Genomic DNA, 41,154 nt, shown 5'->3' with positions numbered 1-41,154 from the left:
CCAGCTGGCTCGCGAGGTTGTACCCGTACGTGCTCGTCTGGTCCCCCGCCGTCCCCGACAGATTGTCGTCGAGACTCGCCAGCCGCGATACTAAATCGTAGCCGAATGTCGTCACCACGCTCCCGCGCGTTTCGGTCCACGGGCGGCCCTGCGCGTCGTAGGTCATCGAAGCGATCGATGTCGTGTTGCCCAGCCGAACCAGATACAGGCGTGCGAGCTGGTCGTAGTTGTACATGAAGAACACGCTGTCGGGGAAGCTCAGCCGCTTGCGGTTGCTCTCCAGGTCGTAGCCGAAGTTTACCGTCCGGTTCACCCCGCCCATCGCGACCGTCTGCGAGCTCGCCCGCCCGAACCCGTCATAGACGGTGTCGACCGTGTCGGTGCCGGTCGCCGAATCGAACCGCGCATACAGCTGCTCCCCGCGCACGTCGTACCCGTAATAGACGTCGCGCACCGCCGACGTGGGCGGGGTCGTGCACGCGAACCCCGTCACGCACGCGCCCGGCACCGTCTTCACGATCGGGCGGTTGAGCGCGTCGTAATTGTAGGTGAAGGCGCGCGCGTCGCGCTTGACCAGCTTGGTCCGGTTGCCGTCGCGGTCGTACGAATAGCGTTCGCAATCGTCCCCGGCGACGGGCGCGCCGCTCGGGCCAGTGACGAGCACGCCGAACGCATCGGTCGTCTCGGTGATGCTGCCCAAGGTGCACGGCGCGATCGCGCCGGTCGTCGTCTTCGACGGGAACGCCCACGCCACCATCCGGTCGAACCCGTCATAGGTATAGCCCGCGACATTGCCGTCGGCGTCCTTGACGGTCAGCGGCTTGCCGTTGTCGCTGTAGGTATAGGTGACGTAATCCTGTTGCAGCGGCGTGCCGAGCGCCTTCACCACCTTCAGCACCTGCCCGGCATCGTCGTACACGGTCTTCGTGATGCGGTCGGGTTCCGGCGCGGTGCCCGAGGTGGCGAGCGTGCACGCCGATGCCGGCAGCGCGCTCCACGTCGAGGAATCCATCCGGACCGTGCTGCACTCGGCGCGGCCGACCGGGTCATAGCTGTATTGCGTGACCGACTTTTCGACCCAGGCGGGGGTGCTGAGGCTCGCATCCCACCCCCACAAGGTCACCACCGACTTGCGGTCGAGCAGGTCGTTCTGCGTCTCGACCTTGGTGAAGAGCGTGAAGCCGGTCCAGGCCGACGGCGCGACGGATTCGGATTGCCACGTGGACAGCGCACCGGTCTCCACCGTCACCTTGCGGTTCACGTCGTCATAGGTCGTCCGCGTCGCCGCATAACTGTATGGGGACACGCCATCGGCATCGGGCGCGATCGTCCCGGTCACTCGGTTCATGTCGTCGTACCGGACCGCGGCCGTGTACGCCGAGGCGCTGGCCTGCGCCAAGGCGGCGCCGGGCAGCGCGAGCGCGACGACCCCGACCAGCAGGCGGAGGAACGCCCTCATAGCGGGCACCCCGTCAGGCCGGCGCCCGGCGTCGTCGTGCTGATCTTTCGCCCGCGCGGGTCATAGCCGTAGCAGGTGCGCAGCGTCGTCAGCGTGCTCCCGACATAGGCCGTGACCGTCATGCCGCGCGGCAAGAGGTTGTTGGCGACGGCGCTGGTGGCATATTCGTAGGCGGTGACGCGTTGCGGCGCGGACGTGTCGCACACCGGCGTGCCGTTTCCGCTTCCCGATACGGTCTGGCACTCGGTTATCGTGTCCGGCACCCAGATCTGCGTGGCGGCCGCTATCAGCGATCCGCCCGAATCCTTCACGTACGCGTATTTCTGGACATAGGTGTAGAGTTTGAGTGGCCGTGCCGCACCCGCACTTGGTGCCGGCGGCATCTCCCATTGCGTGCCGCCCCAGGCGTAATAGGCATAGTCGGCCTGATTGCCCTTGGCATCCTTCTTCCAGATCGGCTTGCCGCAATTCTGCAGGGTATTTGGGGCGTAGCACCCAGCATATCCCCACTCTTCGACCAGGTCGGTCGAGGTGCTTCCCGTTTTGGACCGCCGCGTCGCCTTGCTGATCGCGTTCCAAGGCCCATTGTACTCGGCAAAATATTTGTCGCCTTCGGGATAATCGACCTCGATGAGGTAGGGTCCGTTGGGCGTCTGATCGTAGTTCAGAACGTCGTTCAGGTTGGAACCCGTCCACTTGTACCAAGTCGTCTTGCCGTTGGCGTCGACGACCACCCCTGGCGACGATTTGGTGAATCCGTAATGCGATACCTTATTATTGGGATCGGTCACATCCACCGAGCAGGATCCATCGTTCGAAGCTTCGGGAAAATCCGGGTCGGGCACACAAGTAATATCGTAAGCGAGTTGCCAGATACTGCCGTCGGCTAACGTCTGCGTCCCGATGCGCGGCACTTCGGCATTTGCGATCTTGCAGATCGTGTACCCCGGCGGCATGACGCACGTGATCGGATTGCCGTAACCAATGCCGGTCGAATGCGAATAGGTTGTCGTCTGGCCCATGACGTCGGTGACGCCGGTCAGCAGCTTCGACGTATAGGTGTAGGTCGTCTTGAGTGCCGCACCTGAACAGGTCGATGACGCCGTGACGTAGTCCTGGGACAAATTGAAACCGCACGCGGCGGCCACGTCGCCATCCGAATTATAGTCGAACACGATCGCGTAGCCGGCCGTGTCGCTGACCATCTTCAGCAGCTTGTTGGTATCGTAGCTGAACGTCTCGCGGCGGCCGTCGGGGTAGAGGATGTTGTCGATTCGCTGGGAATAGACGCCCGACCCGCCGCCGGCCTGAACCGAGGGGTTGAACGTATAGATCGTGCCGCTGCTATCGGTGTACACGTACGCGCCGCCGACTAGCGCCAGAATGCCGCTGTCCGCTTCCCTGTTGAAGCTCCCGATGGTCGTGCTCGTCGGCGAGCTTTGTAGATATACCCCGCTGGCGCCTTGTCCGAGGTGTACGATCGGATGATATTCCGCAGCACGGGGTGCCGGCGGGCCGATTGCCTTGATGAAATTGGGTGCGACATAGATGTCGAAATTGTTGGTGATGCCCAACCCGAAATAGGGGTCATTGACCGGCAACTTGGATGGCGCGAGCGCGAACCGATCGAGCTTCAGCGTTCCGATCGACAGGTCGGTCACCTGCCCCGAGAAATAGCCATCAGATATGTTGACACCGCCGGGGGTCGACACATTGTAAGGCAAAGCGCCACGCTGGCGATACCGACGACTAATTTCGAAACCGCGTTTCCCAAACGCTCACCCCCACATCCAACGTATTCAATTGTTCAGAAAGACCGCGACTATGCGTTACGTAGGCGTTGGAGTGGGTGTCGGGCACGCCGCGGGGACGGTCGTCGCGACGTCGTATCTCGTGCGATTTCCCGCCGCGTCAAAGCAAGTCCCCGTGACGCGACTGCTATTGGGGCCGCCGCTGATGGAGCTGCCGGTCAGTCGGCCAAGCGCGTCGTATGTGTATGTCGTCGTCTCCTGCGCAGCGGCCGCGCTACCCATGACGAGTATCGTAGCAATCGACGACAGAAGCCAAACCTTCTTGCGGCTCATCTCGTATTCCCCCACAAGGAAGAATGCAGGCCGAAATCCAACGTTACAACAGAGCTTTAGCCGCCCGCCCGTTCTCGCGCGTCGTTTTCTGGGGATAACTGCCGATTCCGATCGGCCTCAGTCCTTTCACGCCGTCGCACCGGATATCCATCGACGGCTATGCGCCCCAAATTCGACCGTTCTGGGGTGGCGCGGCGCTCCTCAAAAGCGGTCGTTACGCAGGTAACCTACAATCAAACGGTCCGTGCGGCTCTCTCAGCTTGCCACGACGCTCGTCAGGCTAACCATGACGTAGGTGGACAGGACGGCTAATGATATCGCTGCCACGGCTTGAAGCCACACTCTCCGCGTGAACAGCGCCACGAAGCTCAGCAACGACGCTAGCAGCGCAAAGCGTGCCGCAAGCAGCCAGCCCATAAAGCTGGTCGTGGGAAGGGCCAATTGAATCATCGCCAAACCAGCAAAGATAATGTGGGCAATTATGTACCGCCTTCCCTCGTGTTCGTGGAATTCGCCGAGATTGAGTGGCTGGCCGCGAACGACCTCTGGGATGACCAGCGCACAAAAAGCATAGAAGCTGATCATGAACGCAAGTCCGATCATGATGCGATGAAAAGGCCACGTCTCGATCGTGTGCAATTGCCAGAAGGACGCCCAATTTCCGACGACCAAGGCGAAGGCAACCCACGTCCATGCTGCGTGTCGCCAGGAGAACGTCACATTTGCGCCGTTCCGGATTAGGGCAACAATTCCAGCGACGAGGTGAGTCAGAGCTAGGGACGTGATCACGGAGATCAGTCCGAACACGAAATCGAACGGTTTCATCGTGGCGCCAGACCGTACCGTTAGGATGCGAGCTGTGGTTCAACTGTGAGCGGCGCCCTCTGACGTTTGCCGGCTTGCCATCCTGCCCAGCTAGTCATCGCTCCGATGCAAAGGCCAATGAGCCACACGAGCGCGCTCGGCGCGTGGCCGATGACGCTCGGTCATTTGATCGTGCGAGGATGCGGAAAATCGACTAAAACGCGCAAGATTCAGCAAGGACGCTGCAGTTCAGGGCGGGTATGCTGAGCGTATGAAAACCATCTCTCAAGCGTGCTTAATCGTTGCTGGCTTGGCTCTCGCGTTCGCGTGCACGCCCCTCCACGCACAAGCGTTGCCGCGCCGCGCTACGCTCGGCGCGAAACTCGGCCCTGCCACGGGCGGCGTCGCGATCCTCGAGGTGCTGCCGGGTGCGACCGCGCAGCAACTCGGCATCACCACGGGCGATATCATCGTATCGATCGACGGCCAGCCGACGGATAATCCGCTCGCGGTCGTCCGCGCGATGGAGCCGCTGCGCGGCGGCGATCCGATCCGGATCGACTATCGGCGCGGTGGCGCCAGTCGAACCGTGAGCGGCAAGGCCGCGTCGCGCCCGTTTGAAAGCTACGCCAACGCGACGGTCAAATATGGCGCTTACGGCTTCAAGGGCGGAGCCATTCGCGACATCTTGGTTATGCCTGCCGGTAAGCCCGACGCACCGGTCGTGTTCTTTTTGCAGGGTTACACCTGCGCCAGCATCGAGGCGGGGGATCCATTCGGCCTTTACGGCGGACTGGCCAAGGGGTTCGCCGACGCCGGCATCGGCTTCTACCGCGTCGAGAAGCCCGGGATGGGCGACAGTCGGGGCGGGGTGCGTTGCGAAGACATCGATTATGCGACCGAACTCGACGCGTATCGCACGGCGTACCGCCATCTGGTCCAGGACCTCGGCATCTCGCCCGATCGCATCTTCCTCTACGGCCATTCACTCGGCGGGCTTCAGGCGCCGATGCTGGCGGCGGAGAACGCGCCGCGCGGGGTCGCAGTCTATGGCACCGTGCTCAAGGATTGGGCGGCCTATTCGAACGATCTCGCCATTTACCAGAACTTCCTGATCAACGGCGCCGATCCGGCGGAGGAGGAAGCGAAATACGCGATGCGGGCCGCGACGCTACGTCATTTCTACGTCGATCGCTGGTCCCCCGAGCGGATCGCGGCAGCCGATCCGGCCGCGGGGCAGGCGCTGCGCGAGATGGTCGGGTGGGACGGGGGCGCCCACGCGTTCGGCCGAAGCTATGTTTTCGCGCAGGACCTGCCTGGACTGCCGCTGATCAAGGCGTGGCGCGACACCAAGAGCAACGTGCTGTCGCTTTACGGCGCAAGCGACGAAGTCGCGTTGTTCGACACCGATCAACGCATGATAGCGGAGGTCGTCAATTGGTATCGACCCGGGACAGCGCGGTTCGTGTCGGTCCTCGATACCATGCACGCGATGGATTTGGTCGGTGACCGCGACGCGTTTCGCCGGCGCAACATGGCGGCCGGGGGGCTGAAGTTCGGGATGTTCAACCCGAAAGTGCTGGAACCGATCATCGCGTGGATCCGCGACAGCATGGCGAGCCCTCCCGTACGGGTCCGAAGCTTCGCTTCGCCAGTTGCACGGCCGACGGCGCCCTAACTACGCGCTTCAGGAAAGGCGCGTGCGAGGGCGTTCGATAGCGGTCGGCGGGCAGCCAAATTCGCGACGAAAGGCATGGGTGAACGCGCTCAGTTCGGCGTAACCCGCGTCCAGCGCGACTTCGGTGATCGCCAGATTGGTGCAGCGCAAACGCTGTGCCGCCCGGTCGAGCCGTAGCGTGCGATGATAGCGTGCCGGCGGCGCGCCATAGGCGGCGGCGAAATAGCGCGTCAGATGAAACCCCGACAAGCCGGCCGTGCGCGCCAATTCGTCGAGCGGCACGGCCCGGTCGATATTCTCGTGGAGAAGCGCCCGCGCGATTTCGAGGCGATGATAGATTTCCTGGCGCGTCGAAGCTTTCTTCACCTCCAACGCGCCGATCGACTGTCCTGCACTGGACAGCACGCCGTCCAGCGACGCGTTCACCTGCGCCATCATCGCGGCAGGTAGCTGGGCGTCGCCGGGCGCTCGATGCAAGCGCGCGGCATAATCCGCGATCAGCCGGCCGAGCGGGTTGGAGTCGGTCGCTTGCAGGATCGCGCGCGGCAAGAGCAGGTTCGGATCGAATCCATCGTCACCTCTCCACGGCAGATAAACGCACAAGCCCAGCGTCTGCTGATTGCGCCGCACGGTTGCGCGCGACGGCGCGCCACGATCGACCAACAGCATCTGGCCGGGTCGCACCACGTAGGGGCGACCGTCGATCTCGTGGATCTCCTCGCCCTCTATGACCACCTTGATCGAGGGCGACGACGACTGCACCGCGCTCTCGCCCGGCGGCAGCGCCGACACCACGAACTTGCCCGATAACGGACTAGCCGACCCTGCCCCGTGGCGGCGCATTTCGACCATCTCGATCACGGCGCGCCGATCCCTCGCCGCTGGCGAAAAGCGCTTTGCCCATCAGATGCGCACACAGTTCTGGCCCAATCGTTCCAAGCCAATATCGATTTGGCTCTCAGTCTGACGAAACACGCAAAATCTAACAAGTCGAAATCCGCAAAGCCGCTTAGGCCCACGCCGACAAGCGCTAGGAGTTTTTCGAATGAAATCCGTTACATTGATCCGCCTGACCGCCGGGGCGGCCGCGCTCGCGATCGCCCTTCCGACGGTCGGGCAGGTCACCAAGCCGAAATACGGCGCGTTCGGAGTCGACCTGACGTCGGAAGACAGAAGCGTTCGTCCGGGAGACGATTTCTGGAGCTACGCGAACGGCGCCTGGGCTAAGCGGACGGAAATTCCCGCCGACAAGGGCGCGGTAGGATATGGAAACCAGCTCGCCGACAATGCCGAGGCGGATATTCATGCCTTGCTGGACGACATGGCAGCGAACCCCGCGGCGTATGGTGCAACTGGCAAACAGATCGGCGATTTCTACGCGAGCTGGATGAATGAAGCCGCGATCGAAGCGAAGGGGACTGCGCCGCTCCAACCCTATCTCGCGCGGATTGCAGCGGTGAACGATTTGACCGGGTTGCAGACGCTGTTCGCGACGACCGGCTATGCCTCCCCGCTTTCGATCGGATCGATCCCCAACCTTGCGGACCCGACCCACTACACGACCGTCGTGGGCCAGGGCGGGCTGGGAATGCCGCGCGATATGTACCTGCTGGAGGGCGAAAAATACGATACGATTCGCGCCGCCTACAAAGCCTATATCGCGAAGATGCTGGGGCTTGCCGGCATTCCCGATGCCGGCGCCAAGGCGGATGCGATCTTCGCGCTCGAGACTGCGATGGCCAAGGAGCAATGGTCGCCCGAGCAAAGTCGCGACCTCGCCAAGTTGAACGCCCCCGAAACGCTCGCGGGTTTGAAGGCCGAGGCACCCGATTTTGACTGGGCGCTGCTACTCAAGACCTCCGGGTTCGACAACACGCCGACCGTGTTGATGGCGAACAACACCGCGCTGACCGCGATGGGCAGGATCATGACCGCGACCCCGCTCCAGACGTGGAAGAACTATCTGACGTTTCACTTCATCGGCGACCGGTCGGTCCTGTTGCCCAAGGTGTTCGACGATGCGCAATTCGATTTCTATTCGCGCACGCTGGGGGGCGTGAAGGCCAAGCCCGATCGTTGGAAGCGCGGCGTGCAGTTGGTGAACGCCGTGCTCGGCGAAGCCGTCGGCAAGATCTACGTGCAGAGATATTTCCCGGCATCGAGCCAGGCGAAGATGACCGAGTTGGTCGAGAATTTGCGCGCCGCCTATGCCGAGAAGATCAGCGCGTCCGCTTGGATGGACGATCCGACGAAGAAAGCGGCGCTCGCCAAACTGGCGGCGTTCGAGCCGCGGATCGGCCATCCCGTCAATTACATCGACTACAGTTCGCTCCGGGTCGATCGCGACGACTTGCTCGGCACAGCGATGCGCTCCGCCGATTTCCAGCATCGACTAGCCTTGTCGCGCTACACCAGGCCGGTCGATCGCACTTTGTGGGGCATGACGCCGCAGACGGTGAATGCCTATTACAGCCCGCTCGCCAACCAACTCACCTTTCCCGCAGCGATCCTGCAGCCGCCCTATTTCGACCCGAACGCCGACGCCGCCGTCAATTACGGCGCGATCGGCGCGATTATCGGCCATGAAATGGGGCACGGCTTCGACGACCAGGGCAGCCGGTTCGGCCCAACCGGCAAGTTCGAGAATTGGTGGAGCGACGCGTCGAAGAAGGCCTATGTCGCGCACACCTCCGCACTTGCTGCGCAATACGACCAATATGAGCCGGTCCCCGGCACCAAGATCAACGGCAAGCTGACGCTCGGCGAGAATATCGGCGACCTGAGCGGGATGGAGACGGCTTATACCGCCTATCAGCGGTACCAGGCCAAGCATGGCAAGGCGAAGGTGATCGGCGGGCTGACTGGCGACCAGCGCTTCTTCCTCGCCTATGCCCAGGCGTGGCAGGTCAAGGTGCGGGACGATCTTCAGCGGCAGAAGCTGCTCGGCGACGTCCATTCGCCCGGCCAGTATCGCGTCAACGGCGTCGTCCGTAATTTCGACCCTTGGTACAGGGCGTTTAACATCCAGCCGGGCGATAAATTGTACCTGGCGCCGGCGGACCGGGTGCATATCTGGTGATGTTGCGTGGCTGCCCAATTCGGGCCTGGCCACCCATTTCGCCTACGTCCCGCGTAGTTTTCGACCGCGCCGTGCCCGCCGGTCAATTATTGCGAGGAAGGCAATTCGCCGAGCCTACGGCCCGACATTCCGGCATTGCTATCCTGGCGGCAATATGTCGAGCGGCGCGATCCATCGATGGAAGCGATTGTCGGATAAGGATTTGTCGGGATATCACCAACCTTGGTGATATGGTCATGTGGTGCACGGAACGGGATTTCGTGCCGAGTCGGGGGCGTACATAAGTGGAAGCATTGCGGTTGGACGGCGTGGTCAAGCGCTTTGGCGACTTCACCGCGGTCGACGACTTGAGTTTCGCGGTCGTCCCCGGCGAGGTGTTCGGGTTCCTGGGCGGCAACGGCGCGGGCAAGACGACGTCGCTGCGCATGGTGCTCGACATATTGCGGCCCGATGCCGGGTCGATTTCGGTGCTCGGCCGCGCCCCAGGCCGTGCCCACAGCGCGGGGCTCGGCTTTCTGCCCGAAGAGCGCGGATTGTATAAATCGATGACCGCGATCGACACGATCGTCTATTTCGGGCGGCTGAAGGGCATGCCCGCCGCCGCCGCGCGGGCGGAGGGCAGCGTGCTGCTCGAACGGTTCGGGCTGGCCGCGTCCGCCAAGACGCCGGTCGACAAATTGTCGAAGGGGATGGCGCAGAAGGTTCAGTTGGCGACCGCGGTGGTCAACCGGCCGCGCCTGCTGATCCTCGACGAACCCTTCTCCGGGCTCGATCCGGTCAACCAGGGCTTGCTCGAGGGCGAAATCGTCCGCGCGGCGAAGGACGGCGCGGCGGTGGTGTTCTCGACCCACGTGATGCAGCACGCCGAGCGGCTGTGCGACCGCCTGCTGTTTCTCGGGCGCGGCAAGAAGCTGTTCGAGGGAACGCAGGACGAGGCGCGCGCGACCTTGCCCGTGCAGTTGGTGCTGAGCGCCAGGGCGTCGCCCGCTGCGCTGGCCGGTGTCGTGGACGCGCACCAGACGGGCACGGACGGCGATTGGGGGGAATGGGCAGTGCGCCTGGCCCCCGGTGCCGACCCCGCCGACCTGCTCGAACAGTGCACCGAGCGAGGCTTCGCGCTGCGCCGCTTCGATCAGCGCCAGCCGAGCCTGCACGACGTTTTCCTGCACATCGTCGGCGGCGCGGAGGGCCGGTAACATGTTCCAGCACGTCCGCCTCGTCGCCATTCGCGAATTCCGCCAGATCGCGATGACGCGCAGCTTCTGGCTGACGCTCATCATCCTGCCGCTCGCCATCGCGCTCGGCCCGGTCGCGTCCAGCTATCTCGACAAGTCCGATACCGACAGCGTCATGGTGATCGACCAGGCCGGCGGCACGACCGCAAACCGGATTGCCCAGCGCGTTGACCTGGACAACCAGCGCGTCACGCTCGACGCGCTGGCGCGCTATGTCCGCCGCCACGACCTGCAACGCGCCGACCCGGCGGCGTCCTGGGCGCAGCAGGACCATTGGTACACCGATGCCGAGGTCGCCAGCTTCGTTGCGGCGGGTGGATCGAAGGCGGCGCTTGCGAAGATCGCGCGCGTGTCGAAGGACGATGCCGACCGGTTCGAAGCGCCCGACCCCGACTATCGTATCGTCGCCACACCGCCCGCGCTGGTCGCGACCGCGCCCGCCGGGCTCGATGCGGCGCTCGATTCTTATCTGCGCCCCGGCGGCAAATCGAATCGCAAGCCGGTCGATTATGTCGTGTTGATCCCGCACGATTTCGGCGCGTCGCCGGCGATCCGAATATGGGCGAACGGCGCGCCGCGCGCATCGATGATGGCGCTGCTGGACGATGTGCTGACCCCCGATCTGCGCGTGCGCTTCCTGGCCAATGCGGGCACACCGCCCGCGACCGCCGCAAGCGCCAATCTGATCGTCCCCGCGATCCAGGTCACGACGCCCAAGGCGGGCGGCGGGCGCGAACGGATGCTGATTCGGTCGATCCTGCCGCTCGCCTGCGCCTATATCCTGCTGATGTCGCTGGTGCTGTCGGGCAGCTGGATGCTGCAGGGCTCGGTCGAGGAGCGGAGCAACAAATTGCTCGAAACCGTGCTCGCCTGCGTGTCGCCGAACGAGCTGATGTACGGCAAGCTGGTCGGCACGGTGGCGGTCGGACTGTCGATGGTGCTGACCTGGGCCGCGTGCGGGGCGTTCGCCGCGTACGCCACGCACGGCGCGATCGCCGACATGATCCGCCCGGCGTTGGAGCCGGTGTCGTCGATCGGCAGCGTGCTCACGATCCTCTATTTCTTCGTGGCCGGCTATATGATGGTGGCGATGATCTTCCTCGCGATCGGCGCGGTGAGCGATTCGATGCGCGACGCGCAAGGGTATCTGATGCCCGTCATCCTGCTGATCATGATGCCGTTCACCCTGCTCGTTCAGGCGATATTGCGCGGATCGGGCGGCGGCGCGGTCGCGGTGCTGACCTGGATCCCGCTCTACACCCCGTTCACCGTGCTGGCGCGGCTCGGCAGCGGCATCCCGACCTGGGAAGTGATCGGGTCGGGCCTGTTGCTCGCCGCGTTTGTGTTGGTCGAGATCGTGCTGCTGGGCCGCGTGTTCCGCGCGAGCTTGCTGGGCGAAGGACGCCGCGGGCTGGCGGAAATCATGAAGATGATGCGGCGTTCCGGCTAGGCGGTCGAGCAAACGCGGATCGGTACTTTGTCTGTTTTGCGCCTCAATTTCGGTCGTTCAGCCAACCCCGCCGAACTCCTGAAAGTGGCCGTCCGGCAAGCGCCCCATTTCTCAATCGCTCGATAGCCGCCCCATCTGCGCTTCCGTACGCAAAACGCTAGCAGCGACCGAGATGAGAATACCGCCGCCAATCGTTGGTGCAGCGTCAGCCAGGGCTTTCACTGGCCTTCAATTGCCGGCTCTTCGTGACACCGAACGCCGCAAGGAGCCGCCCGATATTCAGCGGCTTGGTAACGATGGCAAAATGATCCTTTGGCCCAAGTTCAAAATCATCGGCATAGCCGGTCATCAGCGCCACACGAGTTGTCGGCGCCAATACCGTCGCCTTCCTCAACGTTTCCAGACCGTCGATCCCCGGCATCGCGAAGTCTGTCAGCAGAAAGTCAAAGGCGTCGGGACGCGCCTTGAGCGCGTCAATTGCTCCCTCACCCCCCGCAAACTCCTCGACGACCGCGCCCGCGTCGCGAAAGCGTTCGGCGAGGACGATGCGCACTTGCTCGTCGTCGTCGACCAGCATCATTCGCTTGCCGGCCAGCCAATCGAGCCCTTGGCCATTTGCATCTGGGATGTCCGTTACCCCCTCACGCGTGGCCGGAAGGATCATGGTGACCGTCGTGCCGAAACCCTCCTTGCTGTCCAAGCGTAGCTCGCCGCCGGATTGCTCGACGAACCCAGCTACCATCGCGAGACCGAGCCCGGTGCCCTTTCCCGATTCCTTGGTGGTGAAAAATGGCTCCGTCACGCGTTGCATCACCGCCTCGGGCATACCAACGCCTTCGTCGCGTACGCTGATCGCGAGCGTCGGCTTGCCGCCACTGTGATCGTCCACTTCGATTGCCACATGGATGGTACCGCCGTCGGGCATCGCGTCGCGGGCGTTGATCACCAAGTTCATCAATGCGAGTTCGAGCTGACTGCGATCGACAAACGGGTGGAGGCCCTCATTGGCGCACCGCCAATCCACCAACGTCTTGCCGCCCAGCGTATGGGCGACCAGTCCCGCTACTGCCTCGCAGAGGCTCGAAGGCTCGATGCTCGTTGGCATCAATTCCTGCTGCCGGGCAAACGACATCATGCGCCGAACCAGTTCAGCGCCGCGTACCGAAGCGTGGCGCATCTGTTCGATGATCCGGCTTTCCCGCGCGCCAAATTCGACCCGTTTTTGCAACAAGTCGATTCCGCCGAGCACGGCGGCAAGCAGATTGTTGAAATCGTGCGCGACGCCGCCGGTCAGCTGGCCGAGCGCGTCGAGCTTGCCGCGATGTACCAGCCGCGCCTCGAGATTCTTGCGTTCGGAAATGTCGAGTAAGGTGCCCGCCCAGCGCGCTTCGCCATGCACGCTGATCGCCACCCGCTGGTCGAGGATATGACGCGTGACACCATCAGCGCCGATCCATCGATATTCAGTCGTGACGAAGTCGGGGTCGTCGGGCGATATCGTCAACGTCGCGCGGTCCGCCTCGTGCACCCGGGCTTCCCAGTCGAGCGGTACGTCTACCTCCGGTTGCTCGCCGACAAATTGCGCCAGGTCGCCGCCCACGATCTGCCGCTTGCCCGAATTCTCCAACTCGTAAATCGCCATCGGCAGCGAGCGCAGAATTGTCGCCTGACGACGCTCGGCATGTTCGAGCTGGCGCTCGGCATCGCGGCGGGAAAGCTGCTCACGATAATGCGCCTCGCGCAACTCGCGCTCGGCGAGCGCCTGCAGCTCGACCTGGCGGCGCATACGGTAGAGATCGACGAACACCTGGGCCTTGGATTTCAATACGATGGGATCGACGGGTTTGAACACGTAATCGACCGCGCCCATCTCATATCCGCGCATCAGATGCTCGGTTTCCTTATTCACCGCGGACAGGAAGATGATCGGAATCCGCGCCGTCTGCTCGCGCTGTCGGATCAGCGCCGCGGTCTCGTAGCCGTCAAGCCCGGGCATGAACACGTCGAGCAGGATGACCGCGAATTCGTCGCGCAGTAGCAAACGCAGCGCGTCGCGGCCGGACGCCGCCGTCGCCACCTCCGCGATTGGCGCAAGAACCTCCGACAACGCTAGCAAGTTGCGGTCGTCGTCGTCGATCACCAGAATCTTGGCGGCATCGCTGTCGGGCCGCACGTCGGGATAGGGCATCGTCAAGCGGCGGCCATCCGCTCCCCGGCCGAGCGGTCCTCGGCCAGTTTGGAACGCTCAATCCAGACCCGGACGAGTGCCAGCAGCAGGTCAATATCGACCGGTTTGGAGATATAATCGTCAGCTCCGGCATCGAGACATTTCTGTCGATCGCCTTTCATTGCCTTCGCAGTGACAGCGACCAGTGGAATTCGGGCGATCCGCGGGTTCGCGCGGATGCGTTGCATCGTCTCGTATCCGTCCATGTCGGGCATCATGATGTCGACCAAGGCGACGTCGATGTCGGGCTGCTGCTCAAGGATGGCGATGCCCTCGGCTCCACGTTCGGCGTGCAGTACCTTTGCTCCCTGCGCCTCCAGCACACTGGTCAACGAGTAGATGTTGCGAATGTCGTCGTCGACAACAAGGATGCGGCGGTCTTCCAGCGAGCGGACGACTTTGCCGCGCTTGCTTCGGGGTTTGAGCGGCTTCGGCGACGCCTTGGCCGCCGAGCGGAACAGCTCGATCAGCGTCGCCCGCTCGACGGGCTTGTCGAGCACCCCCGCGGCGCCGATGGCAAGCGCGTCGTCCGCCCGATCGCCGCCCGATACGACATGGACTGGGATAGCCGCGATCTCCGGATCGGTTCGCAGCAGTTCAAGCAGCACGAAGCCGTCAATGTCGCTCAGACCTAGGTCGAGGGTAATCATCACCGGCTGCATCTTGCGCGCAAGAGCGGTGGTGCCGGATCCGGTCGGCGATATGATACCCTTCAGCCCCGCGTCGTGCGCGGCATCGAGCAGAATCGTTGCGAACGCCGGGTCGTCCTCGACGATCAACACGAACGGCTCCTTGCCGACGCTGTCGCGGTCGTCGGCCGGTTCGGGGACCAGCACTGGAGCTTCGACCGCTTCGGCGGTGGTGGGATGCGTCAGCACTGGTGCGGCGGCGACCTGCATTGGCACATAGAGCGTGAAAGTCGAACCCTTGCCGGGTTCGGAGGCGACCTTCAGCTCTCCGCCGAGCAGCCCTGCGATCTCGCGGCTGATCGACAGGCCCAGGCCGGTTCCGCCGTATTTGCGGCTGGTCGTACCGTCGGCCTGCTGGAAGGCCTCGAAGATCAGCATCTGCTTGTCCTTGGGGATACCGATGCCGGTGTCGGACACCGAGATCATCAGCGCGCTGCTGACGTCGCGGAGCACCGGATGTCCATCGCTCCAGCCGCTCTCCGCCACGCTGACGTCGAGTGTCACCTTGCCCTGCGCGGTGAACTTGAAAGCGTTGGACAATAAGTTCAGCACTACCTGCTGCAGCCGCTTTTCGTCGGTGCGGATCGACTCGGGCAGGTTCAAGTCGAAGTCGACGTCGAACTCCAACCCCTTTTCCGACGCGAGCTGGCGGAAGGTTCGCTCCATGTGCTGCTTGAGCGACTGGAGTGGCATGTCGCCGAGCTCGATTGACACCGTGCCGCTCTCGATCTTCGACAGATCTAGGATGTCGTTGATCAGGTTTAGGAGGTCGGTGCCCGCCGAGTGGATCGTGCGGGCGAACTCGGTCTGCTTTTCATTGAGGTTGCCCTGCTGGTTGTCCGCCAGCAGCTTCGAAAGAATCAGGAGCGAGTTGAGCGGCGTGCGCAGCTCGTGGCTCATGTTGGCCAGGAACTCGGACTTGTATTTGGAAGTCAGCGCGAGCTGCTCGGCCTTTTCCTCGATCGCGCGCCGCGCCATGTCGATCTCGAAGTTCTTCGCCTCGACCTGGCGCTTTTCGTTCTCGAGCAGCTGCGCCTTTTCCTGCAGCTCCTCATTCGTGTTGTGGAGTTCCTCCTGCTTGGTAGTCAGCTCGGTCTGGCGCGCTTGCAATTCCTGCGTCAGCAGCTGCGATTCCTTGAGCAGTTCTTCGGTCCGCATCGTTGCGGCAATCGTGTTGAGCACGATGCCCACCGTTTCCATCAGCTGGGTGAGGAAGCTGTGGTGAGTCTCGTTGAACTCCTCGAAGCTGGCGAGCTCGATCACCGCCTTCACTTCTTCCTCGAACAAGGCGGGGAGGATGTGGACGTGCGCCGGCTTGCCGTCGCCAAGCCCCGAGCCGATTCGGATATAGTCGCCGGGGACGCGGTCGAGCCGCTTCGGGCGTTTGTCGGCCGCGGCTTGTCCGATCAGTCCCTCGCGCAGTGCGAACCGCTGCTTCATGCCCTCGGGATCACCTGCGCCATAACTCGCGACGAGATCAAGCACAGGCTGGTCGTCATTCTCGTTCGCGACGTAGAACACGCCGTATTGCGCATTCACCAGCGGCGCGAGCTCGGTCATGATCAGGTTAGAGATGGTCGCGAGGTCGCGTTCGCCCTGCAGCATGCGCGAGAAGCGCGCGAGGTTGGTCTTCAGCCAGTCCTGCTCGGCATTCTTGAGCGTCTGATCCTTCAAATTCTGGATCATCTCGTTGATCGTGTCTTTGAGCGCGGCCATTTCGCCCGAGGCCTCGACGGCGATCGATCGCGTCAGGTCGCCCTTGGTCACCGCGGTCGCCACGTCGGCGATCGAGCGCACCTGGTTGGTCAGATTCGCCGCCAGCTGGTTCACGTTGTCGGTCAGGTCGCGCCACAAGCCTGCGGCGCCCGGCACGCGCGCTTGGCCGCCTAGCCGGCCCTCGACGCCGACTTCGCGCGCCATGTTGGTGACTTGGTCGCCGAACGTCGACAGCGTCTCGATCATGAAGTTGATCGTCTCGGCCAGCGCCGCGATCTCGCCCTTCGCGTCGAGCGTCAGCTTGCGGTTGAGATTACCCTGTGCCACGCCGGTCACGACGTCGGCGATGCCGCGCACCTGGTTGGTCAGGTTGGTCGCCATCAGATTGACGTTGTCGGTCAGGTCCTTCCAGATGCCGCCGACGCCCGGCACTTCGGCCTGGCCGCCCAACTTGCCCTCGGTGCCGACTTCGCGGGCGACGCGAGTCACCTCGCCGGCGAAGCCGTTAAGCTGATCGACCATGACGTTGATTGTGTTCTTCAGCTCGAGGATCTCGCCCTTCACGTCGACGGTGATCTTCTTCGACAAGTCGCCCCGCGCCACCGCGGTCGTGACGTCGGCGATATTGCGGACCTGGCCCGTCAGATTGTCGGCCATCAGGTTCACGTTGTCGGTGAGGTCGGCCCAAGTCCCCGCGACGCCCTTCACCTGCGCTTGGCCGCCCAATTTGCCTTCGGTGCCGACTTCGCGCGCCACGCGGGTCACTTCCGAAGCGAACGAATTGAGCTGGTCGACCATCGTGTTGACGGTGTTCTTGAGCTCTAGGATTTCTCCCTTCACGTCGACGGTGATCTTCTTCGACAAGTCGCCCGACGCGACTGCGGTCGTCACTTCGGCGATGTTGCGCACCTGGCCGGTCAGGTTGGCGGCGAGTTCGTTCACGTTGCTAGTCAGGTCAGCCCAGGTGCCGGCGACGCCCTCGACCTGGGCCTGCCCGCCGAGCTTGCCTTCCGATCCCACTTCGCGCGCCACGCGGGTCACTTCCGAAGCGAACGAATTGAGCTGGTCGACCATCGTGTTGATGGTGTTTTTCAGCTCTAGGATTTCGCCCTTCACGTCGACGGTGATCTTCTTTGACAAGTCGCCGCGCGCCACTGCGGTCGTCACTTCGGCGATGTTGCGGACCTGACCCGTCAGATTGGCGGCGAGTTCGTTGACGTTGTCGGTCAAGTCCTTCCACGTGCCGCCGACGCCTTCCACGCGCGCCTGCCCGCCGAGCCGGCCTTCGGTGCCGACCTCGCGCGCCACGCGGGTCACTTCCGACGCGAACGAATTGAGCTGGTCGACCATAGTGTTGATCGTGTTCTTGAGCTCGAGGATTTCGCCGCGGACATCCACGGTAATCTTCTTCGACAAGTCGCCGCGCGCGACCGCGGTGGTCACTTCCGCGATGTTGCGCACCTGACCGGTCAGGTTCGCCGCCATCAGGTTCACGTTATCGGTCAGATCGGCCCAGGTGCCGGCGACTCCGGGCACTTCGGCCTGGCCGCCCAGATTGCCTTCGGTACCCACCTCGCGCGCCACGCGAGTCACTTCCGAGGCGAACCCGTTAAGCTGATCGACCATCGTGTTGATCGTGTTCTTGAGCTCGAGGATTTCGCCGCGCACGTCGACCGTGATCTTCTTCGACAGGTCGCCACGCGCGACCGCGGTCGTCACCTCGGCGATGTTGCGCACCTGACCGGTCAGATTGTCGGCCATGAGGTTGACGTTATCGGTCAAGTCCTTCCACGTGCCGGCGACACCCTTCACCTTGGCCTGACCGCCCAGCTTCCCCTCAGTACCGACTTCGCGCGCCACACGCGTCACTTCCGATGCGAAACTGCCGAGCTGGTCGACCATCGTGTTCACAACCTTGCCGATGCGGCGGAATTCGCCCTTCAACCCGCGGCCGTCGATTTGCACCGCCATGTGCTGCGACAGATCGCCCTCGGCGACCGCGCCGATCACACGAGCGACCTCGTTGATCGGCTGCACCATGTCGTCGATCAGCTCGTTCACTGCGTCGAGTTTGGCCTGCCACTCGCCGCGTGCGTCCTTCACGCGGGCGCGGTGCGTGATGTTACCTTCCTTGCCCACCGTGCGCGCGACGCGCTTGAATTCGTCGGTAATCGCCTCGTTGGTGGCGGCCACTTCATTGAACAGGTCGGCGATCTGGCGATCGCGGGGGTCACCCGTCAAGTGCATGCGAACGGTAAAGTCACCGGCACGGAACCGCGTGAGCGCCGCGATCAGGTTCTCGCGAAGATCCTCGCAGTCGCGATTAGGTGCCGCCATGTTTCATCCCCCTCTAGGCGCGTTTGCGCGTTCGCCTTCGGATACACGCACCGCCCGGCTCTTGCCGAAGCAACTGCGATACTGGCGAAAAGTTCCGAGGTTCCGTATTTTTGGCCGTGAGTGCGCGCTTTGACGGTCGATATTGGCGCGACGCGCAACCTAGGCAAACTTGAAGGTCGGCTAGGCGCCCCAATTTCGGACGCTCAGCCGTAGATTGGCGCCACCCGAAAGCGGACGAAACTCATTCAGGTAACCGCGATACTCGAAGGCCGCCAACCGCCGTCCGTGACGGCGCGCTCGCTGCTCGCATACGAGCTGCCGCTTGCCTGGAGCGAACAGCGCTTCTTGCTCGGGTTCTCCTGAGCCAAATCAGACTGCAGTCAGAATTTTTGGAACAGAGACGCGGGGCCGATTGGCCGGTGGCGTCGATGCCAGGAATGCTTTCTCCGACTGCACCCCATCAGATAGCAGTGGCGAAAAGCCCGCAGAACTGCGCCGCTTTCAGCGACAGCTCGCCCGCAGGCGAAAATTACTTCCGATTTTGAACTGCTTGGTGCGGCCGAGAAGACTCGAACTTCCACGGGCTTTCGCCCACAACGACCTCAACGTTGCGCGTCTACCAGTTCCGCCACGGCCGCACGCTGTGAAGAATGCCGCCGGACAAGGCCGGTGGCTGGCAGGCGAGCGCCCCTAGCAGCGGGTTTTCGCGAACGCAATGGCCCGCGACCCTAGTTTGCGGGGGAGGCCGCCGTGAAACTCAACTTCACGGTCTTCGAACTGCTCGGCACGTCGAGCTTGGCGCTGTCGAAGTTCATGGCGCCGCCGGGCGCGATCGAACGCTGGTCGGGCTTGATCGTCCAGCTGTAGACGAGGCGGTCCGACGCATCGCGCAACTCGGCGCGGATGTCGGGGACCGACTGGCGCTGGCTGGTCGGGTTCCTCACCTGTCCGCCGATTGCGAACAACTCGCTGCCGTTGGGCAAGTCGCGGCGGTCTGGGCGTTTCAGATTGACGAACTTGAGCGGAGTCTCACCGCCGAGCGACAGGCCGAGCATCGAGGCGAAGCTGGGCAAATTGCCGAACACCAACGCCCCCGTCGCGATCAGCATCACCACGCCCGCGGTGATCGCGGCGATCGTCCAGCGCCGTGCCGGGTTGCGGCGCGGGCGGAAGGGCGGCTCGTGCGCGAAGGCGTCGTAATCGTGATCGGCGCCGGCATAGGCCGGGGTGGGTTCCGGCTCCGGCGGGGCCTCTGGTGCAGGTGGCGCGGCGATCGGGGCGGGCTCGGGCTTGGTGAGTTCGAGCGGCGCCGCGCCGGCGGGGTGCTGGAACCAGCTATGCCGGCAATTGGCGCAGCGCACCGTGCGGCCTTCGGGCCCGACCGCGCTGTCGGGGACCAGGTAGCGCGTATGGCATTGGCGGCATTCGAGGATCATGTGGCGTTTCCGCGCGGTACCTTTCCCCTTGGTCCCGCTAGCCATTTCCTAGGCAAGCCGCCGTGACGCGGCAAGCCTCCTGCCTTGATGAAGCCGCCGGTATCGTGCGAAGGCGGGTGGCGGGGCAGTTGGTAAGCGGGTAGCATACGCCGGGATGGCGAATATCGTGCAGTTCGAGGATGTGGGGCTGCGCTATCCCAATAGCGACGGCGAAACGCTGTCGGACGTGCATTTCACGCTGGCGTCGGGCGGCTTCTATTTCCTCACCGGGGCGAGCGGCGCGGGCAAGACCTCGCTGCTCAAGCTGCTCTATCTCGCGCAGCGCCCGACCAGTGGCACGATCCGGTTGTTCGGGGAGGATGCCGGCGCGCTGCCGCACGCGCGGCTGCCCGGGTTCCGGCGGCGGATAGGCGTGGTGTTCCAGGATTTCCGGCTGGTTCCGCATTTGTCGGCGTTCGACAATATCGCACTCCCCTTGCGGCTGTCGGGGGTGCCCGAAAGCGATGTCGAGGCGCCGGTGCACGAGATGCTCGACTGGGTCGGGCTGGCGGAGCGCGGCCATGCCACCCCGCCGACGCTGTCGGGCGGCGAGCAACAACGCGTCGCGATCGCGCGCGCGGTGATCGGCCGGCCCGAAATCCTCGTCGCCGACGAACCGACCGGCAACGTCGACCCCGACATGGCGGCAAGGCTGCTGCATCTGTTCGAATCATTGAACCGGCTCGGCACGACGGTGGTGGTGGCGACGCACGACTTCCACCTGCTCAGCCGAATCCAGAATGCGCACATGATGCGGCTCGAGGCCGGGCGGCTGATGGACCCGACCGGCGCGCTGCGCAATCCGCCGGCGCGGCCCGTCCAATGAGCGGGCGAGTCATCGCCGGCGCAGCCGACCGCCGCCTGCTCGACGAGCGCGGGGCCACGCGCGCGATGATGTGGATCATGGCGATCATGCTGTTCCTGACGGTGCTTGCCGCAGCACTCGGGCTCGGCATGGTCAACGCGGCGGGGACGCTCGACCGGCAATTGGCAGGGCGGCTGACGGTGCAGGTCGTGACCGCCGATCCGTCGCAACGCGCGCGCGACACGGCGGCGGTGATGACGGCGCTGGCCGGCATGCCCGCGGTCAAGCGCGCTTCCCCGGTCGATCGCGCGCGGCTCGACGCGCTGCTGAAACCCTGGCTGGGCGAAGCGTCGAGCGACGCCGACGTGCCGATCCCGACGCTGATCGACGTCGACATGAGCGTGCCGGGCGAGGAATCCGCTGCGCGCGTCGCCGCCGGGGTGCGCGCCGCCGCGCCCAGCGCGCGGGTCGATTCGCAATCGCGCTGGCTGTCGCCGGTGGCGAGCTTCATGCGCACGATGATCGCGGGCGCGGCGGCGCTGGTGCTGCTGATGATCGCGGCGACCACCGCCGTCGTGCTGCTGGCGGCGCGCGCGGGGCTCGAGACGCACCGCGACACGATCGCGATCCTGCACATGCTCGGGTCGACCGACGTCCAGGTCGCGCGGCTGTTTCAGCGGCGGATCGCGCTCGACACGGTGATCGGCGGCGCGGTCGGCGCGGTGGCGGCGATGGTCGCGATCTGGGCGATCCTGCATCAGATGACGGGGCTGGGGTCGGAGCTGGTCGGCGGGTCGGTATTGCTCCAGCGCGACTGGCTGCTGCTCGCAGGCTTGCCGATCGTATTCGCGCTCGTCGCGACGCTAGCGGCGCGCGTCGCGGTGCTGCGGCGGCTGAGGAGGGTGCATTGATCCTGCGCCGCCTGATTGCGGTCCTCGCGCTCGCCTATGTGCTCGGCTTCGTCGCGTTCATGGTGACCCTGCCGCGCCCGCTCGAGGGGCGGACCACCGACGCGATCGTCGTGCCGACCGGCGGACCGGGCCGGATCGACCGCGGGCTCGACCTGATCACCGCGCATCAGGCCAAGCGCTTGCTGATCACCGGCGTCGCGCCGGGGGTGCGGCCGGCCGAACTGGCCGCGACCAACCGCGTGCCGGTCGGACTGTTCGCGTGCTGCGTCGACCTGGGGCACGAAGCCGTCGACACGCGGTCCAACGCGATGGAGACGGCGCAGTGGGTCAAGGCGCACGGATATAAATCGGTGCGGCTGGTGACGTCGGACTGGCACATGGCGCGCGCGAGCATGGAACTCAGGGCGGCGCTCGACAGCGACGTCGCGATCGTGTCCGACGGCGTGCCGAGCGAAGCGCCGCTCGGGCTGCTGATCGTCGAATATAACAAGCTGCTGCTGCGCCGCATCGCCTTGTGGATCGGGATCGGGGTGTGACGCTGATCCGCAACGTCGCGTTCGCACTGGTGTTTTACGGGTTGTCGGTGCCGATCGTGCTGCTGGTGCCGTTCTCGGCGCTGTTCGGGCGGCGCGCGCTGATCAGCTATGCGACCGGCTGGGCGCGGTTTCACCGCTGGTGCGCACGCTGGCTGCTCGGGGTGCGCGCGCGATACGAGGGGCCGCGGCCCGAAGGCCAGGTGTTCTTCGCCGCCAAGCATCAGTCGATGTTCGAAACGCTCGACCTGATCGTCGAAATGGGATCACCGGTGGTCATCATGCGCCGCGAGTTCGCGCGTATCCCGATCTGGGGCTGGGCGACGCAGGTCTATGGCATCATCCTGGTCGACCGTTCCGCCTCGGCGAGCGCGCTGCGCGCCTTGATGCGCGAGGCCAAGATCGCGCGCGACAGCGGCCGCTCGGTGATCCTGTTTCCGGAGGGCACGCGGGTGAAGCCGGGCGACCATCCGCCGCTCAAGTCGGGATTCGCCGGGCTCTACAAGATGCTCGATCTGCCGGTCGTGCCGATCGCCACCGATGTCGGGCAGCTGTGGCCGAAGAATGGGTTGAAACGCGCGGGCGTGGCGACCTTCCGTTTCGGCGATCCGATCCCACCAGGATTACCGCGCGCCGAGATCGAGGCGCGGGTGCACGCCGCGATCAACGTACTCGATATCGAAAGCTGCCAGTCATGAAGGTCGAAATTTTCGACGATAAGGAAGCATTGGAACCGATGTTCGTCGGGGAGTTTCCGCAATTGCCGCGCGTCGGCGAATATCTATCGATCGACCGTGAGGGCTATTTCAAATACTACCGGGTCGTCGAAATCTGGCATCGCATCGGGTCCGAGGATGTCATTTTCCAGTCTTGCGTTCGCGTCGAACTCGAGGACTGAACCGGCCTATTCGTGCGTCCGCCCGAAATCGGGCGCCGCGTCGTCCTGGCCCTGTTCGATGATCGAGCGGCGGACGGCGCGGGTGCGGGTGAACAGGTCGAACAGTTCGTCGCCCTTGCCCCAGCGGATCGCGCGCTGGAGCGCGGTCAGATCCTCCGAAAAGCGCTGCAGCATGTCGAGCACCGCGTCCTTGTTCGACAGGAAGACGTCGCGCCACATCGTCGGGTCGCTGGCGGCGATGCGGGTGAAATCGCGGAAGCCGCCCGCGGAATATTTGATCACCTCGGACTGGGTGACTTCCTCCATGTCGCTCGCGGTGCCGACGATCGTGTAGGCGATCAAATGCGGTAAGTGACTGGTGATCGCGAGCACGCGGTCGTGATGGTCGGCGTCCATCGTCTCGACCTCGGCGCCCAACCGGCGCCAGAATTCGGCGAGGCGTTCGACCGCCGCGGGGTCGGCGTCCTGAGGCGGGGTGAGGATGCACCAGCGGCCGTGGAAGAGGCTGGCGAAGCCGGCCTCGGGCCCGCTGCGCTCGGTGCCGGCGACCGGGTGCGCGGGAACGATCGCGTTGTTCGGCAGCGCGGCGCGTAACGCCGCGAGGACGCTGCCCTTGGACGATCCGACATCGCTGACGATCGCGTCGGCTGGCAGATCGGCGGCGATCGATTCCGCCGCCGCGCCCATCGCGCCGACGGGCACGCAGAGTATGACGAGATCGGCGTCGGTCACTGCCGCGCCCGGGCTGTCCGCGATGTCGTCGCAGAATCCGAGCGCGCGCGCTGTTTCGCGGACCGCTGCGTCGGTGTCGTGCCCTGTGACGCGGACGCTCGGCATGTGATCCTTTACCGCGCGTGCGATCGACGAGCCGATCAGGCCCAGCCCGATGATCGACACGCGCGCGAAGGGCAGCATCAGCCGGTCGTCTCGACCATCGCGCGCAACGCCGCGATCACGCCGCGGCATTCCGGCTCGGTGCCGACCGTAATGCGAAGGCCGTGCGGCAGGCCCTGCCCGGGCAGCCAGCGGACGATATAGCCCGCGTCCATCAACCCCTTATACGCCGCCTCGGCGGTCAAAGTGCCCTCGAACAACACGAGCACGAAATTGGCTTGGCTCGGGACGGCGCGTAAGCCCGCATTGCCCAGCTTGGCGATCTCGTCCGAAAACCACGCGCGCCATTCGGCGTTGTGCGCGCGGGTATGCGCGACGAACTCCTCGTCGCCCAACGCCGCGACCGCCGCCGCCGTGCCCGCGATGGTGATCGAGAAGGGCAAGCGGATGCGGTGCATCGCGGCGATGATGGGTGCCGAGGCATAACCCCAGCCGATCCGCTCGGCGGCCAAACCGTACATCTTCGAAAAAGTGCGCGTGACCAGCACGTTGGGCGCGTTGGCCGCGAGCGCCATCCCGCCATCCTCCGCATCGCCTTCGATATATTCGGCATAGGCGTGGTCGAGCACGAGCAGGATGTCGGAGCGCAACCCGGCGTGGAGCCGCGCGATTTCCTCGCGGCTGGCATAGGTGCCGGTCGGGTTGTTGGGGTTGGCTATATAGATGATCTTTGTGCGATCGGTGACGCACGCCAGGATCGCGTCGACGTCGGTCGCATAATCGTCATCGGGCGCCACCACCGGCGTTGCACCGACGCGCCGCGCGGCTATTTCGTACACCGCGAAGCCGTAATGAACGAAGATCACTTCGTCGCCCGGCCCGGCGAACGCGCCGGCCGCGAGGTGGAGCACCTCGTCCGATCCGTTGCCGTAGATGATCCGTGCCGGGTCGAGGCCGTGCTTCGCCGCCAGCACCTCGCGCAACTCGCTGCCGCTTGCGTCGGGATAGCGTTCGAGGTTGGTCGCGGCAGTCAGGAACGCGTCGCGCGCCTTCTGGCTGGTGCCGAGCGGGTTCTCGTTCGACGAGAGCTTGGCGACCTTGCGGCCGTCGTCGGTGGTCGAGCGGCCCGGGACATAGGGCGCGATCGCCATGATCCACGGTTTTGGTGCTGGTCCTGACATGGCCGCGCCTATGCGCTGGCGGCGCTTCGCTTGGCAAGCTATGGGCGTGGGCCGTGGAGGGACGATGCGGGGACCGACATTATTCTGGCAAGCGCTCGAGGCGGCGCGGCGGGAGAATTTGCGCGACGCGGGCGAGGCGATGCCGGTGCCGGGCGGTGACGGCCAGACGCGGCGTCAGGTGTTGCTCGCGCTGGCGGCGACTGCGGCGATCGCAGCGCTTCCGCGTCCGGCGCGTGCCCTGTCAGGCGGCGGCGGGCCGGTCGTCATCATCGGCGGCGGGATCGCCGGGTTGGCGGCGCTGTGGCACCTGACCCAAGCGGGGGTCGAGGCACGGCTCTACGAAGCGCGCACGCGGCTCGGCGGGCGGATGTATACCGCGCGCGCCAAGGGCCAGCCGTCGTTCGAAATCGGGGGGCAATTGGTCAACACCGACCATGCCGACATGCATGGCCTGTGCCGCGAATTCGGCATCGCGCTGATCGACCGCAAGGGCGGGCCGCACCGCACGATGGTGCTCGACGGCGCCAAGGAAGTGCCCGAGGCGCGGCTGGTCGCAGGGCTGCGCGGGATTGCCGGGCAGATCGACAGCGATTCGGTCCGGCTCGACCAGAATTACGCGAAGGTCTCGGCCGAGCTCGACCAGCTCTCCTTCACCGGATACCTCGACAAATACTCCAGGTTGATGCCCGACCCGTGGGTGCGCCGGCTGATGGAGGCGACCGCGCGCACCGAATATGGCTGCGAACCCGCGCAGGCCTCGGCGGTTGAACTGGTGTTCAACCTGCCGACGATTGACGGGCGACGGATCGACGTGCTCAGCCGCAGCGACGAACGCTATCTGATGGCGGGCGGTAGCTCGTCGCTGGTCGAGGCGATGGCGGCGCGGCTGGCGAACCGCATCACGACGTATCGCCGGGCGACGCGGATCGATCCTTTGGGAAGTGGCGCTCGCGTCACGTTCTCGAACGGCGAGACGGTGGCGGCGTCGGCGGTGATCGTCACCGTGCCGATCTCGATCATCAGCCGGATCGCATTCGGGGTACCGCTGCCGTCGCTGTGGCGTCAGTTCAACGCCGAGGTCGGGCTGGGCCGCAACGGCAAGGTGCAGGCGGTGACCACCGGCCGCCCCTGGGAAAAACCGATCGGCCGCGGCGGCGAGCTCTGGCAGACCGACCACGGTGCGGGATCGTCGCTCGGCTGGGACGGCGGCGTGCGGCCCTCGGCGGGCGCGGGCAGCGTGTGGACGTGGTTTACCGGCGGCAGTGAAGTACTCGCCGCTGATGCCGCCGATCCGCGCACGCTGGCGCTCAAATTTGCCAAGCTTGCCGAGGGGGGTGTCAAGGGAATGACCGCCGCCACCGGAACCACGGTGCGCCGCACCAACTGGCACCTCGATCCGTTCAGCAAGGGCGCGTACGTCAATTTCCGCCCGGGCCAGCTAACCAAATTCGCCGACCTGATCTGGACCGAAACCGACGGCATCGCGTCGCAGCCGCTGTCCGCCGGACCGGTCCATTTCGCGGGCGAGCATTTGTCCGACGCCTACCCCGGCTACATGAACGGCGGCGCGCAGACCGGCCGCCTCGCCGCGCAAGCGGTGATCGCCGCGCGCGCGCCGGCGCGCAGGATTGGGTGAAATCCTCCCCGTTTACGGGGAGGTGGCGCGAAGCGCCGGAGGGGGCTCTCGGCGAACGAGATGCGTGCGGCCCACCTCCTTCGTCAGCGCTACGCGCTGCCACCTCCCCGTAAACGGGGAGGATTGATGCTCGCCGAATTTCCTCTAACCGCGTGCCCATGACCGACGATCAGCGTTTCGGCCTGTCGCGCCATGTCAGCCTGCCCGGGCCGCTCCGCCTCGATGGCGGCGTACTGCTGTCGCCGGTGGATATCGCGTATGAGACCTATGGCGACCCGGCGAGCCCAGCGATCCTGATCTGCCACGCGCTGACCGGCGACCAGCATGTCGCGAGCGACCATCCGGTAACCGGCAAGCCCGGCTGGTGGGAGCGGATGGTCGGGGCGGGCAAGCCGATCGATCCGGCGCGGCACTTCATCGTGTGCGCCAACGCGCTGGGCAGTTGCATGGGATCGTCGGGGCCGGCGACGGTGAACCCCGCGACCGGGCAGCCCCATGCGATGGCGTTCCCGGTCATCACGATCCGCGACATGGCGCGCGCACAGGCGATGCTGCTCGACCATCTCGGGATCGAACACGTCACCGTGGTCGGCGGGTCGATGGGCGGAATGCAGGCGCTGAGCTGGGCCGCCTCCTTCCCGGAGCGCGTGACCAAAGCAGTGGTGATCGCCTCGACTGCGCGCCATACCGCGCAGAACATCGCGTTTCATGAGGTCGGGCGGCAGGCGATCATGGCCGATCCGAAATGGGCGGGCGGCGACTATTACGGCACCGGCGACGCGCCCGCGGCGGGGCTCGCGGTGGCGCGGATGGCGGCGCACATTACCTATCTCTCGGAAGCGGGGCTGACCGAGAAATTCGGGCGGCGGTTGCAGGCGCGCGAGGCGAAGAGCTTCGGGTTCGACGCCGATTTCCAAGTCGAAAGCTACCTCCGGCACCAGGGGTTGAGCTTCACCGACCGGTTCGATGCCAACAGCTATCTCTATATCACTCGCGCGATGGATTATTTCGATCTGGCCGAGGAGCATGGCGGGCTGCTCGCCAATGCGTTCAAGGGCACGAAGACGCGGTTCGCGCTCGTCAGCTTCGACACCGACTGGCTCTACCCGACCGCGGAGTCGCGGATCATCGTCCACGCGCTCAACGCAGCGGGCGCGGCGGTCAGCTTCGTCGAACTGAACAGTCCCTATGGTCACGACGCCTTCCTGCTCGACTCGCCCGAGTTGAACCGCGTCGTCGACGGGTTTCTGAGCGCGGCATGAGCCTGCGTCCCGATCTCGCGGTGATCGCCGCCAACGTCGCGAGCGGATCGCGCGTGCTCGACATCGGATGCGGCGACGGAGCGCTGATGGCGGCGTTGCGCGATCACGGTTGCGACGCGCGTGGGCTCGAGCTCGATCCGGGCGATGTCGCGAGCGCTGTCGCCAAGGGGCTGTCGGTGGTGCAGGGCGACGCCGATGTCGACCTCGTGGGCTATCCCGACGGCAGCTTCGATTACGCGATCCTCAGCCAGACGTTGCAGACCACGCGCGCGCCCGATGTCGTGCTCGACCATCTCCTGCGGATCGGGCGCAAGGCGTTCGTATCTTTCCCGAACTTCGCACACTGGCGCGTGCGTGCGTCGTTGTTGTGGGGCGGACGGATGCCGGTCACGCGGTTGCTCCCTGTGGCATGGTACGCGACGCCCAACATCCATCACGTCACGATCGACGATTTCCGGAGCCTGCTCAAAGAGCGCGGCATTACGGTGGAAGGCGCGTGGTTCCTTTCGGGGGATCAGCGCACCAGCGCCACGTTGGCGAACCTGCTCGCCGAGCATGCGGTGTTTCTGCTGCGGCGGTGATGCGTGGCGGCAAAGCCACAGTGGTTACGCCCGATTTTATTACGTTGACCGACCGATTGGAACCGAATCGGGCTTTGCGGTGTTCGGATGCCACACTGATTTGGATCGCCTCGTCTTGCCCACCGCGCTCATCGTCGAAGACGAAATCTTTGTCGCTCTCGATCTGGAACGTATCCTGACCGATGCGGGATATCAGGTAACGGCGATCGCGGCCGATCGCAAAACCGCGCTCGACGCCGGCGCCAAGGCCGAATTTGCGTTCGTCGACATCAACCTGCGTGACGGCCCAACCGGGCCCGATATCGCGAAAACGCTGGCGCGCGAGCACGGCGTGAAGGTCGTGTTCGTCACCGCCAATCCGGGGCAGATCGGCCTGCCGTGCGACGCGCTCGGTTACGTGCGTAAGCCGTTCAGCGAGCGCGCGATCCTGGCCGCCGCGGCGCTCGCGGTGGGCGAGGCGCACCCCGAAGCCGCCAACGACGATCTCGTCCTGTTGAACCGCGGCGTCAGCGACGCCTGAACGCCGCGAGCGGCACGCGTACGGTCAGGTCGAGGCCCTCGGGCTTCCAGTCGCGCGTCACTATGCCGCCGAGCTGGCGCACCGCGCTCATCTCCATCAACTGCGTGCCGAACCCGCCTGTCTCGGGCGCCGACACCGCCGGCCCGCCCGCTTCGCGCCAGCCGAGCGTCACGCCGTCGTCCGCGCGGTGCATCGTCACTGTGACAGCACCATCGGGGTACGACAGCGCGCCATATTTGGTCGCGTTGGTCGCGAGTTCGTGGAACAGCAACGCGAGCGGGGTGGCCGAGCGGTCGTCGATCGCCACATCCTCGCCGCTCACCGTGATCCGGTCGTGCTCGGCGAGTTGGTACGGCGCAAACAACTCGCCGAGCAGCCCGCCGAGGCTGGTCGGCTGGCTCGCCGGGCGCGAGGCCGGGCTGTGCGGACGGACGAAATCGTGCGCGCGGCCGAGCGCGGTGATGCGCTCGCGCAGATCGGCGGCGATCCCGCTGAATTCGGGGTGCGCGCGCGCCGAGAAGGCGACCAGCCCCGACACCACCGAGAAGATGTTCTTGATGCGGTGGCTCAGCTCCTGGCTGATCACCTCGCGCTCTTCGAGCGCCAGCTTCTGCTCGTGGATATCGGTGCACGTGCCGAACCAGCGGACAATCCTGCCCTCGCCGTCGCGGATCGGCAGTGCGCGGCCGAGCACCCAGCGATAGGTCCCGTCGTGGTGCCGCAGGCGGTATTCGATCTCATACGGCTCGCCGCTGGTCAGCGACTGCCGCCAGCGCCCCCACGCGCGCTCCTGGTCGTCGGGATGGAACATGCCGTTCCACGCCTCGCCGTCGGTCGATCCGTCGGGGACGCCGGTGAATTCGTACCAGCGCGCATTGTAATAATCGTGATAGCCGTCGGGCAGCGTCGACCACACCATTTGCGGCATCGTGTCGGCGAGCGTGCGGAAGCGGCCCTCGCTGTCGAGCAAGGCACGTCGCGCGTCGCCTTCGGCGCTGCGCCAGGCGGCGGTGTCGCGATTGTCGCGCAGCCGCGCCATGACATTGTCGGCCAGCGTTTCGAGACCCTGGCGCTGAAGATCGCTCAGGCCGTCGGGATGCGGCACGGTGTCGATCACGCACAGCGATCCCAACGGCACGCCATCCTCGGTGACCAGCGGCGCGCCGGCGTAGAAGCGGATGTTGGTTTCGCCCGTCACCAGCACGTTGCCCGCGAAGCGCGGGTCGGCGGTCGCGTCGGGCACCACCATGATCGCGTCGCCCAGCATCGCATGCGCGCAGAACGACACTTCGCGCGGCGTCTCGGTCAGGTCGATGCCGGTCCGCGCGATGAACGTCTGGCGCGTTTCCTCGACCAGGCTGACCAAGGCGACCGGGCACCCGCACAGCGCCCCCGCGAAATCGGTGATCTTCTTCAGCGCGGCGCTGTCGCGCAGTGTTTCGAGCTCGTACGACGCCAAGAGGGCAGTGCGCGCGGCTTCGTCGACCTTCCAGCCCGACGCGGTGTGGGTAGGTGGGGTGTTCATGGCCGACTAACGGCCGTGACGCCGGTTGGTGCCCGCTCGCTCAGAACGGCACGTCGTCGTCGAGGTCGTCGGCGAACCCGCCGCCACTGCCGCCGAAGCCCTTGCCACCGCCTGATCCGCCGCCGAAGTCGTTGCCACCGCCGGAGCCGCCCCAATCGTCACGACCGCTGCCGACCGATCCGCCACCGCCGCCCTGGCCGGGCGCGCCGTCGAGCATCGTCAGGACCGAATTGAACCCCTGGAGCACGATCTCGGTCGAATATTTGTCCTGACCCTGCTGGTCGGTCCATTTGCGCGTCTGCAGCGCGCCCTCGATATAGACCTTCGATCCCTTGCGCAGATAGCGCTCGGCGACGTTCGCCAGGCCTTCGTTGAAGATCGCGACCGAATGCCACTCGGTCTTTTCCTTACGCTCGCCGGTGTTGCGGTCCTTCCAGCTTTCCGACGTCGCGATGCGCAGGTTGACGACCTTGCCGCCGTTCTGGAAGCTGCGGCTTTCGGGGTCGCGCCCCAGATTGCCGACGAGAATGACCTTGTTGACGCTGCCCGCCATTTGTTCTGCCTCTGCCTAGAGACCGGCGAGGGTCGCCAGCCAGTATGTGATTCCGGCCATGATGTAGGCGAGGGCGAACAGGTATCCAACCATGAATGCAGGCCAGCGCCACCCATTAGTCTCGCGTCGCGTCACCGCGATGGTCGAGATGCACTGCGGCGCGAACACGAACCACATCAAGAAGGCGAGCGCGGTCGCGAGACTCCAGTTGGTACGCAATTTGGCCTTCATCGCGCGGTCGCCGGCGTCGCCCTCGGGCGCGTCGATCGCATAGGTCGTCGCGATCGCCGCGACCGCCACCTCGCGCGCCGCCATCGCCGGGATCAGCGCGAGCACGATGTCGCGGTTGAATCCGATCGGGCGGAACGCCGGCTCGATCCCGTTGGCGATCCGCCCGGCGACCGAATAATTGACCTGCGAAATGGGGCTGTCCTTGGGCACCTGCGGAAAGGCGAGCAACGCCCACAGCACGACGGTCGTCGTCGCGATGATCGTCCCCGCGCGTTTCAGGAAAATCTCACACCGGGTCCAGAGGCCAATCGCGACGTCGCGCCAGTTGGGCATCTGGTATTTGGGCATTTCCATCATGAAGCCCGACGACGCGCCTTTGGTTACCGTCCGACGCAGGATCAGCGCGGCGAAGAACGCTCCGACCACGCCCATCACGTACAGCCCGAACATCACTACGCCTTGCAATCCGACCACCCTGCCGATCCGCGTATCGGGGATCAGCGCACCGATGATCAGCGTGTACACGGGCAGCCGCGCCGAGCAGGTCATCAACGGCGCGATCAGGATCGTCGTCAGCCGATCCTTCTCGTCGTCGATCGTGCGCGTCGCCATGATCCCGGGAACCGCGCAGGCGAAGCTCGACAGGAGCGGGATGAACGCGCGGCCCGACAGCCCGACGCTCGCCATGATGCGGTCCATCAGGAACGCCGCGCGGACCATATAGCCGGTCGCCTCGAGCAACAGGATGAAGAAGAACAGGATCAGGATCTGCGGCAGGAACTTCACCACCGCGCCGACGCCGGCGATGATCCCGTCGGTGATGAGCGAGCGCAGAACCGATTCGGGCATGACCTGATCCACCAGATGGCCGAGACCGGCGAACCGGTCGGCGATCCAGTCGGCGGGGGCCGCACCCGCGAAGAACACCGCCTGGAACATCGCGAACAGGATGACGAGCAGTAGCGCGAACCCGGCGATCGGGTGCAGCGCAACCGCGTCGAACATGTGCGTCCAGCGCCGCACCGGCGTCTCCGATACCGTCGCCGCCACTGCGATCTGGCGCGCGCGGCGTTGCAAGGTCGCGATGTCGGCGTGGAGCGTCGCGTCGCTCCGCCGCAACGCCACCGCGCCGGGGGTGACGAGCACGTCGAGCGCGTCCTTCAGCGCATCGATCCCGCGCTTCCTGACCGCGACGGTGGGGATCACCGGCACGCCGAGCTCGCGTTCGAGCGCCGCCGGGTCCAGCGTCAGACCGTCGCGTTCGGCCAGATCGATCATGTTGAGCGCGACCACCAGCGGCAGTCCGAGCGCGATCAGCTGGAGCGTAAAGCGCAGATGGTTGTCGAGGTTCGACGCGTCGACCACCACGACGATCGCGTCGGGCAATCGCTCGCCCGCCTGCGCGCCGGTCACCACGTCGCGAGTCACGCGCTCGTCGGGACTCGATGGCTCGAGGCTGTAGGTGCCCGGCAGGTCGAGCAATTCGACCGGGCGCCCGTCGTTGAGCGTCATTCGCCCCGCGTGGCGCTCGACCGTGACCCCGGGATAGTTGCCGACCTTCTGCCGCGCGCCGGTCAGCGCGTTGAACAGCGCGCTCTTGCCGGCATTGGGATTGCCGACCAGCGCAACCAGCGGCGCGGGGTGCATCCTATTCGGCGGGCTGGACGACGGCGACGTGGACCGCGGCCGCGACACGCCGCCGCAGCGCGACGGTCATGCGTCCGATCCGGCACGCGATCGGTCCGCCACCGAGCCGCGCGCGGTGGAGCACTTCCACACCCACCCCCTCGTCGAATCCGAGTTCGCGCAAGCGGCGCGCTTCGGGCGCGGCGAGCCGGTCCCATGCGATATCGGCCACGGTCGCGTGGGTGCGCTGCGGCAGCTGTTCGAGGCTGAGCGGAGTCGCCATGCCCGAAAGCTAGGCTAGCTGCGATTGATTATCAATAACGAATTAGACGGCGGGGTAGCGCAGTCTTCCGATGAACCGCGACAGGCTGGGGCGGTGGCTGGTGCGCGCGAGGAACTGACCCTTCGCCTTCTCGAACGCCATGATCTCCGCGATCCGCCGCGACAGGAACGCGCGCGTATCGGCTTGCCCCTCGCTTTCATCGTCCAGGAACACCGTGATCGTCGCGGCATAGACCGCGCCGAGCATCGCGCGCTTGGTGTAGTGGTTGTAATCGGTCGCGGTGTCGCCTGCCGCGCGCCACATCGCATCGGCGGCGCGCCAGCCGAGCTTCGCACTATGCGCGACGTTCTGCGGCATCGCGAGGATCGCGAGCGCGCGGCGCAGCGTCTCGCGGTGCGGGGCGAGCAGGTCGAGGCGGGCCTCGACCAGCGCGGTGATCTTGTCGCGAACCTTCATGGTGCCGAGCCGTTCGGGCGGCAGCGCCTCGGCCATGCCGCGGTCGATCGAGGCGAACCACGCGTCGATCATCGCCGCCGCATCGGGCAACGCGAGCAAGGCGATGTCGCGATCGACGCCGAGCGTATCGGCGGCCAGGTCGCGCGCCGCCGCCTTCCACCCGTCGAACGCGGCGTTGTCGGCGACGAGCGGCGCGAGCGCGTCGCGGATTTCGGGGATCGTCGGGTCGGCGGGGAGCGTCATGGCGGCCTTATGCCTCCGCCACGCCTTCGGGGGCAAGCTCCGCCGGGCGGTCGCGTGCCGAGCGGACCAGCACCAGCGCCGCCGCGACCAGCGCCGCGCCGACGAAATCGACCCCGTCGAGCTTCTCGCCATAGCCGATCCAGCCCACCGCGGCGGCGACCACCGGCTGGATGAGGAGGCCGATTCCGACGACCAGCGGGGAAAGCTGCCCGAGCGCGTAGATCATCAGCCCTTGCCCCAGCACCTGGCTGATCAGCGCCAGCGCGATCAGCGGGGTCCAGTGATGCGGTATGACCTGCTCGCGCAGGAACAGCGCGAACAGCAGCAGGGGGAGTGCGCTCGCCAAGGTCGATACCGCGAGCGCCGGCACCGGCGCCATCGTGTCGCGTGCCTTCGCCATCGCCGCGAAATAGAAGGTGTAGAGGATCCCCGCGAGCAGGCAGAGCAGGTCGCCCGCGAGATGCTCGGGCGCGATCTGAAACGACCGCCCCATCAGCAGTGCGGCGCCGACCAGCGCGAGCAGCAGCGCGAACCCCTGCATCCGCGACGGCCAAGCGCGCGCGATCACGAAGCCGTAGACCGGGAAGAACAGGGTCGCCGAATTGCCGAACAAAGTCGCGTTGGCGAGGCTCGTCTTGAGGATGCCGATATGCCAACTCGCGAGGTCGGCGGCGAAGCACAGTCCGCCGATCGCGACCGCGACCCACACCCCGCGCGCCACGCCGCTGGGGCGCCACCCGCCGGCGAACGCGGCTCCCACCAGCAACGGCACCGCGAGCGCGATCCGCCAGAACCCTGCCGCGACCGGCCCGACATCGGCCAGCCGCACGAACAGCGGCCCGAACGCCAGCGCCACGTTCGCGACCAGCAGCGCCGCAAAGGCAAACGGGCTTGTCGCGCTGACAGCTTTTCTTGGGGCGTCGCTCTGGTGCATGCGGCCCCTTACCACCTATCTCCGCCGCGTCTGCCAAGAAGTCCTATCGGGAGGTCCAATGCCCACTCTGTTCGATCCGATCCAGCTCGGCGATATTGCCGCCAAGAACCGCATCCTGATGGCGCCGCTGACGCGCGGCCGCTCGACCCCCGAGCATGTGCCGACCGAGATCATGATCGATTATTATCGCCAGCGCGCCGGCGCGGGGGTGATCATCACCGAGGGGACGGGGGTCAGCCGGCTCGGGCTCGGCTGGCCCGCAGCACCCGGGCTGTGGACGGCGGAGCAGGTCGAGGCGTGGAAGCCGGTGACCGAAGCGGTGCACGAAGCGGGCGGCAGGATCGTGGCCCAAATCTGGCACATGGGGCGGCTCGCGCGGCCCGACGTGACCGGGCTCCAGCCGCTGTCCTCGTCGGCGACGCGCGCGCCGTATCACAAGCCCGAAAACCCCTATGCCGAGGCGCGCGCCGCGAGCATCGACGACATCCGCCAGGCGCAGGACGAATATGCGACCGCCGCGAGGAACGCGATCGCCGCTGGGTTCGACGGGGTGCAATTGCACGGCGCGAACGGGTATCTGATCGACCAGTTCCTGCGCGACGGGACCAACTTCCGCGACGACGAATACGGCGGGTCGCCCGAGAACCGCATCCGCTTCATGCGCGAAGCGGTGGAGGCGGTGATCGCCGAAGTCGGCGCGGGCCGCACTGCGATCCGCCTGTCGCCCAACGGCGAGACGCAAGGTGCCGACGACAGCAATCCCGAAGCCGTGTTCGTCCCCGCGGCGCAGGTGCTCAACGACCTCGGCATCGCCTTCCTCGAACTGCGCGAGCTGTCCCCGACGGGCACGTTCGGGACGACCGACGTGCCCAAGCTCAGCCCAAAGATCCGCAAGGTGTTCACGCGCCCGCTGATCCTCAACCAGGAGTACACATTGGAAGCGGCCGAAGCCGACGTCGCAAGCGGGCTGGCCGACGGGATCAGCTGGGGGCGGAAATATATCTCCAACCCCGATCTGGCCGAGCGCTTCCGCACGGGCGCCGCGCTCGCGCCCGACGATTTCCGGACGTGGTACACGCCGGGGCCGGAGGGCTACACCGACTATCCCGCGCTGGAGGTCGCGCACGCCGCCGAGTGAGCGGGGAACACGTGGACGGCGGGGCGGTTGATGGCGGCGAAGGAGAGCCGATCATGACCCGCCCCGCGATGCACAATCCCGATCCCGACGCGCCCGACCATTCGGGCGAGACGCCCGACAGCGCGAACATCTCGACCGAGCATCAGGAGGAGGGCGACGCCAGGCGCCCGTCCGACACGCTCGATCGCGACCAGCCGCCGCCCGAGGACGACGGCGGGCGCAAGTCGTCGTTCACCAGGAACGCGTGATCGGTGGCGGCGCGGGGCAGGAACCCCGCGCCGCACCACCGTTACCTACACGTGACGTTATCGCGGTCGATCGACGTGCCCACCGCGGCACCCGCCGCCGCGCCGAGCAGGATGCCGAGCGGTTCCGACCGGCCGGAGGTCAGCGCCGCGCCCAGCGCACCGCCCGCGATGCCGCCGACGATCAGCCCGGTCGTGCCGTCCGACCGGCGGCAGTAATAGCGCCCGTCCTGTCCGACATAGATGCGGTCGTTCATGCCCAGCCGGCGCTCGCGATAGCGCGGATTGTCGACATAATAATGATCGGCGTAATAGCCCGAATATTGCGGATCGGGACGGTTCCAGTCGTAGTTGCGGTACGTGCGATAGCTGGTGCCGGGTCCGTCGTCGTACATCGTCTCGCAACCGGTCAACGCGGTCGCGGCGGCCAAAAGGCCGAGGGTCAGGGTACGCATCTACTTCTCTCCTGTTGTGCCCCGCGCCCGCTCAATGCGCGAGGGGGTGGAATGGTTCATTCCGCCCCCGAAAGATTTTAGCGCGCGCTAAAATCGCGCAATGGCGGACCGGCCGGCGGCGCCAAAGCGCCGTCCGACGCGGCTTTGCCGCGGCGGCATCAGGATACGGTAGCGAGAGGCTCGGCCCGCGTATCATCCGCCATGAACCCCTTATCGACCCCGTCCGGCACGCGCAGGCTCTCGCGCTCCGCGTCGGTCGGCACCGCGGTCGGATCGGGGCGGAAGGCTTCGGGCGCGCGGTCGCCGGGGCCGGGGTGCGGCTGGTCGAGCGCCAGGTCGGGCGCGTCGTGCCCCTCGATCGCCGGGAAGAAGCGGTCGAGCAGTCCGAAGCGCAGCGCCGCGCCCACCGCGGCGGCGCCGAGCCCGACGATCGAGGCGATCCCGATCGCGCGGTTGCGGCTGGTGTGGTCGGCCTTGAACCGGCCGTTCTTGTCGCGAGTCTGTCTGCTGTTGGCCATGATCGCTCTCCCATGAATGCAGGTCGCGGCTTCAACGGCGGAAGGTGACGAAGGTTTCGCGCGATCCGCGCCAAACTTCACGAACTTCACGGGGTTTGACGCCGGTTACATGACGCGAAAGCCGCGGTCGATCGAGCGAATGTTCCCAATGTTCGCACTAGCCATGAGAGGGGGCAGCCCGTCTAAGTTGACAAGAATTTGACGTTATCGGCACCGCCCATCCCGGGCCTGGCCGGCGATTGCCGTCCTGTCTCTCCCTTCTGGTAGACGAAGCCTGCAATAGACTGACAAATGAAACCTTACGGTGCCAGCTTAAGTTCTCTGGCCGAGGAGTCTGCCGACAACGCACTTTATATGAAAGACTACGCGTGAGGCGCATGAATTCGATGGACTCCTGATGAATCGAGTGCAAACCTTGCCGAATCAGCGGAGGAGGGAGATAATGGCACTGTTATTGAACGGCTATCAATCGTTTCACTGGCAAGCAAAGCCCGAGTTCGCCTCGATGTGGAATGCAAACGGCGATCGCGTTTATCACATCCCGATCGTCTTCACCGCGCCGTTCGACAAGCTGCCCAATGTCGTCGTCAGTTGTCATTCGCTCGATTGCGATCACGGTACCAATACTCGCTACACCTTGTCCGCCGAAGCTGTCACGAAACTGGGCTTCAATCTCGTGCTGAATACATGGTCGGACACCCACATCTGGCAAATTTCCGCGGCGTGGTTCGCGTACGAATCGCGCCTGAGCACCGTGCAAGCCGACATCCATCTGAGCGGCGACGGGATGAAATCGCCGCCGCCGGAGAAGGAAGGCTCGCACTCTCCCGCCAACCACTAAGGTCGATCGCATCCGCCGCGCGCCGCTCACCCGCCGGCGCGGCGGCGGTCGGCGGCGATGCGGCGGAACAGCGCGTCGGCGGCATCGCGGCTGGCGATCACCTCGGGTGCGACCGGCGGGCGCGTCGCCGGCCCGATCAACCCCGCGTCGAGCAACGCCTCCCATGCGCGCACGGCGTCGGGCTGGTCGGGATCGGCGATGGTGCGCGGCCGGACGACGCGCCCGGGATCGAGCGCGACGGCGGCGCGGGCGAGGGGGTGGGGCGTGGTGGGTGAGCGCGGCATCGGCGTCCTTCGATCGTCTGGGGTGACAAGAGGACGGACCATATATGCCATCGGGAGGTCTGTAGGAAAGCGCGGCGTTGAGACTGTGAGCGGAAGTTTATGGCCGCATTGCGAGCCGCAGCTGCCTAATACGACTTTCAGCAGGTGTTTACGGCACATTTTGCCGTGACGAACTTCATCTACTAGAGGTTGTCGCGAAAGCTCGAAAAGCTCCTACTTTGTGGAGCAATGATATCTCCGAGTGGCCCAACCTCCTCGGATTTGATCTTGTACCAGCTTGCCATATTCATTTTCGGCTGTGCGGGTTTTAGGGCTCGAAAGGGAGTTTTCGCATCCGCCTCGTTTTCCCATGGTGCTTCGTTAGGCTTTAGACCAGCTAAGAGCCAAGCCTCCGAATGCATCGTCGGGAATGCAAATCGAATTTGGGAAACTCTTGCTGGCGTTGGTGCAAGCCATTCCAATACCATTTTTTCTAAGCTTTCAATTCGCTCTTCAATCGAACATGTTTCCGATGGAGCTTCAAAGCTTGCATGATCTGAACATGGCGTCATGGCATCGCCGTCAATTTGGACCACAATCAGGTCGCAAACGACATCCTCTTCTTCGATCGGATTAAAATAAGTCTCAATACCGTCAGCGTGATGTGCCTTGCACCAACCTACCACGCGACCCCACCCGCCGCCAGAATAGCCACCCGAAGCCGCATCAGGAACAGGCTGAAGATGTTTCAGCCGAATAGGCCTAGCAAATGTTTCAGGAAGCTCTGCTTCAAGAAAGGCACCTATTATGGGAAAATCTAAGGTCCCCTCTACGACCAAACCGACTACAGTCATTACAAAGCGTCTCGAATGCGGTTATCCAGCAGCAATTCTGACAGATTCTTGCCGGAGTGTTTAGCCTTCCATTCATCACGGTTAGTATCTTTTGGCGGCGTGAATCGACGAAAATGGGTCGATCCGATTGCTCTCGATAGGCCAGAAGGGGCGCTTGTCTCTTCGAGCACGCGACTTGCGATGAATATTCGCTGATTATCATCGAAAATATCAAAACTGTCGAGTGCAGAGGGATGATGCGACGTCATAAACACTTGCCTATGGCGAAGAGATTTTGAAGAGCTAGTGCAAACTTTGACGATGTGCGACGTCAAGGATCGAACTAGCTTAGGGTTCAGCGTTCCGTCCACGTTATCTAGAGCAAATATGCTCGGCGTAAGTGGATGTGCGAGAAGCGCAGCAACAAAAACAAGATACAACGTGCCTTCACTTGCGTCGAAGGCGCTAAGATAATTTCGCCCCCCGCGCATGTACCTGTCACGGATATAGAGCAGGCGCCCCCCAGCGCTCACATGTGAAGGCACAACATCTGTACGAAACTCGTTTACTTGTATTTGATTTGCCCAACCCGGCTCCCAAATCACGCTGATCATGTCACGAAATGCGACCTTGTCAGCCGAATGCATCGCCTCTTCGATTGCCACGGCAAGGCCCGAGCCAGTTAAGCCAAGCGGCTCTATAACCCTGTTATCAACTGCTAAACCACGCATAATAGCAGTTTGAGGAGCGTAGATCGCATATCTAGAGAACTCTTCTAATTCTTCTCTAAATTCTGCTGAAATTTCAATTAAAGGACCAACTACACTCCAAACGCTTCGATTATCTTCAATTTCAAGACGATCAACTATATTAGATGTTATGCCACCGGAATGCACCTTTATCCCATGCATACTTCGTCCATAAACTAACGAGTTACCATCGTATAAAGCTTCGGTAAAAAATTCCAAATAAGCGCTCGTCGTGCTAGCCCGAATACTGCAATCATAGCGCCCGTTGTCGAACGTCGCTTCTAACCGAAACGTTTTTGGAAGATCATGCCCTTTGAATGCGGACTTAAAAATATGAGGCAGAGAAAGGCGGATGCCTTTTATATCTAATTCGTTTGGATCTAGGCCTCGAGAGAATATCGCTGAGACGACCCCTAGGGCCTCAAGTATATTTGATTTTCCAGCGCCATTAGGACCGATAAAAATGTTCACGCTGCCAAACTCAAGCTCATCTTCATAGATGGACTTGAATCGACTCACGCGTAATTTACGAAGCATTTAAGATCCTTTTTTGGACTTGTCGCATTCGGGTCGTGGCTTTTTCGGCGGCTGAGTCGCTCAAATGACCATAAGGTAGAAGCTATCCCGCCGCCACCGTCTCTCGACTTGCTGGCGCCTTCTCTCCCTTCACCCCCAACAACGGCGCCAGATACCGCCCGGTAAAGCTCCCGCTCACCTTCGCGACATCCTCCGGCGTACCGGTCGCGACGATCTCCCCGCCCTTGACGCCGCCCTCCGGCCCCAGGTCGATCACCCAGTCGGCGGTCTTGATCACGTCGCGCTTCGCGTGTGCTCGATCGAACAGTCCCCCGGACTGTCCGCCCTGCG

The 41,154-nt window shown here is 64.6% G+C and carries 38 protein-coding genes and 1 tRNA gene; 16 read left to right on the top strand and 23 right to left on the bottom strand.

Annotated elements, in window-relative coordinates; all coding sequences use genetic code 11:
* The 4 genes from E7773_RS07885 to E7773_RS07875 all read right to left on the bottom strand — a co-directional run.
* The coding region (locus E7773_RS07885; protein ID WP_293990053.1) for an RHS repeat domain-containing protein at positions 1-1,459 on the bottom strand (1,459 nt) is incomplete at its 3' end.
* Positions 1,456-3,171, bottom strand: a complete 1,716-nt coding sequence (locus E7773_RS07880) for a hypothetical protein (protein WP_293990052.1) — start codon at positions 3,169-3,171, stop codon at positions 1,456-1,458. The genes E7773_RS07880 and E7773_RS07885, both read right to left, overlap by 4 nt.
* 117 nt (positions 3,172-3,288) lie before the next feature.
* A complete protein-coding gene (locus E7773_RS15565; RefSeq protein WP_363130087.1) occupies positions 3,289-3,492 on the bottom strand; it encodes a hypothetical protein in 204 nt (67 codons plus the stop codon).
* Positions 3,493-3,798: 306 nt separating this feature from the next.
* A complete protein-coding gene (locus E7773_RS07875) occupies positions 3,799-4,368 on the bottom strand; it encodes a hypothetical protein (protein WP_293990051.1) in 570 nt (189 codons plus the stop codon).
* Positions 4,369-4,657: 289 nt separating this feature from the next.
* Here E7773_RS07875 and E7773_RS07870 point away from each other — a divergent pair, with 289 nt between their 5' ends.
* Complete coding sequence (locus tag E7773_RS07870) at positions 4,658-6,025, top strand: alpha/beta fold hydrolase (protein WP_293990050.1); 1,368 nt, start codon at positions 4,658-4,660, stop codon at positions 6,023-6,025.
* A gap of 9 nt (positions 6,026-6,034) precedes the next feature.
* Here the strand turns inward: E7773_RS07870 and E7773_RS07865 are convergent, their stop codons facing one another.
* Complete coding sequence (locus E7773_RS07865; protein ID WP_293990056.1) at positions 6,035-6,877, bottom strand: AraC family transcriptional regulator; 843 nt, start codon at positions 6,875-6,877, stop codon at positions 6,035-6,037.
* Between the two features lie 193 nt (positions 6,878-7,070).
* On the opposite strand from E7773_RS07865, the gene E7773_RS07860 reads away from it, so the two are divergent.
* The 3 genes from E7773_RS07860 to E7773_RS07850 all read left to right on the top strand — a co-directional run bounded on the left by E7773_RS07860 (position 7,071) and on the right by E7773_RS07850 (position 11,789).
* Positions 7,071-9,104, top strand: coding sequence for a M13 family metallopeptidase (locus E7773_RS07860; RefSeq protein WP_293990049.1), 2,034 nt, complete (start codon positions 7,071-7,073; stop codon positions 9,102-9,104).
* 293 nt (positions 9,105-9,397) lie between these two features.
* Positions 9,398-10,300, top strand: a complete 903-nt coding sequence (locus E7773_RS07855; protein ID WP_293990048.1) for an ATP-binding cassette domain-containing protein — start codon at positions 9,398-9,400, stop codon at positions 10,298-10,300.
* A gap of 1 nt (position 10,301) precedes the next feature.
* On the top strand, positions 10,302-11,789 hold the full coding sequence (locus tag E7773_RS07850) for an ABC transporter permease (RefSeq protein ID WP_293990047.1): 1,488 nt from the start codon (positions 10,302-10,304) through the stop codon (positions 11,787-11,789).
* A gap of 205 nt (positions 11,790-11,994) precedes the next feature.
* Here the strand turns inward: E7773_RS07850 and E7773_RS07845 are convergent, their stop codons facing one another.
* The 4 genes from E7773_RS07845 to E7773_RS07830 form a co-directional block, all read right to left on the bottom strand.
* Positions 11,995-13,977, bottom strand: a complete 1,983-nt coding sequence (locus E7773_RS07845) for a response regulator (RefSeq protein ID WP_293990055.1) — start codon at positions 13,975-13,977, stop codon at positions 11,995-11,997.
* A gap of 2 nt (positions 13,978-13,979) precedes the next feature.
* A complete protein-coding gene (locus E7773_RS07840) occupies positions 13,980-18,758 on the bottom strand; it encodes a HAMP domain-containing protein (RefSeq protein ID WP_293990046.1) in 4,779 nt (1,592 codons plus the stop codon).
* Between the two features lie 551 nt (positions 18,759-19,309).
* Positions 19,310-19,396, bottom strand: a tRNA-Leu gene (locus tag E7773_RS07835).
* A 90-nt stretch (positions 19,397-19,486) separates the two neighbouring features.
* Positions 19,487-20,194: a zinc-ribbon domain-containing protein gene (locus E7773_RS07830; protein WP_293990045.1), complete on the bottom strand. Its 708-nt coding sequence runs from the start codon at positions 20,192-20,194 to the stop codon at positions 19,487-19,489.
* Between the two features lie 154 nt (positions 20,195-20,348).
* Between E7773_RS07830 and ftsE the strand changes: the two genes are divergently transcribed.
* From ftsE to E7773_RS07805, 5 genes are read left to right on the top strand one after another with little or no spacing between them, the layout of a single operon-like run.
* On the top strand, positions 20,349-21,059 hold the full coding sequence (ftsE, locus tag E7773_RS07825) for a cell division ATP-binding protein FtsE (RefSeq protein WP_293990044.1): 711 nt from the start codon (positions 20,349-20,351) through the stop codon (positions 21,057-21,059).
* Positions 21,056-21,949, top strand: coding sequence for an FtsX-like permease family protein (locus E7773_RS07820; RefSeq protein ID WP_293990043.1), 894 nt, complete (start codon positions 21,056-21,058; stop codon positions 21,947-21,949). The genes ftsE and E7773_RS07820 overlap by 4 nt, the downstream gene beginning before the upstream one ends.
* Positions 21,949-22,485 (top strand): YdcF family protein, encoded by a 537-nt coding sequence (locus E7773_RS07815; protein WP_293990054.1) that lies wholly within the window; start codon positions 21,949-21,951, stop codon positions 22,483-22,485. The genes E7773_RS07820 and E7773_RS07815 overlap by 1 nt, the downstream gene beginning before the upstream one ends.
* Positions 22,482-23,180, top strand: coding sequence for a lysophospholipid acyltransferase family protein (locus E7773_RS07810; protein WP_293990042.1), 699 nt, complete (start codon positions 22,482-22,484; stop codon positions 23,178-23,180). Before E7773_RS07815 ends, E7773_RS07810 begins: the two co-directional genes overlap by 4 nt.
* Positions 23,177-23,380 (top strand): hypothetical protein, encoded by a 204-nt coding sequence (locus tag E7773_RS07805; protein WP_293990041.1) that lies wholly within the window; start codon positions 23,177-23,179, stop codon positions 23,378-23,380. The genes E7773_RS07810 and E7773_RS07805 overlap by 4 nt, the downstream gene beginning before the upstream one ends.
* Before the next feature lie 6 nt (positions 23,381-23,386).
* Here E7773_RS07805 and E7773_RS07800 read toward each other — a convergent pair whose 3' ends face one another.
* On the bottom strand, positions 23,387-24,295 hold the full coding sequence (locus E7773_RS07800; RefSeq protein ID WP_293990040.1) for a prephenate/arogenate dehydrogenase family protein: 909 nt from the start codon (positions 24,293-24,295) through the stop codon (positions 23,387-23,389).
* Positions 24,295-25,395, bottom strand: coding sequence for a histidinol-phosphate transaminase (hisC, locus tag E7773_RS07795; RefSeq protein ID WP_293990039.1), 1,101 nt, complete (start codon positions 25,393-25,395; stop codon positions 24,295-24,297). The genes E7773_RS07800 and hisC overlap by 1 nt, the downstream gene beginning before the upstream one ends.
* A 64-nt stretch (positions 25,396-25,459) precedes the next feature.
* On the opposite strand from hisC, the gene E7773_RS07790 reads away from it, so the two are divergent.
* From E7773_RS07790 to E7773_RS07775, 4 genes are all read left to right on the top strand, one after another.
* Positions 25,460-27,031, top strand: coding sequence for an NAD(P)/FAD-dependent oxidoreductase (locus E7773_RS07790; RefSeq protein ID WP_293990038.1), 1,572 nt, complete (start codon positions 25,460-25,462; stop codon positions 27,029-27,031).
* Between the two features lie 158 nt (positions 27,032-27,189).
* Positions 27,190-28,293, top strand: a complete 1,104-nt coding sequence (locus E7773_RS07785) for a homoserine O-acetyltransferase (protein WP_293990037.1) — start codon at positions 27,190-27,192, stop codon at positions 28,291-28,293.
* Positions 28,290-28,874 carry a methionine biosynthesis protein MetW gene (gene metW / locus E7773_RS07780; protein WP_293990036.1) on the top strand — a complete coding sequence of 195 codons (585 nt, stop codon included), beginning with the start codon at positions 28,290-28,292 and terminating at the stop codon, positions 28,872-28,874. Before E7773_RS07785 ends, metW begins: the two co-directional genes overlap by 4 nt.
* Positions 28,875-28,989: 115 nt before the next feature.
* Complete coding sequence (locus E7773_RS07775) at positions 28,990-29,394, top strand: response regulator (RefSeq protein ID WP_293990035.1); 405 nt, start codon at positions 28,990-28,992, stop codon at positions 29,392-29,394.
* On the opposite strand, the gene E7773_RS07770 is transcribed toward E7773_RS07775, so the two are convergent.
* Genes E7773_RS07770 through E7773_RS07745 form a run of 6 tightly spaced genes read right to left on the bottom strand, consistent with a single transcriptional unit; the run spans position 29,381 to position 35,245 of the window.
* Positions 29,381-30,919 carry a PAS domain-containing protein gene (locus E7773_RS07770; RefSeq protein WP_293990034.1) on the bottom strand — a complete coding sequence of 513 codons (1,539 nt, stop codon included), beginning with the start codon at positions 30,917-30,919 and terminating at the stop codon, positions 29,381-29,383. The two genes, E7773_RS07775 and E7773_RS07770, sit on opposite strands and share 14 nt — an antisense overlap.
* Positions 30,920-30,959: 40 nt before the next feature.
* Positions 30,960-31,472, bottom strand: coding sequence for a single-stranded DNA-binding protein (ssb, locus tag E7773_RS07765; protein WP_293990033.1), 513 nt, complete (start codon positions 31,470-31,472; stop codon positions 30,960-30,962).
* 15 nt (positions 31,473-31,487) lie between these two features.
* Positions 31,488-33,350 carry a ferrous iron transporter B gene (locus tag E7773_RS07760; protein ID WP_293990032.1) on the bottom strand — a complete coding sequence of 621 codons (1,863 nt, stop codon included), beginning with the start codon at positions 33,348-33,350 and terminating at the stop codon, positions 31,488-31,490.
* Between the two features lies 1 nt (position 33,351).
* Complete coding sequence (locus E7773_RS07755) at positions 33,352-33,612, bottom strand: FeoA family protein (RefSeq protein ID WP_293990031.1); 261 nt, start codon at positions 33,610-33,612, stop codon at positions 33,352-33,354.
* Between the two features lie 42 nt (positions 33,613-33,654).
* On the bottom strand, positions 33,655-34,311 hold the full coding sequence (locus tag E7773_RS07750) for a COQ9 family protein (RefSeq protein WP_293990030.1): 657 nt from the start codon (positions 34,309-34,311) through the stop codon (positions 33,655-33,657).
* Between the two features lie 7 nt (positions 34,312-34,318).
* On the bottom strand, positions 34,319-35,245 hold the full coding sequence (locus E7773_RS07745) for a DMT family transporter (protein ID WP_293990029.1): 927 nt from the start codon (positions 35,243-35,245) through the stop codon (positions 34,319-34,321).
* Positions 35,246-35,303: 58 nt separating this feature from the next.
* Here E7773_RS07745 and E7773_RS07740 point away from each other — a divergent pair, with 58 nt between their 5' ends.
* Positions 35,304-36,383: an alkene reductase gene (locus E7773_RS07740; protein WP_293990028.1), complete on the top strand. Its 1,080-nt coding sequence runs from the start codon at positions 35,304-35,306 to the stop codon at positions 36,381-36,383.
* 53 nt (positions 36,384-36,436) lie between these two features.
* Positions 36,437-36,631 carry a hypothetical protein gene (locus tag E7773_RS07735; protein ID WP_293990027.1) on the top strand — a complete coding sequence of 65 codons (195 nt, stop codon included), beginning with the start codon at positions 36,437-36,439 and terminating at the stop codon, positions 36,629-36,631.
* Positions 36,632-36,672: 41 nt separating this feature from the next.
* On the opposite strand, the gene E7773_RS07730 is transcribed toward E7773_RS07735, so the two are convergent.
* On the bottom strand, positions 36,673-37,083 hold the full coding sequence (locus tag E7773_RS07730; protein WP_293990026.1) for a glycine zipper 2TM domain-containing protein: 411 nt from the start codon (positions 37,081-37,083) through the stop codon (positions 36,673-36,675).
* A gap of 158 nt (positions 37,084-37,241) precedes the next feature.
* The gene (locus tag E7773_RS07725) at positions 37,242-37,601 is read right to left on the bottom strand and encodes a hypothetical protein (RefSeq protein WP_293990025.1); all 360 of its coding nucleotides are present in this window, start codon (positions 37,599-37,601) and stop codon (positions 37,242-37,244) included.
* 442 nt (positions 37,602-38,043) lie between these two features.
* On the opposite strand from E7773_RS07725, the gene E7773_RS07720 reads away from it, so the two are divergent.
* Positions 38,044-38,442, top strand: a complete 399-nt coding sequence (locus E7773_RS07720) for an H-type lectin domain-containing protein (protein ID WP_293990024.1) — start codon at positions 38,044-38,046, stop codon at positions 38,440-38,442.
* A gap of 26 nt (positions 38,443-38,468) precedes the next feature.
* Here the strand turns inward: E7773_RS07720 and E7773_RS07715 are convergent, their stop codons facing one another.
* The 4 genes from E7773_RS07715 to E7773_RS07700 form a co-directional block, all read right to left on the bottom strand.
* Positions 38,469-38,726: a hypothetical protein gene (locus E7773_RS07715; protein ID WP_293990023.1), complete on the bottom strand. Its 258-nt coding sequence runs from the start codon at positions 38,724-38,726 to the stop codon at positions 38,469-38,471.
* Positions 38,727-38,908: 182 nt separating this feature from the next.
* Positions 38,909-39,559: a hypothetical protein gene (locus tag E7773_RS07710; RefSeq protein WP_293990022.1), complete on the bottom strand. Its 651-nt coding sequence runs from the start codon at positions 39,557-39,559 to the stop codon at positions 38,909-38,911.
* On the bottom strand, positions 39,559-40,824 hold the full coding sequence (locus E7773_RS07705; protein WP_293990021.1) for an ATP-binding protein: 1,266 nt from the start codon (positions 40,822-40,824) through the stop codon (positions 39,559-39,561). Before E7773_RS07705 ends, E7773_RS07710 begins: the two co-directional genes overlap by 1 nt.
* A gap of 82 nt (positions 40,825-40,906) precedes the next feature.
* Positions 40,907-41,154, bottom strand: a 248-nt coding sequence (locus tag E7773_RS07700; RefSeq protein WP_293990020.1) for a hypothetical protein, incomplete at its 5' end; no start/stop codon positions are given.

This window comes from Sphingomonas sp. (assembly GCF_004799495.1).
Taxonomy (GTDB): Bacteria; Pseudomonadota; Alphaproteobacteria; order Sphingomonadales; family Sphingomonadaceae; genus Sphingomonas.
Note: the sequence above shows the minus strand (reverse complement) of the source record. Positions and strands in the feature narration are given on the sequence as shown.

Coding starts and splice junctions, on each gene's coding strand:
- E7773_RS07850 (WP_293990047.1), top strand. CDS start 10,302: ATGTTCCAGCACGTCCGCCTCGTCGCCATTCGCGAATTCCGCCAGATC.
- E7773_RS07805 (WP_293990041.1), top strand. CDS start 23,177: ATGAAGGTCGAAATTTTCGACGATAAGGAAGCATTGGAACCGATGTTC.
- E7773_RS07800 (WP_293990040.1), bottom strand. CDS start 24,295: ATGCTGCCCTTCGCGCGCGTGTCGATCATCGGGCTGGGCCTGATCGGC.
- E7773_RS07845 (WP_293990055.1), bottom strand. CDS start 13,977: ATGCCCTATCCCGACGTGCGGCCCGACAGCGATGCCGCCAAGATTCTG.
- E7773_RS07865 (WP_293990056.1), bottom strand. CDS start 6,877: ATGGTCGAAATGCGCCGCCACGGGGCAGGGTCGGCTAGTCCGTTATCG.
- ftsE (WP_293990044.1), top strand. CDS start 20,349: ATGGCGAATATCGTGCAGTTCGAGGATGTGGGGCTGCGCTATCCCAAT.
- E7773_RS07875 (WP_293990051.1), bottom strand. CDS start 4,368: ATGAAACCGTTCGATTTCGTGTTCGGACTGATCTCCGTGATCACGTCC.
- E7773_RS07745 (WP_293990029.1), bottom strand. CDS start 35,245: ATGCACCAGAGCGACGCCCCAAGAAAAGCTGTCAGCGCGACAAGCCCG.
- E7773_RS15565 (WP_363130087.1), bottom strand. CDS start 3,492: ATGGGTAGCGCGGCCGCTGCGCAGGAGACGACGACATACACATACGAC.
- metW (WP_293990036.1), top strand. CDS start 28,290: ATGAGCCTGCGTCCCGATCTCGCGGTGATCGCCGCCAACGTCGCGAGC.
- hisC (WP_293990039.1), bottom strand. CDS start 25,395: ATGTCAGGACCAGCACCAAAACCGTGGATCATGGCGATCGCGCCCTAT.
- E7773_RS07710 (WP_293990022.1), bottom strand. CDS start 39,559: ATGACTGTAGTCGGTTTGGTCGTAGAGGGGACCTTAGATTTTCCCATA.
- E7773_RS07705 (WP_293990021.1), bottom strand. CDS start 40,824: ATGCTTCGTAAATTACGCGTGAGTCGATTCAAGTCCATCTATGAAGAT.
- E7773_RS07740 (WP_293990028.1), top strand. CDS start 35,304: ATGCCCACTCTGTTCGATCCGATCCAGCTCGGCGATATTGCCGCCAAG.
- E7773_RS07830 (WP_293990045.1), bottom strand. CDS start 20,194: ATGATCCTCGAATGCCGCCAATGCCATACGCGCTACCTGGTCCCCGAC.
- E7773_RS07840 (WP_293990046.1), bottom strand. CDS start 18,758: ATGGCGGCACCTAATCGCGACTGCGAGGATCTTCGCGAGAACCTGATC.
- E7773_RS07725 (WP_293990025.1), bottom strand. CDS start 37,601: ATGGCCAACAGCAGACAGACTCGCGACAAGAACGGCCGGTTCAAGGCC.
- E7773_RS07785 (WP_293990037.1), top strand. CDS start 27,190: ATGACCGACGATCAGCGTTTCGGCCTGTCGCGCCATGTCAGCCTGCCC.
- E7773_RS07790 (WP_293990038.1), top strand. CDS start 25,460: ATGCGGGGACCGACATTATTCTGGCAAGCGCTCGAGGCGGCGCGGCGG.
- E7773_RS07755 (WP_293990031.1), bottom strand. CDS start 33,612: ATGGCGACTCCGCTCAGCCTCGAACAGCTGCCGCAGCGCACCCACGCG.
- E7773_RS07760 (WP_293990032.1), bottom strand. CDS start 33,350: ATGCACCCCGCGCCGCTGGTTGCGCTGGTCGGCAATCCCAATGCCGGC.
- E7773_RS07730 (WP_293990026.1), bottom strand. CDS start 37,083: ATGCGTACCCTGACCCTCGGCCTTTTGGCCGCCGCGACCGCGTTGACC.
- E7773_RS07750 (WP_293990030.1), bottom strand. CDS start 34,311: ATGACGCTCCCCGCCGACCCGACGATCCCCGAAATCCGCGACGCGCTC.
- E7773_RS07720 (WP_293990024.1), top strand. CDS start 38,044: ATGGCACTGTTATTGAACGGCTATCAATCGTTTCACTGGCAAGCAAAG.
- ssb (WP_293990033.1), bottom strand. CDS start 31,472: ATGGCGGGCAGCGTCAACAAGGTCATTCTCGTCGGCAATCTGGGGCGC.
- E7773_RS07770 (WP_293990034.1), bottom strand. CDS start 30,919: ATGAACACCCCACCTACCCACACCGCGTCGGGCTGGAAGGTCGACGAA.
- E7773_RS07820 (WP_293990043.1), top strand. CDS start 21,056: ATGAGCGGGCGAGTCATCGCCGGCGCAGCCGACCGCCGCCTGCTCGAC.
- E7773_RS07735 (WP_293990027.1), top strand. CDS start 36,437: ATGACCCGCCCCGCGATGCACAATCCCGATCCCGACGCGCCCGACCAT.
- E7773_RS07715 (WP_293990023.1), bottom strand. CDS start 38,726: ATGCCGCGCTCACCCACCACGCCCCACCCCCTCGCCCGCGCCGCCGTC.
- E7773_RS07860 (WP_293990049.1), top strand. CDS start 7,071: ATGAAATCCGTTACATTGATCCGCCTGACCGCCGGGGCGGCCGCGCTC.